General features: G+C 33.9%; 40 protein-coding genes and 3 tRNA genes (1 of these 43 cut by a window edge). 20 read left to right on the forward strand and 23 right to left on the reverse strand.

The genetic code is table 11. From position 1 onward, the window contains the following. Nucleotides 1-266 precede the first annotated feature (266 nt). A complete protein-coding gene (locus tag BUE10_RS09165; RefSeq protein ID WP_073484428.1) occupies nucleotides 267-1,544 on the forward strand; it encodes an MFS transporter in 1,278 nt (425 codons plus the stop codon). A gap of 71 nt (nucleotides 1,545-1,615) precedes the next feature. Here BUE10_RS09165 and BUE10_RS09170 read toward each other — a convergent pair whose 3' ends face one another. Beyond that, complete coding sequence (locus BUE10_RS09170) at nucleotides 1,616-7,432, reverse strand: Ig-like domain-containing protein (protein ID WP_073484431.1); 5,817 nt, start codon at nucleotides 7,430-7,432, stop codon at nucleotides 1,616-1,618. 132 nt (nucleotides 7,433-7,564) lie between these two features. On the opposite strand from BUE10_RS09170, the gene BUE10_RS09175 reads away from it, so the two are divergent. Beyond that, entirely contained in the window at nucleotides 7,565-9,769 is a 2,205-nt protein-coding gene (locus BUE10_RS09175) for a B12-binding domain-containing radical SAM protein (RefSeq protein WP_073484434.1), read from the forward strand. Nucleotides 9,770-9,778: 9 nt separating this feature from the next. Here the strand turns inward: BUE10_RS09175 and BUE10_RS09180 are convergent, their stop codons facing one another. The 4 genes from BUE10_RS09180 to BUE10_RS09195 all read right to left on the reverse strand — a co-directional run bounded on the left by BUE10_RS09180 (nucleotide 9,779) and on the right by BUE10_RS09195 (nucleotide 13,223). Further along, entirely contained in the window at nucleotides 9,779-10,303 is a 525-nt protein-coding gene (locus BUE10_RS09180; RefSeq protein ID WP_073484437.1) for a hypothetical protein, read from the reverse strand. A 99-nt stretch (nucleotides 10,304-10,402) separates the two neighbouring features. Further along, nucleotides 10,403-11,167: an MBL fold metallo-hydrolase gene (locus tag BUE10_RS09185; protein ID WP_073484440.1), complete on the reverse strand. Its 765-nt coding sequence runs from the start codon at nucleotides 11,165-11,167 to the stop codon at nucleotides 10,403-10,405. A 107-nt stretch (nucleotides 11,168-11,274) separates the two neighbouring features. Then, complete coding sequence (locus BUE10_RS09190; RefSeq protein WP_073484444.1) at nucleotides 11,275-11,961, reverse strand: response regulator transcription factor; 687 nt, start codon at nucleotides 11,959-11,961, stop codon at nucleotides 11,275-11,277. Further along, the gene (locus tag BUE10_RS09195) at nucleotides 11,958-13,223 is read right to left on the reverse strand and encodes a sensor histidine kinase (protein WP_073484448.1); all 1,266 of its coding nucleotides are present in this window, start codon (nucleotides 13,221-13,223) and stop codon (nucleotides 11,958-11,960) included. The genes BUE10_RS09190 and BUE10_RS09195 overlap by 4 nt, the downstream gene beginning before the upstream one ends. Before the next feature lie 163 nt (nucleotides 13,224-13,386). Here BUE10_RS09195 and BUE10_RS09200 point away from each other — a divergent pair, with 163 nt between their 5' ends. After that, nucleotides 13,387-13,800: a DUF1573 domain-containing protein gene (locus BUE10_RS09200; RefSeq protein ID WP_073484451.1), complete on the forward strand. Its 414-nt coding sequence runs from the start codon at nucleotides 13,387-13,389 to the stop codon at nucleotides 13,798-13,800. A gap of 57 nt (nucleotides 13,801-13,857) precedes the next feature. Here the strand turns inward: BUE10_RS09200 and BUE10_RS09205 are convergent, their stop codons facing one another. Further along, on the reverse strand, nucleotides 13,858-14,358 hold the full coding sequence (locus BUE10_RS09205; RefSeq protein WP_073484455.1) for a C40 family peptidase: 501 nt from the start codon (nucleotides 14,356-14,358) through the stop codon (nucleotides 13,858-13,860). Nucleotides 14,359-14,566: 208 nt separating this feature from the next. Here BUE10_RS09205 and BUE10_RS09210 point away from each other — a divergent pair, with 208 nt between their 5' ends. From BUE10_RS09210 to mgrA, 4 genes are all read left to right on the forward strand, one after another. Then, on the forward strand, nucleotides 14,567-15,658 hold the full coding sequence (locus BUE10_RS09210; RefSeq protein WP_073484458.1) for an SGNH/GDSL hydrolase family protein: 1,092 nt from the start codon (nucleotides 14,567-14,569) through the stop codon (nucleotides 15,656-15,658). Further along, nucleotides 15,648-17,027, forward strand: coding sequence for a sialate O-acetylesterase (locus BUE10_RS09215; RefSeq protein WP_073484460.1), 1,380 nt, complete (start codon nucleotides 15,648-15,650; stop codon nucleotides 17,025-17,027). The genes BUE10_RS09210 and BUE10_RS09215 overlap by 11 nt, the downstream gene beginning before the upstream one ends. Before the next feature lie 177 nt (nucleotides 17,028-17,204). Then, nucleotides 17,205-19,502, forward strand: a complete 2,298-nt coding sequence (bglX, locus tag BUE10_RS09220) for a beta-glucosidase BglX (protein WP_073484462.1) — start codon at nucleotides 17,205-17,207, stop codon at nucleotides 19,500-19,502. A 310-nt stretch (nucleotides 19,503-19,812) separates the two neighbouring features. Then, nucleotides 19,813-20,769 (forward strand): L-glyceraldehyde 3-phosphate reductase, encoded by a 957-nt coding sequence (gene mgrA / locus BUE10_RS09225; protein ID WP_073484464.1) that lies wholly within the window; start codon nucleotides 19,813-19,815, stop codon nucleotides 20,767-20,769. 219 nt (nucleotides 20,770-20,988) lie between these two features. Here mgrA and BUE10_RS09230 read toward each other — a convergent pair whose 3' ends face one another. From BUE10_RS09230 to BUE10_RS09260, 7 genes are all read right to left on the reverse strand, one after another. After that, complete coding sequence (locus tag BUE10_RS09230; protein ID WP_073484466.1) at nucleotides 20,989-22,275, reverse strand: glycoside hydrolase 5 family protein; 1,287 nt, start codon at nucleotides 22,273-22,275, stop codon at nucleotides 20,989-20,991. A 115-nt stretch (nucleotides 22,276-22,390) separates the two neighbouring features. Continuing rightward, nucleotides 22,391-23,626: a glycoside hydrolase family 26 protein gene (locus tag BUE10_RS09235; RefSeq protein WP_073484468.1), complete on the reverse strand. Its 1,236-nt coding sequence runs from the start codon at nucleotides 23,624-23,626 to the stop codon at nucleotides 22,391-22,393. 8 nt (nucleotides 23,627-23,634) lie between these two features. Further along, nucleotides 23,635-24,657 carry a carbohydrate binding domain-containing protein gene (locus BUE10_RS09240; protein WP_073484470.1) on the reverse strand — a complete coding sequence of 341 codons (1,023 nt, stop codon included), beginning with the start codon at nucleotides 24,655-24,657 and terminating at the stop codon, nucleotides 23,635-23,637. A gap of 46 nt (nucleotides 24,658-24,703) precedes the next feature. Continuing rightward, on the reverse strand, nucleotides 24,704-25,894 hold the full coding sequence (locus BUE10_RS09245) for an AGE family epimerase/isomerase (RefSeq protein WP_073484472.1): 1,191 nt from the start codon (nucleotides 25,892-25,894) through the stop codon (nucleotides 24,704-24,706). Nucleotides 25,895-25,899: 5 nt separating this feature from the next. Then, on the reverse strand, nucleotides 25,900-27,090 hold the full coding sequence (locus tag BUE10_RS09250; RefSeq protein WP_073484474.1) for a glycoside hydrolase family 130 protein: 1,191 nt from the start codon (nucleotides 27,088-27,090) through the stop codon (nucleotides 25,900-25,902). Between the two features lie 25 nt (nucleotides 27,091-27,115). Further along, nucleotides 27,116-28,507: an MFS transporter gene (locus tag BUE10_RS09255; protein ID WP_073484476.1), complete on the reverse strand. Its 1,392-nt coding sequence runs from the start codon at nucleotides 28,505-28,507 to the stop codon at nucleotides 27,116-27,118. 167 nt (nucleotides 28,508-28,674) lie between these two features. Beyond that, complete coding sequence (locus BUE10_RS09260; protein WP_073484478.1) at nucleotides 28,675-29,811, reverse strand: glycoside hydrolase family 26 protein; 1,137 nt, start codon at nucleotides 29,809-29,811, stop codon at nucleotides 28,675-28,677. A gap of 305 nt (nucleotides 29,812-30,116) precedes the next feature. Here BUE10_RS09260 and BUE10_RS09265 point away from each other — a divergent pair, with 305 nt between their 5' ends. The 7 genes from BUE10_RS09265 (at nucleotide 30,117) to BUE10_RS09295 (ending at nucleotide 41,173) form a co-directional block, all read left to right on the forward strand. After that, a complete protein-coding gene (locus BUE10_RS09265) occupies nucleotides 30,117-30,995 on the forward strand; it encodes a helix-turn-helix domain-containing protein (RefSeq protein ID WP_073484480.1) in 879 nt (292 codons plus the stop codon). 309 nt (nucleotides 30,996-31,304) lie between these two features. Further along, nucleotides 31,305-34,502, forward strand: coding sequence for a SusC/RagA family TonB-linked outer membrane protein (locus tag BUE10_RS09270; protein WP_073484482.1), 3,198 nt, complete (start codon nucleotides 31,305-31,307; stop codon nucleotides 34,500-34,502). Between the two features lie 12 nt (nucleotides 34,503-34,514). Continuing rightward, a complete protein-coding gene (locus BUE10_RS09275; RefSeq protein ID WP_073484484.1) occupies nucleotides 34,515-36,113 on the forward strand; it encodes a RagB/SusD family nutrient uptake outer membrane protein in 1,599 nt (532 codons plus the stop codon). Between the two features lie 17 nt (nucleotides 36,114-36,130). Continuing rightward, nucleotides 36,131-37,189 (forward strand): hypothetical protein, encoded by a 1,059-nt coding sequence (locus tag BUE10_RS09280; protein ID WP_073484486.1) that lies wholly within the window; start codon nucleotides 36,131-36,133, stop codon nucleotides 37,187-37,189. A gap of 90 nt (nucleotides 37,190-37,279) precedes the next feature. Continuing rightward, on the forward strand, nucleotides 37,280-38,512 hold the full coding sequence (locus tag BUE10_RS09285; protein WP_073484488.1) for a glycoside hydrolase family 27 protein: 1,233 nt from the start codon (nucleotides 37,280-37,282) through the stop codon (nucleotides 38,510-38,512). A gap of 11 nt (nucleotides 38,513-38,523) precedes the next feature. After that, nucleotides 38,524-39,489, forward strand: a complete 966-nt coding sequence (locus BUE10_RS09290; RefSeq protein ID WP_083598059.1) for a glycoside hydrolase family 5 protein — start codon at nucleotides 38,524-38,526, stop codon at nucleotides 39,487-39,489. Nucleotides 39,490-40,081: 592 nt separating this feature from the next. Further along, on the forward strand, nucleotides 40,082-41,173 hold the full coding sequence (locus tag BUE10_RS09295) for an outer membrane beta-barrel protein (RefSeq protein ID WP_073484489.1): 1,092 nt from the start codon (nucleotides 40,082-40,084) through the stop codon (nucleotides 41,171-41,173). 481 nt (nucleotides 41,174-41,654) lie between these two features. Here BUE10_RS09295 and BUE10_RS09300 read toward each other — a convergent pair whose 3' ends face one another. The 5 genes from BUE10_RS09300 to BUE10_RS09320 all read right to left on the reverse strand — a co-directional run bounded on the left by BUE10_RS09300 (nucleotide 41,655) and on the right by BUE10_RS09320 (nucleotide 47,246). Next, the gene (locus BUE10_RS09300) at nucleotides 41,655-42,560 is read right to left on the reverse strand and encodes an N-acetylmuramoyl-L-alanine amidase (protein WP_073484491.1); all 906 of its coding nucleotides are present in this window, start codon (nucleotides 42,558-42,560) and stop codon (nucleotides 41,655-41,657) included. A gap of 33 nt (nucleotides 42,561-42,593) precedes the next feature. Then, a complete protein-coding gene (locus tag BUE10_RS09305; protein ID WP_073484493.1) occupies nucleotides 42,594-43,148 on the reverse strand; it encodes a hypothetical protein in 555 nt (184 codons plus the stop codon). A gap of 42 nt (nucleotides 43,149-43,190) precedes the next feature. Continuing rightward, the gene (gene rimO / locus BUE10_RS09310) at nucleotides 43,191-44,501 is read right to left on the reverse strand and encodes a 30S ribosomal protein S12 methylthiotransferase RimO (protein ID WP_053473847.1); all 1,311 of its coding nucleotides are present in this window, start codon (nucleotides 44,499-44,501) and stop codon (nucleotides 43,191-43,193) included. Between the two features lie 163 nt (nucleotides 44,502-44,664). Continuing rightward, nucleotides 44,665-46,194, reverse strand: coding sequence for an OmpP1/FadL family transporter (locus BUE10_RS09315; RefSeq protein ID WP_073484495.1), 1,530 nt, complete (start codon nucleotides 46,192-46,194; stop codon nucleotides 44,665-44,667). 50 nt (nucleotides 46,195-46,244) lie between these two features. Then, a complete protein-coding gene (locus BUE10_RS09320; RefSeq protein WP_073484497.1) occupies nucleotides 46,245-47,246 on the reverse strand; it encodes a hypothetical protein in 1,002 nt (333 codons plus the stop codon). A 101-nt stretch (nucleotides 47,247-47,347) separates the two neighbouring features. Between BUE10_RS09320 and proS the strand changes: the two genes are divergently transcribed. The 5 genes from proS to rpsT all read left to right on the forward strand — a co-directional run bounded on the left by proS (nucleotide 47,348) and on the right by rpsT (nucleotide 49,610). Next, a complete protein-coding gene (proS, locus tag BUE10_RS09325) occupies nucleotides 47,348-48,826 on the forward strand; it encodes a proline--tRNA ligase (protein WP_073484499.1) in 1,479 nt (492 codons plus the stop codon). A 78-nt stretch (nucleotides 48,827-48,904) separates the two neighbouring features. Then, a tRNA-Glu gene (locus BUE10_RS09330) sits at nucleotides 48,905-48,976 on the forward strand. Nucleotides 48,977-49,016: 40 nt separating this feature from the next. Further along, nucleotides 49,017-49,088, forward strand: a tRNA-Glu gene (locus BUE10_RS09335). 44 nt (nucleotides 49,089-49,132) lie between these two features. After that, nucleotides 49,133-49,204 (forward strand) — tRNA-Glu (locus tag BUE10_RS09340). A gap of 154 nt (nucleotides 49,205-49,358) precedes the next feature. Beyond that, on the forward strand, nucleotides 49,359-49,610 hold the full coding sequence (gene rpsT, locus BUE10_RS09345; protein WP_053473851.1) for a 30S ribosomal protein S20: 252 nt from the start codon (nucleotides 49,359-49,361) through the stop codon (nucleotides 49,608-49,610). A 176-nt stretch (nucleotides 49,611-49,786) separates the two neighbouring features. Here rpsT and BUE10_RS09350 read toward each other — a convergent pair whose 3' ends face one another. Together BUE10_RS09350 and BUE10_RS09355 are read right to left on the reverse strand one after the other, a co-directional pair. After that, nucleotides 49,787-50,197: a response regulator gene (locus tag BUE10_RS09350; RefSeq protein ID WP_053473852.1), complete on the reverse strand. Its 411-nt coding sequence runs from the start codon at nucleotides 50,195-50,197 to the stop codon at nucleotides 49,787-49,789. A gap of 6 nt (nucleotides 50,198-50,203) precedes the next feature. Next, nucleotides 50,204-51,859 (reverse strand): PAS domain-containing sensor histidine kinase, encoded by a 1,656-nt coding sequence (locus BUE10_RS09355; RefSeq protein ID WP_234984728.1) that lies wholly within the window; start codon nucleotides 51,857-51,859, stop codon nucleotides 50,204-50,206. 222 nt (nucleotides 51,860-52,081) lie between these two features. On the opposite strand from BUE10_RS09355, the gene typA reads away from it, so the two are divergent. Then, on the forward strand, nucleotides 52,082-53,878 hold the full coding sequence (gene typA / locus BUE10_RS09360) for a translational GTPase TypA (RefSeq protein WP_073484503.1): 1,797 nt from the start codon (nucleotides 52,082-52,084) through the stop codon (nucleotides 53,876-53,878). 103 nt (nucleotides 53,879-53,981) lie between these two features. On the opposite strand, the gene BUE10_RS09365 is transcribed toward typA, so the two are convergent. The 3 genes in view from BUE10_RS09365 to BUE10_RS09375 are tightly spaced (at most 15 nt apart) and all read right to left on the reverse strand, a layout consistent with a single transcriptional unit that may run on beyond the window. Further along, entirely contained in the window at nucleotides 53,982-56,327 is a 2,346-nt protein-coding gene (locus BUE10_RS09365) for a T9SS type B sorting domain-containing protein (protein ID WP_073484505.1), read from the reverse strand. A 15-nt stretch (nucleotides 56,328-56,342) separates the two neighbouring features. Further along, nucleotides 56,343-57,179, reverse strand: coding sequence for an ABC transporter permease (locus BUE10_RS09370; RefSeq protein ID WP_073484507.1), 837 nt, complete (start codon nucleotides 57,177-57,179; stop codon nucleotides 56,343-56,345). Between the two features lie 7 nt (nucleotides 57,180-57,186). Then, on the reverse strand, nucleotides 57,187-57,671 hold the 3' portion of the coding sequence (locus BUE10_RS09375; protein WP_073484508.1) for an ABC transporter ATP-binding protein. 424 nt of this gene lie beyond the right edge of the window; the window shows 485 of its 909 coding nt (coding positions 425-909); its start codon lies off the right edge, out of view — the gene reads right to left on this strand; the stop codon is at nucleotides 57,187-57,189.

Here is a 57,671-nt window from a genome sequence, read left to right on the forward strand (position 1 = left end):
TAAATTTATTTTTGACAGTTGTAAATTTAATGAAAATATAGAGTTAAAAGCGGTTTTAACTATTGCTTAAGATTGATTTTTATTTTTTGTTTTAAAGTTCCTATAATCAGGTTTTTAAATTTGAGTAAATTAAACATTGTTTAAAATGCTAAATACATGAAATTTGTTAAAAACACAGAAGTGTTCTGAAACTAATTGTCTTAAATGTGAAATATTAATAACGAAACTATATTTTTGTAAACAAAAAAAGATATACCTGATTTTGCATGGAAACAAACCCTAAAAAGAAGAACTCACTTAAACATGTTCTTTTTGGAAGCCTAATTGGCACCACAATTGAATTTTTTGACTTTTATATTTATGCCAATGCTGCAGTATTGGTTTTTCCTCAATTATTTTTTCCTGGTTCAGATTCGACAATGGCGACTCTGGAATCTTTAGCAACTTTTTCAATCGCCTTTTTATCACGTCCGCTAGGTTCTGCCTTCTTTGGACATTATGGAGATAAAATTGGACGAAAATTTACTTTAGTTGCCGCTTTATTAACGATGGGTATTTCAACGGTAACAATAGGATTTTTGCCAAGTTATGCCAGTATTGGTGTTGCGGCTCCGTTATTATTAATGTTATGCCGATTTGGACAAGGCGTTGGTTTAGGCGGCGAATGGGGAGGTGCTGTTTTATTAGCGATAGAAAATGCACCGCCAAATAAACGTGCCTGGTACGGAATGTTCCCACAACTGGGCGCTCCAATAGGATTACTGCTTTCTGGCGGAACTTTTTTATTGTTAACCGATTCCATGAGCAATGAAGATTTTATGGATTATGGCTGGAGAATTCCGTTTATTGCCAGTTCATTATTGGTTGTTGTTGGGTTTTATATCCGAACAAAAATTACAGAAACCCCATCTTTCGAAAATTCTAAAAAAGAACAGGAAGAAGTTAAAGTTCCTTTTTTAACAATTGTGAAATCATATAAAAACCAATTGATTTTTGGAACGTTTGCAGCCATCACAACATTTTTAGTTTTTTATTTGATGACTGTTTTTACATTAAGCTGGGCAACTTCAGACTTAGGAATTGTTAAAAGAAATGGATTATTGATACAATTGTTTTCGGTATTGTTTTTTGCTATTTTTATTCCGGTTTCGGCTGTAGTTGCAGATAAAATTGGCCGACGTAAAATGCTTATCATAGCTACAGCAGCTATTGCAATTTTCGGGTTTTTCTTTTCTTACTTTTTAAGTTCTGGAAATATTGTTTTAGTTACCACTTTTGCCTGTATCGGAATGGCTTTAATGGGATTTACTTATGGACCTTTAGGAACTTTTCTGTCGGAGTTGTTTCCAACAAATGTCCGTTATTCTGGCGCGTCTTTGACTTTTAATCTAGCAGGAATTCTTGGTGCAGCTTTTGCACCTATGATCGCAATTTGGTTAGCGTCTACTTATAGTGTGAGCTATGTTGGTTTGTATTTAACAATTGCCGCAGTTATTTCCTTAGTTTCATTTTTGGTAATTAGCAAGGAGGAACATAAATTTTAAATAATAGAATTCTAAATTTCTTGAAATAAAAAAAGGTGCAGTCTAGTTTAATCTGCGCCTTTTATTTGAAATTATCTTTTTAAACTAAAATGTCCTCTAAATTCTGTTCCGTTTAATCTTGTAACAGTAAACCAATAATCTGAAGCTGGTTCTTGGTGACCAAGATAAGTTCCATCCCAAGAAGCATTTGGAACTAATTCTTTTATTAATTTTCCATAACGATCAAATATCCTAATTACTGTGTTTGGTGCTAAATAAGCCGAATCAATTGTCCAATGATCATTGAAGTTGTCATTATTTGGCGTAAAGAATTTTGGAAAAGGCAATTCATCAACAAAATTTATACAATCGCCAATTGTTGCCTCAAGAATAGTTATCGAAACTGGAATTCTGTCACTTTCGCAATTATTTATGGTTTGCGAAGCGTAATAAATAACTCCATTTTCAAGAGATGTAGATTCTGATAATGACATGTTTGAAGAACTACTTTCGTACCATTTTATATTTTGCCCTGTAATATCAATATCTTTAATTGATGCATTTTTTTGAATGCAAAATGTTTGTGGCGAATCAGCTATTGGATTTTGGGTGTCTTGTACTTTTACGGTAACAGCAAATCTTTTACTTTCGCAATTATTTAGTGTTTGGGTTGCATAATAAATACCATCATGTAATAAATCTGTGTCAGATAAAATGTTTCCATTTATTGCAGCATCATACCACTTAACAGTTGTTCCTGTAATCGAAATATCTGCGATTGTTGCAATCTCATCAATACAAAATGGCTGGCTATTATTTCCAGTTGGCAGTGGAGTATCATAAACTTTAACTAAAACAGGAGTTCTGTCACCTTCACATCCAATTGTCTGTGAAGCATAGTATGTTCTGTTATCTTCTAATAAAGTGGTGTTTGGTAAACTAGCTGCAGAGAAATTAGTATCGTACCATTTTATATTTTGTCCTGACATTTGAATATTACTTAAAGTTGCATTTTCTTTTTTGCAAAATTCTGTATTTCCATTTAATACTGGTGCAGAAGGCGTATTTACTATTGAAACAGTAATTCCAAGTCTTTGACTTTCACAGCTATTTTCTGTCTGTGAAGCATAATAAGTTTGTCCATCAACAAGATTTGTAGTTTTGGTTAATAAAGAACCATTGTTTAAAGAATCGTACCATTTTATTGCAGTTCCCGTAACCTGAAGATCTGCAATAGTTGGATTTTGTCCTGAACAAAATGGTTGATTTATATTTCCTGTTGGAGGAAAAGTAACCTGAATATTAATTGTAACAGGAACTCTTTCACTTTCACATCCGTTTATAGTTTGTGAAGCATAATATGTTGCTTTATCCTGAGCTACAGTTGTTGTAGGCACAAGTGTTCCTCCTGTTAGGTTACTGTACCATTTTATATTTTGTCCTGTAATTTGGATATCGTTTACTGTAGCATTTTTGTCAACACAGAAAGTTTGTAGGGAATTTAAAATTTCCGGTACCGGTAAAGAATTAATAAAAGGCACTATAGTTGCTTTTGTAGATTCAGAAATACAACCACTTGAATTTTTAATTTTTAGATAATATTCACCCGGCTCTAAATATCCTGACGTCGCATTGTTAGTCCACGTTATACCATTATCAAAACTATATTCTGATGCACTAGAAAGAATATTTATTTTTCCCTTACTATTATTACAGTTTGGCTGAATACTGTTATATGAAGGTGGAAAAGGATAATCTGCAGGTGCATTTATCTGAACAGTAACCGGATCAGATATACATCCAGCCGAGTTTTGAATCTTAATTTTATATGTTCCAATAGCTAAATTACCAGAAACTGCATTTGTTTTCCAGCTTATTCCGTTATCAAAACTATATTTTGGAGCAGGAGTTGTTATTGTAATGCTTCCCAAGGGATTTGTACAACTTGTGGGCTGGGAAACTGTATAAACGGGATTCGTTATGGCATCTAATGGAGGATCGATTATTACTTTAATAGCAGTAGAAGGACATCCTGTAGCACTATTTTTTATTCTAACAAAATAATTTCCGGGATTTAAGCCCGTTAATTTGTTATTTGTTACCCAGTTTGCCCCATTATCAAAGCTATATTGATAAGCATTTGCTGATATTGTTATAATTCCTTTTGCAGCGGTACAACTGCTTGGCTGCGAAACTAAAATACCTGGTGGTTGAGGAGCAGGATTAGGATCTTTAAGAGAAAGAAATTTAGGGCTGGATTCACATCCCAATACTGATTTTATTATTAAATAATAATCACCAGCTTTTAAATTGGAAAAATCAGGATTTGAACTCCAGTTTTCACCATTATCGATACTGTATTCTGATGCGGGTGAAGTAAATTTAATATTTCCTAAAGATTCGCAATTAGGCTGGGTTAAGGTAATTGAAGGTTCATCAAGATAAAATCGTGATATATTGACAGCTTGCGGATAAGACTGACATCCTAATGCATTTTTTAATATTATATAATAAATCCCTTCGTCTAAATCAGTAGAAATTGGGTTCTTAGTCCAAGTCATTCCATTGTCAAAACTATATTCATCACCAATTGGATCAATAGAAATACTTCCCCCTTTCTCACATGTTGGTTTTGTAGTTGTATATTCGGGTGTTTCTATAAATATTGGGTAAATAGGAGCAACGACTTGATAAGACTCGCAACCCGTTTCGTCTTTTGTTATAATATAGTAATTACTCGAATAAATTGATGCCGGAATATTTAAAACTTTATTTGAATTACTCCATGTTCTTCCGCCATCAAAACTATATTGTGCCGCTGGAGTATCAACTATAATACTTCCTGGTGATCCACATTTAGGCTGGGTTATGCGTATGTCTGGAAAGTTTAATTTTGGCTCTTTAAAATTTACACTATAATAAGTTGGTGAAATACAGCCAGATTCATTTTTTATTTTTGGATAGTAAAAACCCGGTGGTAAATTTATAGCTGTGGGGTTAGTTCCCCAAGTTTGTCCGCCATCAAAGCTGTAAAAAGGAGCCGGAGTTGTAATAGTAATACTTCCTCCTTTGTTACAAGTTGGATCTGTGTAAGTGTATTCTGCGTCTTTTAATGCAAAAGGTATAAAATTTACATAAATACTTTCGGAGATGCATCCGTTACTGTTTTTTATTCTTATCCGATATTCAGAATCTACAGGTAAATTTGTCGCAGTTGGATTTGTAGTCCATGTTGCGCCATCATTAAAACTATAAAAGGAAGCTGGAGTTGTAATTGTAATGCTGCCAGTTGCATTATTATCGCAAACATTTGGTTGTGTAATATTGAAATATGGAGGTTCAAAGAAAACAGAATTAATATGAACGTTAAAAGGAATACTAATACAGCCCTCTGCATTTTTTATTACAATTTCGTAATTACCTTCTTCCAGATTAGATTTTTTTGGATTTGTTCCCCATGTTGCACCACCATCAAAACTATAAAAAGAAGCAGTAGTTGTAATTGTAATAGTCCCATTATTATTACAGTCAGGCTGAGTAACCAAATAAGCTGGAAAATCTAAATAATGATCATAAATAGAAACCCTTGTTTGATAAGTCATGCATCCATTACTGTTTCTTGTTTTTAAATAATAATCACTAGCTTTTAAATTTACAGCTGTTGGGTTTGTAGACCAGGTTTGACCATCATCAAAACTATATTCTTCACCTGGTGATGTAATAGTTATACTGGCACCTGAATCACACGTTACTTGCTTGTTTATTATATATCTAGTGTCTTCAGTATAAATTTCAGGATACATATATACATATTGAGGATCTGATATACAGCCAAACTCATTTTTTATAGAAATAAAAAAATCTGTAAAAACAGTAGGAATTGTTGCTGTTGGATTCGTAGTCCAGGTTAAACCGCGATCAAAACTATATTCAGCTGCAGGAGTTGTAATTGTGATACTTCCGTTAGTGCTACAGGTAGATTGAACAAGTGAGAAAGTAGGATTTGGCAGAAAATAAGGTTTAAGGAAAATATATAATGGTTCAGTTTCACAGCCAAACTCATTTTTTGTTTTTACTATATAAGTTCCAGATTCCAGATTTACGGCTTTAGGATTTGTGGTCCATGTTATGCCATTGTCAAAACTATACTGTTCTGCAGCGGTTAAAATAGTAATTGAGCCCAAGTTTGCGCAAGAAGGATTAACGGATCTTACTTTCGGAAAAGGGGCGTAAAACTTTTTCAAATAAATATATTCAAGAGGTGTATTGGATTCACAGCCATTTTGGGTCTTAATTTTTATATAGTAATAACCTGAAGGCAGATTTGTTGCAGTTGGATTTGTTGTCCATGTGACTCCATTGTCAAAACTATATTCATTTGCAGGTGTTGTAATAGTTATACTCCCTCCTGAACTACAACTAGGGACTGTAAAGGTATATTTAGGATAATCTAAATGAGGAATAAAGAGCAATACATTTTGCGAATAAGATTCACAACCTAAATTATTTTTAACTTTAATGTTGTAATCTCCTTCTGGTAAATTTCCTTTAGCAGGATTCGTACTCCAGGTTAATCCATCATCAAAACTATATTGAGATCCGGGAGTTGTAATAGTGATACTGCCTTTGGTATTACATGTTGGCTGTACAATTGAAAATGAAGGTCTGTCCAGCAGTACCGGATCAATTATTGTAACAATAGAGGGTGCTGAAATACATCCAGCTGTAGATTTAGTTTTAACGTAATATTTTCCTGGACTAGTTGAAATAAAAATAGGATCAGTCTGCCATGATTTACCATTGTCAAAGCTATAATTTAGTCCTGTTTCTTTAACAGTTATGTTTCCTTTTATATTATTGCAGTTAGGTTGAACAACAGTCGTTTCAGGACTTAAAAGTGAATTGTTTATTGTGAAATTTGAACTAACGAAGCAAGTATTTCCATTCGTTATTTTAACTGAATACGCTCCAATATTAGATGGGATTGATGATATGGAATTAGTTTTATTTGTTGCTCCATTTATAGCAATTCCATCTTTATACCATTGATAAGTGGTATTTGAGTTTAGGTTTTTAGTTATGTTAGCCGTTAGTTGTAAATTACCATTGCAAAAGGAACCCGTTTCATTAATAGTTACCCCAAAATTTTCGGAAGTGTTCAAAATTAAATTGTCATAAAGAAATGAAAGGGTCTCTAACGTATCAAATAATGGAGGTAATTTTCCTGAAGGAGGCCCCAGCATTATTGAATTTATGTTTACACTTGGAGTAAAAGTCATGGTGATTTCTCCCCATACAGATTGAGGTTGATATGTTACATGCCCAATTTCAATCCAGCTCGGATCAAAAGCATCTGGACTTGAATTGGTATACAATGGTAAATTATCACGATTATTGGATCCAAAAAGGGTAATATTAACAGGTTCTAAGTAATTAAAATCAAATTCTTTATTATTACTTTCATCTATGTAGATACTAGTTAACGTAGCGATATTTAATTTTAACTGATATTTTGTTCCTGCAATTAAAGGGGTTTGTAATTTAGTTGCGAGGTATTCTTTTCTGCTATTTTTATACTCAGCCCTGATTATTCCGTCACCATCAGGAAAATTTTGAAGTTGTTTATTGTAAATAGCATTTTGTTTTTCACAATTCATATAATCAGGAGAAGGCTGGGTCCCTTTTACCCATGAAGTTACCGCACTTAAATCGTTTAAATTATACGGGCAATTTGTTTTTTCTTCAAAAGAAGGATTAGCTAAGATAGAAGTTGTTTTATTACAAATACAATCACTGTCATTCAAATCTATTTTTCCGTCACCGTCGTCATCAAGACCATTATTACAGTTTTCCTGAGCATTACAAAATAAAGAAAATAATAAAAAGATAAAGAGTAATTTATGTTTCATTTGAATAATTTGGCTAAGGCAAATGTAATTAAATATCTACAATACAAAATCAAAAAATAAAAACGTAAACCATTAAAATCTTTTCCTAAAAAGTCTCTAAATATCCCGTATTTTTGCAAAAAATAAATTCTTTTGAAAACGAAACTTTTTGTAATTACACCGCCATTTACACAGCTGAATACTCCGTATCCGGCAACGGCGTATATAAAAGGTTTTCTGAATACAAAAAATATCGAATCGGTTCAGGCAGATTTGGGTATTGATGTTATTTTAGAATTGTTTTCGAAGAAAGGACTTTTTGATTTGTTTCAGGTTTCGAGTTTCAAGTTTCAGGTTGTTGGAAACGAAATCTCAGACAATTCAAAGCGTATTTTTGCTTTGCAGGATGAATATATCAAAACTATTGATCCTGTGATTCAGTTTTTGCAAGGGAAAAATCCAACATTAGCTTTGCAGATTTGTCAGGAAGATTTTCTACCAGAAGCTTCTCGTTTTGTACAATTAGAAGAACTTGATTGGGCTTTCGGAACAATGGGGACTCAGGATAAAGCAAAACATTTGGCGACTTTGTATCTTGAAGATATTTCGGATTATATTGTAGAATGTGTAGATGAAAATTTTGGCTTTAGCCGATATGCCGAACGTTTAGGCCGAAGCGCCAATTCTTTTGATGAATTATACAGTGCTTTACAGCAACATCCAACTTATATCGATTCGATTTTAATTTCACTTTTAAAAGAAAAGATTGAAGCTGTAAAACCTACATTGTTTTTAATTTCAGTTCCCTTTCCCGGAAATTTATACAGTGCCTTTCGTTGTGCACAATGGGTAAAACAAAATCATCCCGAAATTAAAATTTCAATGGGAGGAGGTTTCCCAAATACAGAACTGCGTTCCCTTTCGGATAAACGCGTTTTTGAGTTTTTTGATTTTATTACTTTGGATGATGGAGAAGTTCCAATCGAAGAATTAATATTCAATTTAGAAAATCCAAATTCCAATTCTTATAAAAGAACATTTTTATTAGAAAATGGGGAAGTTGTCTACAAAAATAACTCACTAAAACATGACTACAAGCAAGCTTACGTAGGAACTCCGGATTACTCTGATTTACAATTGGATAAATACATTTCAGTTATTGAAATTGTAAATCCAATGCATAGAATGTGGAGCGACGGACGCTGGAATAAACTAACCATGGCTCACGGCTGCTATTGGGGAAAATGTACTTTCTGTGATATTTCACTTGATTATATAAAAGTTTACGAACCTGTTGCGGCAAGTTTGCTTTGCGATCGAATGGAAGAATTGATTTTACAAACAGGTCAAAACGGTTTTCATTTTGTTGATGAAGCTGCGCCGCCCGCTTTAATGCGTGCATTGGCTCTTGAAATTTTAAAACGAAAACTGGCAGTAACCTGGTGGACAAATATTCGATTTGAAAAAAGCTTTTCTAAAGACTTATGTTTGTTATTAAAAGCTTCTGGCTGTATTGCCGTTTCCGGTGGTTTAGAAGTAGCTTCAGATCGATTATTAAAATTAATCGACAAAGGTGTAACGGTAGAACAAGTTGCAAAAGTAACCCGAAATTTTACCGAAGCAGGAATTATGGTTCACGCGTATTTAATGTACGGATATCCAACACAAACCATTCAGGAAACGATTGACAGTCTTGAAATGGTTCGTCAGTTATTTGAAGCGGGAGTTTTACAATCAGGATTTTGGCATCAGTTTGCATTGACGGCTCATAGTCCGGTTGGGTTATATCCAGAGCAATTTGGCGTTACCAAAAAAACAGAACTAATTGGAACTTTTGCCAATAACGATATAGAGTATACAGATTCAACAGGAATCAATCACGATAAATTCAGCTTTGGATTAAAGAAATCGCTTTTCAATTTCATGCACGGAATTTGTTTTGACTACGAATTGCAAGATTGGTTCGATTTCAAGATTCCGAAAACAAAAATCCATCCTGATTTCATTTTTAATGCACTCGAAGAACAAAACGATTTCAACACAAAACCGAATGCAAAAGTAGTTTGGCTTGGCGGAAAACCTTCGGCAGAAATCTTTACAAAATCAAAAAAAGGAAGAAGCTGGGAAATGATGTCTTTAACTTTTCATGATAAAAAAGAAAGTTTTACTATTCAAACCAGTAAAGAAGAAGGCGAATGGTTAATTGATATTTTAACAAAAATATCAATTTCGAATACTAAAAATTATACTTTTCAGGAAGTCAAAAATGATTTCGAAACTTCATTAGAAGATTTTGAATTATTTTGGTATTCAAAACCAATCAATACTTTAAGGGAATTTGGTTTATTGGTTTTATAAAAAAATGAATTAATTTTTTGTTACCCAATAATGAAAATCTCTTTCTAAATCATAAGCCATTCTGTTTACACTTCTTCTAATTACCAAGTAAGGAATACCCAGCATAATTGCCATGTGAAAAAGTAAAAAAGGCAAAAAAATAAAAGAAATAGTATCGCCGCCTAATAACATTGCTGTAAAAATTATGAGATAGAATAAAACTATAAATGCAAAAATGATAATCATTCTTTTTTTGAAACCTAAAATTTCAGCATCAATAACTAAATTGTCATTTTTCTCAATTAAACTTCCAGTCACTTCAGCAAATGAATAATTAGTGTCAAATAATCGTCTTCTTTTTTTTAATTCAAATGCACTGCCGTCAATATTTCCTTTGTATTCATTTTTGCTTGATTGAAAAACTTCAAAAGGCACAAAACTCAGATCAGATTCATCAACATTATTTCTGAATTTTTCAGTAAAATCTATTTTTGAAACGGGTAATTGTATTGTAATATCTTTAACTAAGTTTATTTTCCTTAAAAAATTATCCATTTGTTTTTCATTTAATTTGAAAACCAAATATAGTATTAATAAGGAATGAGGAATATTGAAATGAAACTATTTTGCAGAAAAAGTGTAACGTTTTTAATATCAATAATCTACACTAGTTCCGTCACTCGGAATAGCAACTTTAGACAAAAGATTATTCTCCGTCAATGCTTTTTTTAATTCGTCACGAGTAGTTGGGCAGTGATTTAAAGCTTCAAGATGATTGGCAAAAACTTTTCCTGGTGCAAGAGCGGTAAACTTCAAAATATCATTCATTCGCATTAGCAAAGGCTGTCCAATATCCAGTCTGGCAGTTCCGCAGGCCACCGTTGCAATATCAGGTTTGAGTTCGATTAATGCTTTTTGTACATCATCTGTAAAAATAGTATCAGAACTTATATAAACCGATTTTTCGTTTGCAAGTTCAATGTAAAACCCCATTACATTTCCCATCAATTTTGCAATCCAGCCGTAACCATGAAGAGCAGGAATTCCAATAATTCTTCCATCTAAAAAAGGCTGAGGTTCCCAATAATTTAAAGTCTGCACAATATTAAGACCTCTTTGTAAAAGAGTTTTTTCATCTTTAGCATTGCAGATTACAGGTACGCTTTTTCGTCTTAAAAATACTTCTCCGGCCTTATCGATATGATCCGGGTGTAAATGCGTAATTAAGCAATGCGTAACATTGCTCAAAATTTCCCTGCTGTTTTTAGGCAGGGCCACTAGAGGATTGCGTTTTGGATTGTAACGAAAAATAGTAAAAGGAGCAATTGTTTTTCTCTTTCCTAACATCGGATCTACAAGAATAACATGCTTTTCTGTCTCAATAACCAATGTGGCATTTCGCAAATGATGTATTTTCATATCTGGAAAATTAGAACTTAAAAATACAAAGATTTTTCAAAATCTATTTACAGATTATTCTTTATTTTTAACAGAATTGTGATTATTTGCAAGAATACACTTTACAATTACGCTATTGAAAACCTAAACCCAATTCCGTGAAGATTTTCTATCGAAATGCCTTTTTCGTTTGATAAAATTTTACGCAGGCGCGAAATAAAAACATCAAGACTTCTTCCCATAAAATAATCATCAGTTCCCCAAAGTGCAGTTAATATTTGCTCTCTTTTTAAAACTAAATTTTTATTGTCAAGAAACAGTTTAAGCAATTCGGCTTCACGCTGCGTAAGTCCCACTTTTTCTTCTTCATTAAAAAGAATAAAATTTTTGGTATCAAATTGATATTTACCAATCTCGTAAACCGATTTTTCGACTTTATTATTCTTTTGAGAACGTTTCAGAAAAACTTCAATTTTCAGGATTAATTCCTCAATACTGAAAGGTTTTACCAAATAATCATCGGCACCAAGACGAAGCCCTTTTATTCGGTCTTCTTTTAAAGTTTTAGCCGAAAGAAAAATGATAGGAACATCTGTATCAATTTTACGAACTTCTTCAGCCAGTTCAAAACCATCCATTTTGGGCATCATAATATCAAAAATACAAATGTCAAAATCTTCATCTTTGAAAGTTTCCAAACCAGATTTTCCATTCGTACAATGAACCACTTCATAATTGTTTTGTTCCAAATTATCTTTGGTCAAAAACGCCAGTGTTTCATCATCTTCGGTATAAAGTATCTTGAAATTTTTCATTTTTTATAAGGAATTGACAAAGTTATAGTAACCCCGTTTTCAGTATTATTTTCAGCTTTTATTTTCCAGTTTTGCAAACTGCAAATTTCTTTTACGTAATATAATCCCAATCCAAAACCATTTACTTCATTACTCTTTTCGTTTTGAATGCGATAAAATTTATCAAATATATAAGATAATTTTTTAATAGAAATCCCAATTCCGTTATCAACAAACTCTAATTTTAAAATTGAATTATCCTCATAAATTCTAATCGTAATTTCAGGCTTTTTATTGCAATATTTTACTGCATTATCTAAAAGATTGTAAATCAGATTGCCAAAATGAAAAATATCTGTTTCTAATAAATACTCCTTAGAAGGACTTTCAATAGTAATAATGGCCTCAGGATATTTTAACTGAATATTTTCAATTGCTTCTTCAATAATTGGAACAATTAAAACAGGTTCTTTTTTTAATTCTAAAGGCGCATAATCTGATTTTGCAATATTTAAAATCTTCTCAATATGATGATTCAGCTTGTTACTTTGATTAATAATAATCTCCGTATAAGTATGCAGTTTTTTATCATCCTTAATAGGATTTTGTTCGCTTAAATATTTGGATGCAATTAAAATAGAAGACAAAGGCGTTTTAAATTCATGCGTCATATTATTGATAAAATCACGTTGCAATTCAGAATATTTTTTTTGCTGTAAAAGCGTAAAAATCGAATAAACGTAAATCAATAAAATCAAAATCAACATAATCGAAAGCACAAACCAAAAACGCATCGAACTAAATAAATAAGTCGTTTCATTAGGAAAACGAACCGCAAAATAATAGACTAAATTTTTATGCTTCGGGAAATAAACCGTCTTTTTACATTCTGATTTTTTTTTCGATAAAGAAATATAATCGCCGTAAATCATTTCATCACTCTGGCAATTGTACATCGCATATTCAAAATCTGTCGTAATGTTCATTTTTTTGAATTCTGTTTTTAGATAAAATTCTAAAATATCAGGTTCAAATTCATTGTCGACATTTACAATATAATAATCATTTGAAATTTTCTGCACAGGGCTTTGCGCCGGAAGTTCGTGACTAGTTCCTTCATACAGTTTTTTAGCCACTTCAAGAAGAGCAATATGAGCTTTTTGACTCAGCTTTTTCTGCTCTATCGTAAAAGCTTCTTTTGTCCAAAGCAATTGCGCCACCAAAATGCTAATTATGGCGACCAAACCTAGAACGATAATACTATTGAGTTTATTAATTTTCAAGAAAACAGACTTTTGAGAGTGTAATATTAATCAAAAATATAGTTAAAAACAGCGATTAACAAGTCATTAACAAACATTTGAAACCGCTTAACAGCGATTTCTTTTTGTCTGAAATATCTTTGTAATGTAAAAATCGAACTATAAACCATTAATATATTTAACTATGAAAATCATCAAAATTTCTATGCTGGTTTTGGCTTTAAGCCTAATGTCTTTTTCAGCAATTGCTCCAGTAAAATCTTTAGTAACTGAAACAAAAATTACTGAAACAGCTTCGACAATTGTTTGGAAAGCAGAATCAATCGATGTTGGAGAAATTCCACAGGGAACTCCAAAAGCAATCGTTTATGAATTTAAAAACACAGGAAAAACTGCCGTTGTAATTACACAAGTTCAAGGTTCATGCGGTTGTACAGCAACAGACTATACAAAAGAACCAATTTTACCTGGTAAATCTGCAAAAGTAACAGCAACTTATAATGCAGCAAACAAAGGTGCTTTTACAAAAACAGTTACCGTAACAACAAGTGCTGAAACAACTCCAAAAATACTTACGTTAAAAGGAACGGTTATTTAAAAATAAAGGTTAGTTATAAAGTGAAAGCTCCAGAGACATTACATATCTGGAGCTTTTTTATTTAGAAATAACATCAATGCATTTATAAAAACGGTTCGTATAATGTTCTGTATCAAGAGCTGTAATAGTAACCTGCTGCGCTTTTCCAGAAGAGGCATGAATAAACTTAGAATGCATTCCGTCAGCTTTGCAAATTATGCCAAGATGACCAATTACGGTTTTGTCTTTATAACCATAAAAAACCAAAATATCTCCAACCTTAAAATCTTCAGGTTTTAGAGCCGTCCCTAAATTTTTATAACTACTTGAACTTCTCGGCAAAGTCATGCCAAAATTGCCAAAAACATAATTCACAAAACCAGAACAGTCAAAGCCTTTTTGCGGATTACTGCTTGCATATAAATAAGGCGTTCCTAAATATTTTTTGGCAAAAACAATTACAGAATCCCGATCAATTGTCGATTGTTCTTTTTGAGTCAGATTTTTGTTTTTCTCTTTAGGTGTAAAAGAAGAAAAACCAATAACTGAAATTAAGATGATAAAAAAGTAGGCTTTCATTTTATTTAAGTAAGAAAATATTTAAACGATAAAAGTAAGCTGTTATTTTATAAATCAAAAGGATACCTGATTATTGATTGTAAGAATTAGTATTTAAATGATGTGTTTATGTGGTGTTTTTTTATTGCTTTTTGATGTTTTAGTATCTTTTTGTCTAATACATTTCAAATATATTTGTGAATCGTATTTATATTTTAACAAATAAATTATGTTTCTAAAAAAAAATGCACTTTTAATTCTGTTTTTGCTGATTTCAGTTGTTTCGACATCACAAAACCAAAATACTTTTCTTTATACCGGAAGAGTGGATAAACTTCAAAACGATCAGGTTATTTTGATCGGAACAGCTTCTTCAGTATCCTTTAATTTTACTGGAAATGAATGTTCAATTTCACTTCAAAGTGTAGATTCTTATGAACATCATAATTATGTTCAGCTGGTTTTAGATGGAAAATACATTGGAAAAATCAGAATCGAAAAAGGAGTCGTTCAATCATTTCCAATAAAAGTTACTACCAATAAAAAAGAGCATCATTTAGAAATCTATAAAAATACCGAAGCACAAAGCGGCAATATTTTGTTTGCTGGAACAACGGCAAAACTGACTTCAATTTCATCTAAAAAGAAAAAGAAAATCGAATTTATAGGCGATTCCATTACTTGCGGTGCAGCCAGTGATCCATCAGATATTCCGTGTGATAAAGGCGAATATATGGATCATCATAACGGTTATTATGCTTATGGACCAACGCTTTCGAGAACAATTGGTGTAGATTATTTAATGAGCTGTGTTTCGGGAATTGGAATTTACAGAAACTGGAACGACGAAAACAAAGATGAAGCCATAATGCCAGATATTTATCAGAATCTTTATTTAACAAAAGACGTATCAAAACCTAAATATGATTTTGCTTTTCAGCCAAATATTATCAGTATTGCTTTAGGAACAAATGATTTTTCTGGCGGAGACGGAAAAAAAGAGCGTCTGCCTTTTAATCCCGAAAAGTATGTTTCGAATTACATCAACTTTATAAAGATGCTTTACGAACACAATCCAAATGTACAGATTGTAATTACAAACAGCCCAATGGTTGGTGGAGAAAGAGCCGTTGTTTTTGAAAACTGTTTAAATAAAGTGAAAAACGCTTTCGCAGAAGACAAAACACATAAGCCAATTCAGATTTTCAAATTCAAACCAATGACGCCAAAAGGCTGCACAGGACATCCTGATGTGGCAGATCATAAAGTTTTGGCAGAGGAATATGCACCATTTTTAAAAAAGCTGTTAAATGAAAAATAATATACTTAAACTTCTTTTCTTTTTTATGATTTCAAATATCATAACAGCAAATGTTACGCTTCCGAATATTTTTGGAGACAATATGGTTTTACAGCGCAATTCTGAAGTAAAAATCTGGGGCTGGGCAAATCCGAAAGAAGAAATAAAATTAGTTTCGAGCTGGAACAATCAGGAATATAAAGCGGTTACAAGTAATCAGGCAAAATGGGAACTTGTAATTAAAACTCCAGAAGCCGGAGGGCCTTACACGATTTCTATAAAAGGCTATAATGAAGTTATTTTAAAAAATATTTTAATTGGCGAAGTCTGGATTTGTTCCGGGCAATCAAACATGGAAATGTCTGCAAGCTGGGGAATTGATAACGGCGACGAAGAAGTGAAAAATGCCACGAATCCTAATATTCGATTTTTTACCGTTTCAAAATCAACCGCAACAAGTCCGCAGAATAATGTATTAGGAAATTGGGTTGAATCGACTCCAGAAACTATGAAATATTTCAGCGCCGTTGGTTATTTTTTTGCTAAACGCTTACGCGAAGATTTAAAAAATGTTCCCATAGGATTAATTTCATCCAACTGGGGCGGAACTCCTGCTGAAATCTGGATGCCGGAAGAAGTCGTTCAAAACGATACGGTTTTATTAGAAAATGCCAAAAAACTATATGAACAAGAATACGGCCCACACCAACCCGGACGTGCCTATAATGCAATGATTGCTCCAATTGTTGGATTTAAAATTGCTGGAACTTTATGGTATCAAGGCGAATCGAATGTTGGTTCTTTAGTTTATGATAAAACACTTTCGGCTTTGATTACTTCGTGGAGAAAAAACTGGAATGACGAATTTCCTTTTTATTTCGTTCAAATTGCGCCGTATAAAACAGGAACAAATAATTTTTCAAACGTAACGGTTAGAAATTCTCAAAGAAAAATTTTAAAAGAAGTTCCAAAAACAGGAATGGTTTTGACTTCGGATATTTCAGATACGATTGACATTCATCCAAAGAATAAAAAATCAGTTGGAATTCGTTTGGCAAATTTGGTTTTAGCCGAAACCTATAAAGTGAATTCAAATTTGGTAAATGGCCCGCTTTTCAAGGAAATCAAAATAGACAAAAACAAAGTGTCAGTTTCTTTTGATTATGCTGAGGGATTGTATTTTAAGGATAAAATTTCGAATCAATTTGAAGTGGCTGGAGCCGAAGGGAATTTCTTTCCTGCAGAAGCTTCAATAAAAAATAATCAAGTGATTTTGACAAGTAAAAAAGTAACAAACCCAGCAAAAGTGAGATTTGCCTGGGGAAACACTACGCAGTCGGATTTATTTAATAAAGCAAATCTGCCGGCTTCTTGTTTTATCACGGAGTGAAGGGATTTTAGATTTTAGATTTTTTTGCCCACTGATTTTACTGATTTAAAGGATTAGCGCAGATTTCTTGTTTGCTTTTGTCAGGCTGAGCGAAGTCGAAGCCCCGCAAAGCTTTGAAAAAAAACTTAGTACCTCAGAATCTTAGCATCTTAGCACCTCAAAAAAAACTAACTAACCATGAAAAATAAAAAAATAATAATTATTGGGGTTTTGTCCCTGTTTACTGTTGGAAATATGAATGCACAAAAAAAGCCGTATTTGGATAAAAACAAAACTATTGAGCAAAGAATTGATTTGCTTTTGCCTTTGATGACATTGGAGGAGAAAGTTGGACAGATGAACCAATACAATGGTTTTTGGGATGTTACAGGACCAGCTCCAAAAGGCGGAACGGCTGAATTAAAATATGAACATTTAAGAAAAGGATTAGTCGGTTCGATGTTGACGGTGCGCGGTGTAAAAGAAGTTCGTGCAGTGCAGAAAATTGCAGTTGAAGAAACCCGTTTGGGAATTCCGTTAATTATTGGATTTGACGTAATACATGGTTATAAAACGTTAAGTCCGATTCCGTTGGCAGAAGCAGCTAGCTGGGATTTGGAAGCGATTAAAAAATCGGCGGCAATTGCGGCAGATGAAGCTTCGGCATCTGGAATTAACTGGACTTTTGGACCAAATGTCGATGTAGCAAATGATGCACGCTGGGGACGTGTGATGGAAGGTTCGGGAGAAGATCCTTATTTGGGAAGTAAAGTAGGTTATGCAAGAGTAAAAGGTTTTCAAGGTGAAACAATAGCCGATTTAGCCAAAGTAAATACTATTGCCGCTTGTGCGAAACACTTTGCCGCTTACGGTTACGTTGAAGCCGGACTGGAATATAATATTGTTGATATCAGTAATTCTAAATTATACAATTCCGTTTTACCTCCTTTTGAAGCGACGGTTCAGGCTGGAGTTCGTACGTTTATGAATTCGTTTAATACGTTGAATGGTGTTCCTGCGACTGGAAATGTCTTTTTACAAAGAGATATTTTAAAAGGAAAATGGAAGTTTGACGGATTTGTAATTTCTGATTACGCTTCGATTCGAGAAATGATCGCGCACGGATATGCAAAAGACGAAGCCGATGCAACTGCAAAAGCGGTAATTGCAGGTTCTGATATGGATATGGAATCGTATTTATATGTTGCAAAATTGGTCGATTTAGTAAAATCAGGAAAAGTAAAAGAAACTTTGGTTGATGATGCTGTTCGTAGAATTCTTCGTGTGAAATTTGAATTGGGATTATTTGATGATCCGTACAGATATTGCGATGAAAAACGCGAGAAAGCGGTTGTTGGAAGTAAAGCTAATAATGAAGGTGTTTTGGATATGGCAAAAAAATCTATCGTTTTATTGAAGAACGAAAAGAATTTATTGCCGCTAAAAAAATCAGGACAGAAAATTGCTTTGATTGGTGCTTTAGCAAATGATAAAAACAGTCCGCTTGGAAGCTGGAGAATTGCGGCTGATGATAATACAGCGGTTTCGGTTTTAGAAGGAATGCAGCAATACAAAGACAATCAATTGGTTTTTGAAAAAGGAGCCGATTTGTTAAAACAAAAAGCAACTTTCTTAACAGAAACCGTTTTCAACACCACAGACAAAAGCGGATTTGAAGCTGCAAAAACAGCTGCAAAAAATGCCGATGTTGTCGTTATAGTTTTGGGAGAATACGGCTTCCAGAGTGGAGAGGGAAGAAGCAGAACTGATTTGAATCTGCCAGGATTGCAACAAGAATTATTAGAAGAAATTTATAAAGTAAACCCTAATGTGGTTTTGGTCTTAAATAACGGACGTCCGTTGAGTATTCCTTGGGCTGCAGAAAATGTTCCGGCAATTGTTGAGGCTTGGCAATTGGGAACTCAAACGGGAAATGCTGTTGCCCAGGTTTTATATGGAGATTATAATCCGAGTGGAAAACTGCCAATGTCGTTTCCTAGAAATGTTGGGCAAGTGCCAATTTATTATAACAAATACAGCACAGGAAGACCAACAGACAGTGATAAAAATGTTTTCTGGTCACATTATATGGATGTAGAGAAAACGCCTCAATTTCCGTTTGGTTTTGGATTGAGTTATACGACTTTCGATTATAAAAACCTGAAATTAAATAAATCTGCTTTTGCAAAAGGAGAAAAAGTTGAAGTTAGTGTTGAGGTTACAAACACTGGAAATTATGATGGCAAAGAAGTAGTTCAGTTATATATTCATGATGAATACGCAAGTATCGTTCGCCCAATAAAAGAATTAAAAGGTTTTGAATTGGTAAGTTTAAAAAAGGGAGAAACTAAAAACGTAACTTTTACTTTAACAGATAAGGAACTTGGTTTTTATGATAATGAAGGAAATTATTTAGTTGAGCCGGGAACTTTTAAAATTATGGTAGGAGGAAGTTCTGATAAAGGTTTGCAAGATGGTTTTGAAATTAAAGACTAAAAGTTTTAATCTCGCAAAGGCGCAGAGTCGTAAAGTTTTTTGAATAGCCCCCCAGCTTTAGCTGGGGGAATAAGATTGGAAGTTAGAAAGGGCTTTAGCCAAACTTACAAAGTTTGGCTAAAGCCTTTTTGTTTGCGTTTATAATTCCATCCAGCTAAAGCTGGACGCTATTGATTTTAAATTTTTTTAAAAAAAACTTTGCGACTCTGCGTCTTTGCGAGATTAAAAAAACACAACTTTAGAGATTAATAGTTTTTGATATTTTCCTAACTTTAAATTCTATTAAAACTCCAACCCTTAAACTAAAACAATGAAATATAACAGATGCGGAAGAAGCGGGTTATTACTGCCTGAGATTTCCTTAGGATTATGGCATAATTTCGGTTCAGTAGATAATTTTGAAAATGCGGAATGTATTGCCGTAGAAGCTTTTGATAAAGGAATTACCCATTTTGATTTGGCAAATAATTATGGGCCGGTTCCGGGTTCTGCCGAGGAAAATTTCGGTAAAATATTATGGCATAATTTTCAGGGAAATCTGCGTGATGAAATCGTGATTTCTACAAAAGCCGGTTATACGATGTGGAATGGCCCTTATGGAGATTGGGGTTCCAGAAAATATCTATTATCAAGTTTAGATCAGAGTTTGAAAAGAATGAACGTTGATTATGTTGATATTTTTTATTCGCACCGACCAGATCCTGAAACACCGATTGAAGAAACCATGATGGCGCTGGATCACGCTGTTAGAAGCGGAAAAGCACTATATGTTGGAATCAGTAATTATTCGGCAGAGCAGACTCGCGTTGCGGTTGATGTTTTAAAACAATTAGGAACACCGTGTTTGATTCATCAGGCTAAATATTCAATGTTAGAGCGCTGGGTTGAAAATGGATTGTTAGATGTTCTGGAGGAAAAAGGAGTAGGGTGTATTGCTTTTTCGCCTTTGGCACAAGGACTTTTAACAGATAAATATTTAAACGGAATTCCTGAAAATTCAAGAGCGCATAATCCAAACGGACATTTGAAAGAAAATGAAGTTACGCAGGAACGTATTCAGAAATTAATTCAGTTAAATGAAATTGCTCAAAATAGAAATCAGTCTTTAGCACAATTGGCATTGGCTTGGCTACAAAAAGACAAACGAATTACCTCAGTTTTAATTGGTGCGAGTTCGGTAAAACAATTGTGTAATAATATTGATTGTTTGCAGAATATGGAGTTTTCGAATGATGAATTGAATGCGATTGAGAAAATATTGACGTAAAAAATATTTCATAAAACGCATTTCACACAAAGCATATTGTAGAGACGCACAGCAGTGCGTCTACGTCCAGTTTACGTTGCGTATATTCTTTGCGCATAAGACGCACTGCCGTGCGTCTCTACGGAAAATAGGGGATGAATAATATGTTATTTATATTTTACAATATATTGAGACAGACTTTTATATGTTCTTAAATTACTCATATGGTTTAAGATTTCTTTATTTTTTGAATTTCAAATTATAATCTTTTACAATTTTCAATGTCGATTTATCCGAAGAAAAAACAGAATTCAAACCTTGTGGTTCCTGTGGCGGATCTGTAGTTAAAGGATCGCCCGGATTCCATTTTCCATCTTTGTTAATTGCTTTTCCTTCACCGCCAAATCCCCAGAAATTTGCAGCTTGCAATGGACCATTATTTTTAACACTTTCGGCAACCCGGCCAAAAATATAATTATAGAAAACATTCCTGTTTGCAACAGAAGATTCTGCATTTAAGTTTTCGTTTTCTCTTGGTAAGCCAAATTCTTCAATAATAATTGGGCGTTTTAAATTGTTTGCCACTTTAATGTGATCGTCAATATATTTTCCGGCATTTTCTAAAGTTGTTGGCAGCGTTTTTTCGGCATTATTTGCTTTAAACCAATTCCAGTTTTTTGGCCAAATATGCATCGTCAAATAATCGATATTCGGATTCTGATGCGTGCGTTCAAAAATTTCCATGCTGTCATTTGAACTGTTTTTACCTTCAGAACCGGTCGAAATTAAGTGGTTTTTGTCTAGGCTGTCAATTAAATTGACAATGTTATTTAGCCAAACTGTGAATTTTGCTTCGTTCTCTGGCGTAAAAGTTCGGGGTTCATTTCCAACCTGCCACGCCATAATGGTATTATCTTCGGTATATTTCTTTTTAGAATATGAATTTGTTCTTCCAATAATGAATTTTGCATGATTTTCTAAACCTTTCATACAAGGTTCGCAGCTATGGAATTGTTCTGTATACGACATAAATTGCGGCCATGTATTAGGCGGGATTGCCGGAACCGGAATTGGTCCTTTTCCATTCCATTCTAAATATTGCGACATTCCGCCAGACCATTCCCAGTTGTTTGTCAAATACAAAACGGCATACATTTTACGTTTGCTCATTTCGTTGATTAAAAAATCAAGTCCGTCCAGTAAATCTTCATCATATTTTCCCTGCTCATACTGCAAAGCCGGACGAACGGTGAAATCGTATTTTCCGCCATCACCGCCAACTAAAATTCTCAAATTATCGATTCCATTTTTTTGTAATAAATCCAGTTCTCTAATTAATCTTTTTCGGTCGCCCACTTTTTTAGATGCCAGTAAACTTCCATACCAATAATTGGTTCCAATGTAAGCGTATGGTTTATCACCTTTATAAAATTGGTTTCCTTTTACAGTAATTCGTTCCTGCGCCTGGCAAGCGATTGCGGAGAAAATTAAAGCAAAGCTGAGGTGTTTTAGAAATATGTTTTTCATTGTTTATTTTTTATTAGTCATTGCGAGGAACGAAGCAATCTCATCTCGTATTTCATTAGCAAATCCGCTTATTGTTAGTGCGGTTGCTTCGTTCCTCGCAATGAGATGCTTTGTATTATTTTGGCATTTCATACATCTTCGGCAGGGAATTCAATAATGCCGATTTTGTTTTGGTGCTAAAAGTTTTAAAATCTGCTGCATTTGAAACCGAACCATTTGGGACATAATATCCATCGTTGTTATTGTTCCAGAACATTACATAACTAACCTGAATATCGTTTGCTGTTAAAGCGTCATATAAATAAGTTGAAAACCAGTTTGTAACCGGCGGAATTGAACTTGTAACTCTATAACCCGTTTCGGTTAAAGCTGTGATTTTTACTTTGGTTTTAGCAATGTCAGAGATCATTTTCAGTTTTGCATTGGCTTTGCCTGAACCTGTAGAACCTTGATTGTTGAAATCTCCATAATTGTCCATTCCCAGAATATCGACGTATTTATCGCCCGGATATCGGCTTAAATAACTGCTTTCTGTTGTGTAGGAGTTGTCTGGAGAAAACGCATATAAAATGTTGTGAACGCCTTTTGTGTTTTTCAAATAATCAACTGTAAATTGATAGGCTTGTTTATATTCGTCAGCGGTGCAGTAATTTGCGCCCCACCAAAACCAGCTTCCGTCGAATTCATGAAAAGGTCTGAAAATTATCGGAATCAATTCTCCATTTGAGCCTTTTAAGTTTAAAACTACGCTGGCTACTTTGTCCAATTTTTTCTTGTACCATTCGTGATTGGTTCCGCCTGGTAAAATACTTTTAAAAGCAGTTGCTTTTTCTTGTGCCGACATATCGGCTGCATAAAAAGATTCGTCTTTAAAAGGTTCTCTTATATGCCAGCTGAAGGTGTTGATTATACCTTTCGCGTAAGCGGCTTTAACATCGTTTGTAATTTTTACTTCTTGCTGATAAAACCAGTTATCGGCTTGATTGTTATTGTTTTTATCAGTAATAAACATAAAATCTGAACCTAAAATGGCGGGATCAAAACCTGTATTTTTTTTGATGTCAGAATCTCCACCGGCATCTTGATAAAAACTGTTAAAGGCATCCTGCTGACCAATTGCCACTTTTGTTTTTGCCAGTCTTTTTAAGTTATAAAATAAAGCCACGGTTTCTTTAGTAGGATTTGCATCAACCATGTACGTGGCAGCATTTTGCGTTGTTAAAGGATCGCTTTGCGTTGGCGGATCTACTATAACTATAGTTTCGTCCTCTGTTTCTTTATCTGAAGAACAGCTTGCAAATGCTAAAATTGATAAGCTGGCAAGTACTGTTTTTATAAAATATTTTTTCATTTAAATTTTCATTTAGAGACTTTAATCTCGATGTTATCAGCTAATAATGTTCCTGTACAATTGCTTAGGGCAATCATAATTCTGTATTTAATTGCCCCTTGGGGAATTGTAAATGTTTTTTGAAATGATGTCCAGTCTGTATTGCCGGTTACAGTTGCAGCCATCATATCTTCCTGTGCTTTATTGTCTTTGTCATTTTTAAATTCGATAATAATCATACCATTATTCCAGCTGTCTTTTCCTTGTTTAATGTTTTTTGCTTTTAGCCATCCTGAAATCTGTAAGCTTTTATCTCCGTCAGTGAGATCTGAAATTTGATCAACAGCTTTCCATTCAGCAATATCCGAAGTTATTTCTAAAGCTGATTTTCCTTCTTTTTTATCTTCAGCTGTAATTGAACCTGAACCATTCCACGATGCTAAATTTTCTTCAAAATTGCCATTAAGAAATAGTTTTGGAGCAGAACTTAATTTTTCAGACTCACTTACTGTAGGCGTATTTTGTTTTAAATACTCTTCTTCTAAAAGAGTGGTAACTTTTACATCATCAAAATAAATGGTGCCGTTGGTTTGTGCCAGAGCAAGCATAATGCGGACTTTTTTTGCTTCGTCTGGAACTTTTACAGTTTTTTTATAATTTGTCCATCCAGTTGTTCCTTTTACCTGAGCAAAAGTTTCGGATATAATTTCTTTATTGGCTGAATTTGTAAACGCTGCAATTGCTGCACCGGCTTTATAAGCTTCTTTTTGCTCTTCAATACTTTCAGATTTAATCCAAATGCTAAATTCCAGAGCGTAAATATTTTTTGGGATGTTTATAGTTTGATCAATGGCCTTCCATTCGGCACCAACAAACTGATTGATTGCCGCGCAGCTTTTTCCTGATTTTTTATCATATGGAGTAATATAGGCCGCGTCGCTGCCGTTCCAGTTGACAAACTCATATTCAAAACCGGGATTTTTAACAAGGTTGCCTTGTGCATTTGTTATTGTAGTTAGAAATAATAAACTAAAAAGAAAGAGTGGTTTCATAAGCAATATTTTTTAGTACAATAATTTTTTTGATAAACAGAAAACTTTATGTTTTTATCCTTGTAATAAGTTCTAAACAAGCGCGGCTGTTATGATAAGGGCATTTCCAAAATCCAGCTTTGTCTTTTTCTATTAAAGAATAATCTTTGTAAATTCCCCAAAACCATTCGCCATTTTTAAGATCGAGAATGTGTTTTTTTATGAATTTCCAGTTTTTTAAAACGATTTCCAGATAATCTTCATTTCTAGTTAATTGATAAGCGTTGTAAAAACCAATTAAGGCTTCGGCTTGAACCCACCAATGTTTTTCGGCAATTAATTCGTTTTTTTTGGGATCAAATTCGTACCATAAACCTCCGTCAGTATCTAACCCTTCTTTGGTAACTTTGGCAATTTGAACGGCATGTTTTCTATAATTGGCAACTAAATTTTCTTCTTCTAAAATCTCGGCACATTGCAATAAAAGCCACGCCGCTTCGATATCGTGTCCGTATGAAATAACATCCGGTTTTTCGATCCAGTTTTCATCAAAAAATAGACGAAGATGTCCGGTTTCGGTATTTATAAAATGCTTTTCGATCGTTTCTAATAATTCGATGCTGTTTTTTCGAAGCGTTTCATCTTTCCATACTTTATACAAATTTGCATAGGCTTCAATAATATGCAAATGCGTGTTCATTGTCTTTTTTTCGTTGGCATCTTTATCGCTTAAACGTAAGTCTTCAATTGGCCGCCAATTTCTTGTAAAAGCTTCCAGATAACCCTTGTTTACAGGATCGTAACTGTGTTTCTGAATTTTTAAGTATAAATTTTTGGCTATTTCTAAAGCTTTTTCGTCTTTAGAAATAGCATAATATTCCGTTAAACCATAAACCGCAAATGCTAAAGCATAGATTTGATTTTTGGTGTCTTTTGGGGTTTTATCAACATTAATACTCCAAAATAAACCTCCAAATTCGGCGTCATAAAAATATTTTGAAAGAAAATCAAAAGCCCTTTCGGCAATCTTTTTATGATTTTCTTTTTTGGTGACTTGATAACTTGATGAAAAAGTCCAAAGAATTCTTGAATTCAAAACAGAACCTTTTTCGGCATTGGCAATCAGATGATCGTTAAAATCAATCTGACCAATAAAACCTTCGTTTTGAGTATCAAGCGTATGTTTTATCCAATAATTTAAAATAGAATCCAGTTCTGTTGTTAGCTCCGTTTTTAGCTGTTTTACAGTGGTACACACGATACTTAAATTGCGTTATTTTTTTCAATTTGATTGATGATAGTTTCAACAGATCCTGCAGAAATAAAAGTGTCTGCGGGAGTATTGATAACATAATCAACTAATTTTTCTACAGAAGAAACGGCAACGTGCATTCTTGTATCTGATGATGCATAATAAACATAAACAGTTCCATCAGTATCTTCAATCCATCCGTTTGAAAATAAAACATTTGAAACATCGCCGACTCTTTCAATTCCTTCTGGGCCCATAAAATGTCCGGCTGGAACGTGTGTCACTTTCGAAATATCATTTAAATCTGTCATGAACATATATAAAGTATAGCGTAATCCTGCAGCGGTATTACGAACGCCGTGTGCAAGATGTAACCATCCTTTTTCGGTTTTGATTGGGGCAGGGCCAAGACCATTTTTCAATTCGTAAATGGTATGGTATTGTTTTCCGAAGATGATTCTTTCTTGTTTTACAACCGGATTTGTCATGTCGTCAACATACCCTAAGCCAATTCCGCCGCCGCTTCCAACATCAATAAATCCGTCTTGCGGACGTGTGTATAAGGCATATTTTCCGTTTACGAATTCCGGATGCAAAACAACATTTCGCTGTTGTCCGGTATTCGAAATTAAGTCCGGCAATCTTTCCCAATTTACTAAATCTTTTGAACGTACGATTCCTGCATTGGCTACAGCCGAACTTGTATCGCTTTTTGGTGCTTTTGGGTCTTTTCTTTCGGTACAAAAAATGCCGTAAACCCAGCCGTCTTCATGGTTGATTAAACGCATGTCATAGACGTTTGTGTCTGGTTCTTCAGTTTGTGGAATTACACAGGGTTTATCCCAAAATTTGAAATTATCTACTCCGTTTGGACTTTCTGCAATAGCAAAAAATGATTTTCTATCGATTCCTTCTACACGAACAGCAAGAAGATATTTTCCATTCCATTTCATTGCTCCGGCATTGAAAGCGGCATTTACGCCAATTCGTTCCTGTAAAAATGGATTTGTTTTTTCGTTTAAATCAAAACGCCAGTTCAACGGAACGTGAGACGCAGTAACAACAGGATTTTTATAACGTTCATAAATCCCGTTTCCAGCATTTTGTTCCGGTGTGTTTTTTTGTTCGATTAGTGCTTTATGTTCTTTTTCTAATGCTGCTTTTCGATCCAGAAAAGTAGTCGAAGAGGTTATTGTTGTCATTTTTGATTCGGTATCTGATTTGTTTTTATTTTGTTTGGTCTCTTTTTTCGTTTAAATCTTGTTCTATCGTCTGGAGTTTTTCTTCAGATAAAGGATAGAATAATATAAAAGCGACTGATATTGCAGCTGCGATTGCAGGGAGTATACTTAACATTAATTGAATCCCGTTTTGGGTTACGGCAGTTTGTTCAACATTGGCCTGAAAGCCATAATAACCTAAAAGCCATCCGGTTCCGGCACCGCCAATGGTCCATCCAAATTTTTGTGACATTGATGAGGCTGAGAAAACCAATCCGGTTGCTCTGCGGCCTTGTTTCCATTCTGAGTAATCGGCACTGTCTGCATACATCGACCAGATTAATGGAAAAATACAGCCTGCACAAATACTGATTAAAACCTGAAAACTCATGATTAGAAGAACATCTTCTTTTCCGAAGAAATAGAACGCTAAACTTAAAATTGAGGCAACTGCCATTGCTCCAAAAAATGTTTTCTTTTTACCAATTTTGTTGGCGATAGGAGTGGCGACAATTACGCCGATAATATTTGCCGCTTGCCCCAAAACCAAATAAATGGAAGTTGGTGTCATGTGGAAATCTGTTCCAAAAAGCGAGAAATCAAAATTTACGGAGCTGCTTACATAATATTTAAAATAATAAACTGCTGCACCGTCTCTGATGGAGTTGAAAACTAAAGTTCCAATTCCGGCGCCTAATAAAATCCACCATGGTTTATTTTTTAATAAATCTTTTAAATCTTCTTTTAGGTTTGATTGTTCGTTTTCAATAGGTTTTACTCTTTCTTTTGTAAAGAAAAAACAAGCCCAGAAAAATGCTGTTGTAATTACTCCAAAAACGGTAATTGTTGCCAGCCAGCCTGTTTTAGAATTTAAGCTTCCGCCGAAATAATTTACAAGAGGTTCAATTAACCAAAGTGCCAAAAGACTTCCGCCAAAGGCAAAAACCATTCTGTATGATGATAATGTGTTTCTGTCTTTTCGGTCAGATGACATTACGCCCAAAAGTGATGCGTACGGAACGTTGATTAACGAGTAAATCATCATCATTAAGGAATAGGTTACGTAGGCGTAAATTATTTTTCCTTTTTCGTCAAAATCTGGTGTGTAAAAAGTTAAAACTCCAATTACGGCAAAAGGAATGGCAACCCATAAAAGATAAGGTCTGAATTTTCCCCATTTAGTTTTTGTTCTGTCCGCAATGATTCCAACAATTGGATCAAAGCAGGAATCCCAGATTCTGGTAATCAAGAACATGGTTCCTACAACGGCAGGCGCCAATCCGAAAACGTCGGTATAGAAAAACAGAAGATACATACTAAAGATTTTCCAGAACATTGATGACGCAGCGTCTCCAAGTCCGTAACCGATTTTTTCTTTTAAACTAATTTTGTCGTGCATTAGGCTTTTGTTATTTTGGGTGGTTAATTATTTTTGATGTTTCTGTGTGTTTTTTTTGACGCGGATAAAACGGATTTACTTCGTAAAAACGCGGATAAAAACAGATTTTATTTTTGAATTCTTTAGCACGCAGATGACGCGGGTTTTTAATTTTTAATTTTTAATTCTCAATTTTTAATTTTTTTTAAGTCTTTTTCAAATAAGGTTTTGTCGAGATTGTAATAATCAATAAAATCTTTTTCGCTCGTTTGACCTTTGAACGGTGCGTAATAATGCATTTTTTGTTCTTTTTCCTGCCAGCCGTGATTTCGCCATAATAAAACATAGGATATTTTATACTCGCCAATGGCTTTTGAGAAAGTTCCTGTCCACCATTTTGGGTCTGGAACGGCTTCGTAGCCGGCTTCGGCAACGGCAATTAATTTATGTTTTTCAAGACCTATTTCATTTAAAATTTTAAGCTGATTTTGAACTTCTTCAATAAATTTTATTCCTTCTTTATCATTATTATTTTGATATGAATCGAAACTTAAAATATCGGCAAAATTATCTCCGGGATAATTCGCCAGAAAATCTTCTTTTGAACTGAAACTAGCGGTATTATAAACATAAATTAAATTATGTACGCCTTTTTTCTGCAGGTATTCAAAGGTAAATTTCCATGCGGTTTTGAATTCTTCAGGAGTGCAGTTTCCTTTTCCCCACCAAAACCAGCCTCCGGAAAGTTCGTGATACGGTCTAAATAGAATTGGAATGTTTTTTCCTTTTTTATCTTTTAAGGAATGAAAGAAATTGGCGGCTTTATCTAACCATGAAGTGAATTTTTGATGATTTTCTTCGCCTGGTAAAATGGTTTTTAGGGAATTTCGGGGGTTATCCCATGCATTTTTTCCAGTTGCAGGATTATCAAAATGCCAGCTTATTGTTGATATTCCGCCTCTTTCATTGGCCTCTATAATATATTGTTTCATTTTGGTAAATGGAATGCCGTCTATATTATTGACATCGTCTTTTTCTAAACCTGCAATATCCCAGCCGTAAAGGGCAGGATAATCTCCCACTACATCTTTTATATCGCTTCTTCCGTTTTCATATTTCCAGTTTACTCCGTACGCTAAGTCATCTTGGTGTCCAAAAAGATAACCTCTTTGTGTAAGCTGATTCAGTTTTTTATATAATGAAAGGGTTTCAGGTGTTGCTTTTTTATCTGAAAGTGACAAATTCGTATTACTATTAATAGACTGTGCAGAACATGAAGTTCCTATTAATGCGGTGGCTAAAAGCTTAAAAATGTATTTTTTCATTTTTGAAAATATTGTTTTTCAGTGCATTCTCAACTTCTGGTTTGAAATTGCCAACTTACTGCTGAAGCTGAATTTGTCTATTTATAATTCGGTATTGTTTTCTGGATAAAATTATTAAAACTATAAAAAGTTTAAGTATTAAAAATGATTAATGTTTATTATTAATACTGATTTTGTAAAGTTGATAATTCTATTTTTCAAAGATAAATGTATGTTTATAGCGTAATTAATATTATTTTATCAATTATATATCATATTATTGCAGAAAAAAACCAACTGATGTCAGTTAAAAACAGTTTTAAGAGATGAGTACTGCTAAAAATTTTTATAGAGAAATCGCTCCGCTTTCTGCCGGAGATAGTTTTTTAGTCTTTGACAGAGTTAAAGATAGTTTTGATTTTCCGGTTCATTATCATCCTGAATTTGAGATCAATTTTATTTTAAACGGAAAAGGAGTAAGGAGGGTTGTAGGTGATAATATTGAAGAAATTGATAATGTTGAATTGGTTTTGATTGGGCCAAATTTATATCACGGCTGGGAATTAAATAAATGTACCAACAAAAAAATACACGAAATTACGATTCAGTTTCATAATGATTTATTTCATGAATCTTTGCTGGCGAGGCGTATTATGAACCCAATTCGGGATATGTTTAATCGATCTATTCATGGGATTTCATTTTCTAAAAAAGCTGCCGAAGAATTAACTCCAAGATTAGTAAGTCTTTCTAAGTTAGATGGTATGGATTATTTTTTGGAAATTACTTCCTTATTATATGATCTTGCCAATTCGAGAAATCAGCGATTGCTTTCTACTTATACGGTTGACTACGATAAGTTCGATGATTATGATAAAATGAAATTGGTTTATGAGTATGTACAAAAACATTTTGCTGATAAAATTACTTTAGAAGATGTGGCAAATGTTGCCAGTATGTCTATAATTTCTTTTAATCGTTTTATTAAAAAACGCACCGGAAAAACTTTTGTCAATTATATTAATGATATCCGTATAGGATATGCCGCCCGCTGGCTTGTTGAGAAAGATTTGAGTGTTTCTGAAGTGGCTTTTAAATCTGGCTTTAATAATATTGCGAACTTCAATCGTAGCTTTAAGGCTATTAAAAATTGCACACCTAGTCAATATCGTGAGGATTTTTCTGGATTAAAACGTATTTTATAGTGATACTTTTTTTGCATAAATAAATATTATTTTTAACGAAAACGTTTGATTTTTAAGATTTCGTTAACTTTTCTGTATAATAGCGGTTGTTAAGGGTTGTTTCATTGCGAATAATTCATTTTTTATTTGGTTTTATTTTATTATGTGTTTTTTTAAAGAGATATAGTGAAAATATTATCATTAAATGATGAAATACTATCGATTTGATAATCGGATCTGTTATAGATTTGTTAAATAATTTCGAAGTAAAAGTTTCCCTTACTGCTTAATTATGGAATGAAACAAATTTAAACTAACCAAACACTTATTATGAAAAAACTAATGACTAACTTTATTCATTGGAACGCTAACCACAGAGCGGTTCCTCTGATTTTATTTTTGTTACTGACAAGTAATTTTATTACGGCTCAGGTAAAAGTATCGGGAACGGTATCTGATGAAAAAGGGTTATCGATTCCTGGCGCTAATATTTCGATAGCAGGATCTAAGACCACTACTTCAACTGATTTTGACGGAAAATATTCTATTGATGCTCCTGCAAATGCAACTTTAGTATATTCCTTTATTGGATTTAATACACAAAGAATTGCAGTTGATGGTAAAAGAACAATCAATGTAGTTTTAAAATCAAGTGCTGAAGACTTAAAAGATGTAGTTGTAATTGGTTACGGTACACAAAAGAGAAAAGATGTGAACAGTGCTATTTCCAGCATTAGTTCAAAAGATATTGAAAACCTAAAAGTTGCTTCGTTTGATCAAATGATGCAGGGTAAAGCAGCCGGGGTTGTTGTAAATAGTAATTCTGGTGAGCCGGGAAGTAACGTTTCGGTAAGAATTAGAGGGGTTTCGTCTTTAACAGGAACAAACGAACCTTTATATGTAATTGATGGTGTGCCAATTTCAGGAGATGCAAGAAACTCATCAACTTCTGGAAGAAATGCACAAGGAAATTCTAATTTCTCTAATAATGGTAATATCACACAAAGCCCTTTAGCCCTTATTAATCCTAGTGACATTGAATCTATTGATATTTTAAAAGATGCTTCGGCGACTGCTATTTATGGTTCTCGTGGAGCTAATGGTGTTGTAATTGTAACGACTAAATCTGGTAAAAAAGGTACTGGTAAATTATCTTTTGAGAATTCTTATACTATAAGTAACCTGCCTAAAAGACTACATTCTATGAACCTGCAGGAATATGCGAGACATCAAAATGCTTTATCTGCTGTATACGATCCAACTTCTTTCAGACCTGAATTTGCTCATCCTGAACTTTTAGGAAAAGGTACAGACTGGCAGGATGCGATTTATGAAACAGGATTTATGAGTTCTAATCAGCTTTCTTTTTCAGGTGGTAAAGAAGGAGTGAATTACTATATATCTGGAGGAGTTTTGAATCAGGAAGGTATTGTTATAGAATCAGGATTTAAAAGATACAATTTTAGAGCCAATATTGATGCTAAAGTTAATTCGTTTATAAAAGTTGGGGTTAATGTAAGCGGTGCTATTACAGATGAAAAATTAACGCTTAACGGACAGTTTAACGGAGTTGTGGCGACTTCATTATTAGCAACTCCAGATGTTGCGGTTAGAGAACTTTCGGGAGCTTTTGCCGGCCCGCCTGCTGGTGGGGCAACATCATTTGTTAATCCGGTTGCGACTTCTTTATTAGGATCAAATACATTGGTTAGAAAAAACTATTCAGGGAATTTCTATACTCAGGTTGATATCATAAAAGGCTTAGAATATCGTTTTGAAGCGGGTGGTTATATATATGACAATTTAGGAGAAAGATTTGACCCGATGTATTCCTTGGGGAATGCAGTAAAAAGCTTTGCTAATTTATATCACAACCCATCTACTGGTAATTCATGGAACTTAAAAAACATGCTTACTTACAGAAAAACTATTGGCAGACATAATTTTACTGTTCTTGCGGTTCAGGAGTCAAACAGAGCACACTGGGAAGGATATACAATAACAGGTTATGGATATAAAGATAATAATGATAAATCGTTAGCGGCCTCTGATTTATCAAAAGCGGTTACAAGCGGAGTTTACTCAGGGACTCAGACTTTGGCTTCTTATTTAGGAAGGGTGGTTTATGACTTTGGTGATAAATACAGTGTTACAGGAGCAGTTAGAACAGATGGTTCTTCTAAATTTTTCGTAGGAAATAAATGGGGTGTTTTTAGTTCTGCGAGCGGTTCTTGGAAACTTTCTCATGAAGATTTTATGGCTAATACGAGAGAGTATGTTGATAATATTAAAATTAGAGTGGGCTGGGGACAAACTGGTAATAACCAGATTGGTAATAGTCTTTACGATTCTAACCTGCATTTAATTAATAGTACAATGGGAACTTCTTACCTGCCATCAAATACGGCAAATAAAGATTTGAAGTGGGAAACTCAGGAACAGACCAATTTAGGATTAGATTTTACAATGTTTGACTCTAAGCTTTCTGCAACGATCGATGTGTATCAAAAAGTTTCTAAAGATTTCTTGTATCAGGTTCCTTTGCCAAACTTCCTTTCCGGAGGAGGTGATTATGAGGGTGGTGTAAATCCTCCATCTTTTAACCTTGGAAGTATGAAAAATAAAGGTATTGAGGTTACGCTTAATTATACACAGCAATTTACGCCAAACTTTTCATGGAATGCAAGTGCAAACTTTACAAAATATGAAAATGAAGTTACCAATATGGCAGGATTAAACATTGTTAAAACAATGGGTACACTGGCTTATAATACGGTTACAGTATCAAGAACTCAGGAAGGTCTGCCTATAGGTTCATTTATAGGTTATCAAGCGACAGGGATTTACAGAACTGACGAAGATTTATTGACTTATGGCTACGAAAATGCTTCAGGTACAAGAGTACCTTTGAAAAACGGAACAAATTCATTACAGCCAAACTTTATAAAAGGAGACGTAATTTATAAAGATCAAAATAACGATGGTATTATTGATACAAAAGATTTAGTTACGATTGGAAATCCAAACCCAAAATTCACTTACGGGTTTACAAACAACTTTAAATACAAAAATGTTGATTTGTCTATTTTCCTTCAGGGAACTGCCGGAAACAAGCTGATGAATTTAACTCGTATGTCTGGTACATTAAACAGTAACTTAGGAACTAATTATTTAACTGATGCTGCTGATTTTTATTCTGCAGATAATTTAGATGCTTCACTGCCTAGACCTTCTGCTTATAATGATATTAACAATGCGGTTTCGTCAAGAATTATCGAAGATGGTTCATACTTAAGAATTCAGAATGTAACTTTAGGATATTCACTTCCTTCTGACATCATCTCAAAAATAAAATTAACAAGATTGAGAATTTACGCTTCTGGACAAAACTTGTACACTTTTACCAAATATAAAGGATACGATCCTGAAGTTGGTTCTTATAATCAAGATGCATTATTATCGGGTGTTGATAATGGTCGTTATCCTGTGCCTAGACAAATATCTTTTGGTTTTAATGTTGAATTTTAATACGAAATTAATATGAAAAATATAATAAAAAGAAGTGGTGCTGTAGCTTTGACACTACTGATGTTAATATCTTCTTCTTGCTCTCAGGACTTTTTAGATGTGCCTGCAGAAGGAGTACCAACAATAGGAAACTATTACGATTCTGATGTAAAATTAGATAATGCAAGTAACGGACTTTACGGTATCGTTTGGTTTAATATGAACAAAGAAGGTTTTTATGGTATTACTGATGTTATATCGGGCAATATGTATGCAGGACCTTATAATGAATTTGGTAAATTCACAGATTTGAGTTTTACTAATTCACAGTCTTTTATTGGAGATTCATGGAGATCTTGTTTTGGGGCTGTTGCAAATTGTAACACATATATAGGTTTATTACCTCAAAGTGTTGGGCCGGATGTAAGCAGTGAAGCATTAAACAATGCTTTAGGCGAAATGCATTTTATTAGAGCTTTTTCATACTTCTTTTTGGTAAGATTATGGGGCAATGTGCCAATTATTGAAAATAATGCTGATTATTCTAAGAATTTTGTGATTCCTAGTAATCCTACAACAGATGTTTATACGTTTATAGAGAACGACTTAAAATTTGCTATTGCTAATTTAAGATCTAAAAACAGAGGATCTGATTATGCTTCAAATGCTCACGTTTCGAGCGGTTCTGCAAAAGCCCTTTTGGCAAAAGTATATTTGTATCAAAAGAAATATGAGCTTGCAAGAGCTATGGCTCAGGAAGTAATCAACAGCGGAGAGTTTAAATTATTAGGTGGAGATGAACTTCCAACAAAATCTTTTGCTGATTTATGGCTTCAAAAAAATAACAATAATGAAGAGTCTATCTTTTCATGGCAGTGGACAGGAGCAGGAACTTATTTTGAAGGAAACTTTTCAAACACATTATTTGCCCCAGAGAACAGATTAGTAGAAACTTCTTATTCAGGTCAAATTGCACCTTCTCAGGATTTAATTCACAATGTTTATGAGCCGGGAGATAAAAGAAGAGCCGAAACATTTATGCTTCCTGGAGATTATTATCCAAACTTAACTTATGCACAAACACTTGCAGTAGATTCTCCAAAACTTTTAGGATATACTTTTGAAGAAGAAAATCAAGCTCAGAATTCTGGAGCTGGTTTGAAAAAGTATGTAATTGGGAAAGAGAATTTACCAATTACAGGGCCATTCAATGCGCCATTTAATGGAGAAAGCAGTATGAACAGTTACATGATGCGTTATGCTGATTTACTTTTAATTCATGCCGAAGCGATATTAGGTTCACAAACCGGAAGCACTTCAGATCCTGCAGCTTTAAAATCATTCAACGCAGTTCGTAAAAGAGCAGGTCTGCCAATTAAAGCTTCTATTTCATTTGATGATATCTTTAAAGAAAGACGTGCAGAATTAGCTTGCGAAGGAGATTATTATTTTGATTTAGGACGTTTGCCATTTGCAAAAGCAAAAGCAATTTTAGAAGCTCAAAACAGAGGAGATAAAGATACGCCAAAGCATATTACAATTTCGGCAACAAATCTTTTACTGCCTTATCCGGCAGATGATTTAATTAAAAATCCAAAATTAACAGAAGTAGCACCGTATACTTTTAAATAATTTTTAAAAATAAAAATATGAAAAATATAAAAATTGTTTCGTTAGCAGCATGCATGGCATGGATGTTATCTTTAATGCTTTTTACTTCATGCTCAAGTGATGACAGCAATGCTGAGGCTTCTACTGGTGCCCCTGTAATAGAATCTGTTATGCCTTCTGGTTATAATGCAGATGGAACCCTTAAACCCTTAACTCCGGTAACATTAGTAGATCCAAAAAACTATTATGTAATTCACGGAAAAGGATTGCTTTCTACCAAAAAAGTATACTTTAATGACTTCGATACCTATTTCAGACCAACATTTGTAACCGATACGGATATCATTATATTGGTAGATGAAGACACGCCTTATGCAAATGCTTCAAATCAGTTAAAGGTTGTTACAGACAAAGGAACTGTTGTTTATAATTTGACAGTTGCGCCTCCGGTACCTACCTTTAGCGGTTTTAATTCTATCAATTGTGCAGAAGGAGATCAGGTAATAATTAAAGGTAAATACTTCTTAAATCCTGTAGTAACTTTGGCAGAAACAGCAACACAACCTGCAGTTCCTGTTACGGTAGTATCTTCAACTTTAGAGCAAATCGTGGTTAAAATTCCGGCAAACGCAAATCACAGATATCTTTCTGTAGCTAATATCTCCGGAGCAGCCGTATCAAAAGAAGCCATAGGAACAGCCTTGTATGATGATGTATTATATGGTATGCAATGGGGAGGTCCGTGGGCTGGAAAAGGTGTTAATTTTGCTTTTGACGGAGATTCTTATCAGGGTGAAAAATCTTGGCAGTGGGAATTTGGTCAATGGGATGGAGGAAACTGGGGTTTCAATGTTGATTTAACGCCATATAAAGCATTGCGTATTGCTATTAAAGGTGCAAAAACCGGACGCGTTAATTTTAGTGTAAACGGCGGTGTAAATTATGTTTTACCTGTTACAAGTTCATGGGTTTATCTGGAAATTCCTTTTAGTGAATTAGGAAACCCTACAAGTCTTACTATGCTGACATTCCAGGAATCTAATAATGACGGCGGTAATACGGTATTGTTTGATGATATAGGATTTGTATTAAAATAAATGAATTGCTTTTTTTGAGTTAGTTTAAGATATTCCCTAATTGAAAAGTTAGGGAATATCTTTTTATAATGTCTTTTTAAATTTTATAAAATGAAGAAAATTATTTTAGGATTAGCTTTATATGTTTCTGTTTTCGGCTTTAGCCAAGGAAATACACATACACAGGCAGGAGGTAAATTTGAAGGTTTAGCCATGACGCCGCCAATGGGATGGAATTCGTGGAATACTTTTGCAACCAACATTGATGAAAAATTAGTAAAAGAAACAGCAGATATAATGGTTTCGTCTGGATTGGCAGCGGCGGGTTACAATTATATAGTATTAGACGACGGCTGGATGGCCAAAGAACGTGATGCAAACGGAGATTTAGTTCCCGATCCGGTTAAATTTCCTAACGGAATGAAAGCACTAATCGATTATGTACACAGTAAAGGTTTAAAATTTGGTTTGTACAATTGTGCCGGAACCCAAACCTGCGCCGGGTATCCGGGAACTCGCGGTTATGAATATCAGGACGCTCGTTTTTACGCTAAATTAGGAATCGATTTTTTAAAATACGATTGGTGTAATACAAAAGGAATTACTGCGCCAGAAGCGTATACAACGATGAGTAACGCATTAAAAACGGCTGGAAGACCAATTGTCTTCAGTCTTTGCGAATGGGGTGATAATCAGCCGTGGGAGTGGGGGAAACCTGTTGGAAATTTGTGGAGAATTTCCGGAGATATTTATCCTTGTTTTGACTGCGAATTTAAACATCCTGAAAATTGGTCTTCTTGGGGATTTATGAAAATTGCCGAAATGAGAAAAGACATTCGTAAATATTCCGGCCCCGATCATTGGAATGATTTTGATATGATGGAAGTTGGAAACGAAATGAACGATACCGAAGATAAATCGCATTTTGCCATGTGGTGTATGCTTTCTTCGCCATTATTTACAGGAAATGATTATAGAAAAATGTCAAAAGAAACATTGACGATTTTAACCAATAAAGAATTAATCGCTGTAAATCAGGATAAATTAGGAATTCAGGGCTTCAAACATTCGGCAGAAGACGGTCTAGAAGTTTGGGTTAAACCTTTGTCAGACGGAAATTGGGCAGTTACTTTTTTAAACAGAAGCGAAGTTCCTAAAAAAATTAATTTCGATTGGAAAAAGAATGCAATAAAAGATGTAGATTTCGGCTATGAAGCTGATTTTAACAAAACTACATTCAAATTAAAAAATCTTTGGACAAATAAAGATTCAGGAAATACGAAAAAGAATTTTACAGCAGAATTAGCTTCACATGATTGCATAACATTGAAATTGTCTCTTTAAAATTTAAATTTATGATGAGGTTTAAAAAATTAACTACGATTTTATTCTTATTAGTATGCTGCTTTGCACAAGCACAATTTGTAAAAAAACATGGTCAATTAAGTCTTCAGGGAACTCAGTTAGTAGATAAAAACAATGAACCCGTTGTTTTGCGAGGATTAAGTTTCGGGTGGCATAGTATGTGGCCGAGATTTTATAATGAAAAAGCCGTAAGCTGGCTCAAAAAAGATTTCAATTGCAATGTTGTGCGTGCCGCAATGGGAATCGAACTCGGAGATTACTCCTATACTAATGATCCTCAATTTTCAAAAGAAAAAATTGAAGCCGTGATAAATGGTGCCATAAAATCTGATATCTATGTAATTATCGATTGGCACAGTCATAATGTTAATTTAAAAGAAGCAAAAGCATTTTTTGCAGAAATGTCCCAAAAATACTCTAAGTATCCTAATATAATATATGAGATATTTAACGAACCCGATTATGAAACCTGGTGGGAAGTAAAAACCTATGCCGAAGAAGTAATAAGAGTAATAAGAGAAAATGATCCCAACAATATCATATTGGTAGGATCGCCGCATTGGGACCAGGATGTTGACCTTCCGGCAGAAGACCCAATTTTAGGATACAATAATATAATGTATACCATGCACTTTTATGCCGCTACGCATGGTAAAGAATTAAGAGACCGAACAGATCAGGCATTAAAAAGAGGTACTCCAATTTTTATATCTGAATCTGCGGGAATGGAAGCTTCTGGCGATGGACCTTTAAATGTAAAAGCATGGCAGGAATATATTGACTGGATGGAATCAAAAAAGTTAAGCTGGATCACATGGTCCGTTTCGGATAAAGATGAAACTTGTTCTATTTTGCAAAAAACGGCAAAATCAGAAGGAAAGTGGAAAGATGAAGATTTAAAAGAATCCGGAATTAAGGTTCGGGAATTTTTAAGAAAATATAATATGCAAGAATAAAAAAAACTTTTTTATATAATAAGGAAGCCTGTTCAAATTTGAGCAGGTTTTTTTGTTTTAGGAACCATTTTTTGAGTCTTGAATTACATCTTCAATGGCTGTTTTTAGTGATTTATTTTTGTAGGAATTTTTGTTAAGCTTTGATGCTGTTGGATTTCCTGAGTATTTGTAACTGGGTTTTGTTTTGATGTTTTATTTTGAATAATACCCCTAAAAAATTATGGGGTATTTCTTTTTTAAAATGTTTTTAAGATGATTTTTGGTCTTTTTTGCATGTATTATTTTGTTTAACCCTTGTTTTTTGGCTTAAAACATTAAAAAGGCGTTGTTGAATTTTCAAAAACAAAACGCTATTAATGTCAAATAACGATTATTGGCAGTTTAATTTTTGTAATCCATAATTCTTCACTGTAAATACCAAAAAAGTACTTTCCAATTATTCTACTCATACAAAAGTTAATAAATTCGCTAATGAAAATGAAGAGGTTTTAGGGGGAGATTCAAGGTTTTAAAAAATGACTTATACTATTAAATAGATATATAAACGATTAACTAACCAAAATCAAATTAATAACTAAAAACCAATTAACACATGAAAAAAGTATTTTACATTTTAGCTGCCACTTTAACCAGTTCTTTTGCTTTTGCACAAGAGGATGAAAAACCAACTTCGCCAGCAACTACATGGGGAGGGTCTGCGGACGCTTACTATAAATATGATTTTTCTAAACAAATGAACGGATTAACGAGCTTTACCAACTCTCAGGATTCGTTTGAATTAGGAATGGCTTCGATTGAAGCAAGTCATACTTTTGGAAAAGCTTCTGTTTTTGTAGACTTAGGTTTCGGAAAAAGAGCAGGAGAGTTCTCATACAATGAAACAACAGATAAAGATATAAACGCTAAATTTTTAATTAAACAATTATATTTCACTTACCAAATTACAGACGAATTTAAAGTTGTTGCCGGTAGCTTTGGTACACACGTAGGATATGAATTAGTAGATGCCGTAGACAATAAAAACTACAGTATGTCTTATGCTTTCTCTTATGGACCATTCTTTAATACTGGGGTGAAAGCACAATATACTAAAGGTAAATTTACTGCTATGTTTGGTATTACAAACCCAACAGATTTTAAATCGGCAATGGATGCAGGTTCAACACAAAAAACGTATATCGGACAAGTGGGTTATGTTGGCGAAACAGGAAGTGCTTATTTAAACTTTACATCAGGAAGTACAAATCCAATTCCTGGAAGTACAATACCAGTTTCTGATGAGAATAAAACACAATTCGATTTGACTGCTTCAAAAACAATAAGCGACAGTTTCGGACTTGGATTGAATGCAACTTACGCTAAAACGAAACATGATTTTGATAGTACTTTAGATGGTGAGTGGTTTTCATTAGTAGGATATGCAAATTATTCATTCAGCCCATCTTTGCTTTTAGCATACAGAGTTGAATATTTTGATGCAAAAGATGCTGCTCCAAGTTTAGGAACATTAACAGGATCTAATGTATTTGCAAACACAGTTTCATTAAACTACAAAGTTGGAAAACTAACAATAATTCCTGAGCTAAGATACGATGCTGCTTCTGAAGATATCTTTTTAGACAGCGATGCTGCTCCAACAGGAGGGTCATTCTTCGCCTTGCTTGCTACAACATACTCTTTCTAGAGATAAAGATTGATATTTTTTTTTTTTTGGAGCTGTCGAAACATACTAATGTTTTGGCAGCTTTTTTATTGGATGTTTTTTTTTGCCACAGATTTAAAGGATTAAAAGGGATTTACTTTTGCTCTTTGAGTTGATGTTTTTTTGCCACAGATTAAAAGGATTAAAAAAGATTTTTTTTGCCACGAATTTCACGAATTTTCACGAATTAAATTTTGCTTAATTTTTGAAAATAATTGCGTAAATAATTATTAACAAAGCTTTTAGCATAAGTCTTAAGTCTATTTTTAGCATACCCTTTTCACCACAAAGAATTAGTGAAATTCGTGAAATTCGTGGCAAAAAAAACATGAGCTCAAAGAATAATAATCTTTTTAATCCTTTTAATCTGTGGCAAAACTTCGCATTTTATGAAATAACTAACAAAAAAAACGCATTTCTATAGATTTAGAAATGCGTTTTTTATGTCTTTTAAAACAAATGCTTACTGCAGTTGTTTTTTGTATATAGAATATATTGTATCAATTGTTTTGCGGTCAAGCGTTGAGGTTGCATCTGTTTGAATATAATGCAATTTGAAAGCCTGAATAGCTGCAGAAAGGTTCTTTGTGTTGTAACCAATAATTCTCAATGCAGGTTCGATTTTAAAATCAAATGGTGCTTCTTCGAGAACTTCATCCGGCCAGATTCCAAAACCTTTTTCAGCTAATGTTTTCCACGGAAATAAAGCACTAGGATCTTGTTTTCTTCCCGGAGCAATATCAGCATGGCCTAAAAAGTTTTGAGTTGGAATATTGTAATCCTTTTTAAGTTTTGTCAGCAATGCTACTAAACTGTTGATTTGTGCCTCAGTAAAAGGTTTAAAACCATTATTGTCTAATTCAATTCCTATAGAAGAAGAATTTAAATCAGTATTTTTTCCCCAAGTAGACGCTCCTGCATGCCACGCTCTTAAATAATCGTTCAGCATTTGAACCACTTTTCCATTCTCAGAAATTATATAATGAGCACTAACCTGTGTTTTGGTTTTAGTGAAAGTGTTTATAGTCTGCTGAATAGAATCCTGAGCAGTGTGATGAATGACAACAAAACTAGGCTTTCTCAAGTTGAAGTTTACAGTTCCAATCCATTCTGTGCTAATTCCGTTTAATAAAGCAGTTGAACCCGTTTTAGACAACGTATCTTTGATAATACCTAATTGAGAAGCATAAGTAGTATCAATAATTAACGGACTTATCGACGGAATTGTTTGTGCTTCTTTACTCGTAATTTGATTTTCTAAAGTCTTTAACTGCTGGTCATAAGCTTTTTCAGTATGCTTATACGGATTTGTTGAGCAAGAAGTAATAATAATTGCTAAAAACAAATAACAAAAATGTTTTTTTGCCATGGTTAGTTACATTTTATAATAGAATAAGAACAATTATTCCTGAACTTTTTCAGCTGGTTTTCCTTCTTCTTTATCCTCTTTTGAATCTTTATCTTTTTTCTTTTTTGATTTTGTCTTTTTAATCTCTTTAAAATCAGCCATGAAATTAGTGTACTTCTCTATCTGGTCAGGATTTAAAAAAGCAGTAACTTTTTTAGTCATACTTTCTTTTAAAGCTTTTAACTGCTCCATTTTTTCATCCTGGCTGCTGCTTTCATTTTTTATAAGAATTCCTTGTTCTCTCAAACCGTCGGCAAAAACATTTGTAATTGCAATTACCTGAAGTTCATCAAGATTTACCGCAGGTTTCATTTGCTCGACAATTTTTGCAGCAGTTTCTTCAACAGGTATTTCTTTTGGTTTGCTGGTATTGCCTTGCGGACCTCCCATCATACTTCTGTCCATGCCCATTCCGCCGCCTCTTCCGTAGCCGCCTCCACCATAGCCATTGCCGTAACCATTACCATATCCGTTTCCGTATTGAGCCGAAGCAAAATTGAAACAGAATAATGTAAAAACTAATAGAATTAAGTTTTGAGTAGCTTTCATAAAGTTGTTTTGTCAAAGGTTAGCACTAGTTTTACGGTAAATTTAAGCAGGTTCTCCGTATAAATCAAATTCTGTTGCTTCAATTATCTTGATATTAACAAATTCGCCTGTTTTTACGTAATGTTTAGACGCATCTATTAAGACTTCATTATCAACATCCGGGCTGTCAAACTCAGTTCTGCCCACAAAATGAGCGCCTTCTTTTCTGTCAATAATACATCTAAAAACCTGTCCAACTTTCTCTTGGTTCAAATCCCATGAAATTTGCGATTGTAATTCCATTATTTCATTAGCTCTTGCTTGTTTTACATCATCCGGAACATTATCCTCTAATAAATAAGCATGTGTGTTTTCTTCATGAGAATAAGCAAAACAACCCATTCTATCAAACTTCATTTCCTGAACAAAATCTTTTAAGATTTCGAAATCTTCCTGCGTTTCACCAGGATATCCAACAATTAAAGTTGTTCTAATTGCCATTCCGGGAACAGCAGCACGGAAATCTTTTAATAATTGTGTTGTTTTAGCCTGAGTTGTACCACGACGCATTGATTTTAAAATAGAATCTGAAATATGCTGCAACGGAATATCAATATAATTACAAATCTTAGGTTCACGCTTCATTAATTCCAAAACATCCATTGGAAAACCAGTAGGATAAGCATAATGCAGACGAATCCACTCAATTCCTTCAACAGCTGCCAATGCTTCTAAAAGTTCTGCAAGATTTCTCTTTTTATAAAGATCTAAACCGTAATACGTTAAATCCTGAGCAATCAGTATTAATTCTTTAACGCCGTTTTTAGCTAAACCTTGTGCTTCCTTAACTAATTTTTCAATTGGCTGCGAAACGTGAGAACCGCGCATTAACGGAATTGCACAAAAACTGCAAGGTCTGTCACAGCCTTCGGCAATTTTTAAGTAAGCATAATTTTTAGGAGTAGTCGTTAATCTTTCTCCTAATAATTCATGTTTATAATCAGCTCCTAAAGCTTTCAATAATTGAGGTAATTCAGTAGTACCAAAATATTGATCAACATTTGGAATTTCTTTTTCTAAATCAGGTCTGTAGCGTTCAGATAAACATCCGGTTACGAAAACTTTATCAACTAATCCTTTGTCTTTTTTGTCTGCATATTCCAAAATCATGTTTACTGATTCTGCTTTTGCATTATCAATAAAGCCACAAGTGTTTATTACAATAATGTTTCCTTCATCCTTAGTTGCCTCATGAGTAACTTCTTTTCCGTTTGCACGAAGCTGACCCATAAGTACTTCACTATCATATACATTTTTTGAACACCCAAGAGTGATTACGTTAATTTTGTTCTTTTTTAAAGACTTGGTTCTCATACTTTTATAAATTGGAGTGCAAAATTACACTTTTTTATTCAAACACCGCTTGTTTCGGTTTCTTTTAGGTGTTTTTTGTGAAGAGCTTCTTGATATTTTGTGTCAAAAAAAATCCGCCAAGTAAAAACCTGACGGAAATTTCCATTCATCTATTTATTCTTAATTACAATTCAAATAATAAAGTCAAAGAAACATTATTCAGAGTTGAGGTAATGTTTGCTCCGTCAGTAAATCCTTTAGAAAAGAATCCTTGGTTAGATTTTCTTTCTGCATAAGCATAAGCTAAGTCTAATTTGGTTGCTCCGAAGTTATACCCTAAACCAGCAGAAAAACTGTTTAAGTCTCCAACTGTTGTTCCGTTTTTATAAGGACTTCCTTCAAAACGATATCCTCCTCTAAGGCTTAATTGTTTTATTTTAAATTCAGCTCCAACTCTTAATTCTCCATTAGTGGTTAATTGATTGCTTGTTTCAGCATTTAAATCTCTAAAATCGGGATCATTTGTTGGTTTAAATTTTGCATTACTGTAATCTTTAATGGAGTAGTCTACACTAATTAAACCTGATTTGCCAAATATATAGGCTCCGCTGAAAGTAAATTTTCCAGGAGTTTGTAAAGTATAAGGCTCGTAAACGTTTATAATATTTGGATTTACATCATAAAAATTCTGTACCCCACCTGTAGCTTCTGTAGTTGTATAAACGCTTTGAGAAACTTCGTCGTATAATTCATACCAAGTATTTGATTCGTATGCTAATCCAAGTCTAAAAGCTTCAGTAACTTTAGCGATTGCTCCTAGTTGAAAAGAGAATCCGTTACCATAAGTATATAAATCATTATTAAATGTTACATCAGAAATAGTTGGTGTTCCAGTAAGTGGAGCGTTGTTAAACTCATAAAAACTACTTGATCTCCTGTAATCTGTTACGTGTACATTTAAGTTTGCTCCCAGATAAATGCGATCATTATATGATGTTGCAATGTTAAAACTTACTTTGCTGTTGTAACCTCTTTCGTAAATATTGTTTTCCTGATAATAACTTTCTCCAGTTGGTACATTAGAGGTGTATTTTGTGTTGCTGTCATTATTAGCGACTGGATTTATCAAAAAGCCTTCATAGCCAAAATAAGCTTGTTGTTGCTTGTAAGTTTGATCCGCATAATCTATGTTTCTTATTGCTCCTAACTCAACACCATTATTTTTTAAAGGATCTCCATTAGCATAAGCTAGGAAATAGTTAGCTACAGAATTGTTAGGATTTCTTCCTGCAGAGAAAGTATTGCTGTTGAAGTTATTAGTGTTCTCGTAGCTGGCTCCAATTGCTATTTTATTCCACCCTTTATTGTTAGGATTTCGGTCTTTGAAAACAAAAACTCCGCCAGCCTGATTTAGGATGAAAGAATTGTCTTTGTCCTGGGTTTCACCATCGTTAAAATATTTTGAACCATTATTAATGTTTTGATTGCTTAAAGTGATTCCAACTTGATTATTGTTGAAAATAGCAGATCCCGCCGGATTTACGGTTGTGGCAGATAAATCACCTCCTACGGCTCCAAAAGCACCACTCATTGCTCTAAATCTTGCAGTTCCGGTTATGTTATCTTGTGAATATCGTAAGGCATCAGAAACATCCTGAGAATGTGAGACGCTGACAGTTAGTCCTGTAATTAAAAGGAATAATATTTTTTTCATTTGGGTAGATTTTTAAATATATAAACTAGATGTGGAAAAGAAGGAAAATGTTACCTTCTTCCACCTCCGCCTCCGCCGTATGATCTTCCACCGCCGCCACCGCCGCCGCCAGATGATCTCATGCTTCCGCCTCCTCCGCTGTTCATTGAGCGTGAAGGGCTAGGAGAGTAGGTTCTTGAAGAACTGCCATTGTTGCCATTGCTGTAGCTTCTTGTATTAGTAGTAGTGTTTGATCTTCTGTTAGAATAATCGTAGCTGTTACTTTGACCTTGAGAATAACTTCTTCTGTTTGTAAATGTTGGACTGCCAGAATTATAAGTTCTACCGTTTACAGCAGAGCTTCTTCTGTAATCAGAATAACCATTTGATCTGTTAGTGTAGTTTCTGTTTGTAGTATAGCTTCCTCTGTTAGAGTAGTTTCTGCTGTTTGCAAAATTTCTATTTGTAGCATAACTTCTGTTTGAAGCGTAGTTTCTGCCTCCGTAGTAAGCTGCAGATCCTCTTCTTCCGTAGCTGTAAGCGTAGTTACCGTAGTAACCGCCTCCCCAGTATCCAGGATAACCCCATCCAGGTCCCCAATACCCAGGGTATCCCCAAGCGTATCCGGGATATCCCCAGCCGCCGCCCCAATAACCGCCATATCCCCATCCGTATCCGTAGTAAGGGTATCCCCATCCGAATCCGAATGACCATGTTGGGTCGGAATAAACGTTTACTGAAACATCTGAATTACTGCTTCCCCAAGCCGGGTAAGAAGCTACAGCAGCAGTTTGTGTGCTGTCGCTTTCTGCATAATTACCATAATTGTCTACATCTGTAAAAATTTCAGTAGGCTGGTTATCATCTTGCAGTGATTTGAAGTAGTCTTTATATTGATTGTTTGCGTTTGTGGTATTTGTTTGAGCATATCTGTTGGTAGAATTACCATATACTCCATCATTGTCATTATATGAAGTGTTTTGGTAAGAACCACAGGATACTGCTAGAAAACTCAGTAATCCAATTAAGTAAAAAGAACTTGAGTTTTGGCGGAGAGTAATATAAGTTTTCATATCTGTGGTGTTTTTTATTGTTGCACATTACAAAAATAGTTAGTTTTGTCAAACTATTTAGTTAAAATTATTAAAACAAAATTTGTGCCAAACTATATAATATGAGTAAGAACCTTACTACGCGATCAGAAGATTATTCTAAATGGTATAATGAGCTGGTTGTCAAAGCAGATTTAGCTGAAAATTCAGGAGTTAGAGGGTGTATGGTAATCAAACCGTACGGATATGCAATTTGGGAAAAAATGCAGGCAGAGTTAGATAGAATGTTTAAAGAAACAGGACATCAAAATGCTTATTTCCCTTTATTTGTCCCTAAAAGCATGTTTGAAGCTGAGGAGAAGAATGCAGAAGGATTTGCAAAAGAGTGTGCTGTTGTAACACATTATAGATTAAAGAATGATCCGGATAAGCCAGGGAAATTAATAGTTGACCCTAATGCAAAATTAGAAGAAGAACTTATTGTTCGTCCTACGAGTGAAGCAATTATCTGGTCTACATATAAAGGATGGGTTCAGTCTTACAGAGATTTACCTTTACTAATTAATCAATGGGCAAATGTTGTACGTTGGGAAATGCGTACGCGTTTGTTTTTAAGAACTGCTGAATTTTTATGGCAGGAAGGGCATACGGCTCATGCCACAAAAGCAGAAGCGATTGAAGAATCTGAAAAAATGATGAACGTATATGCTGATTTTGCTGAAAACTTCATGGCGATTCCAGTAATAAAAGGTTTTAAAACTGAAACGGAACGTTTTGCCGGAGCAGATGAAACGTATTGTATCGAAGCTTTAATGCAGGATGGAAAAGCATTACAGGCTGGAACTTCTCACTTTTTAGGTCAGAACTTTGCAAAAGCCTTTGATGTGAAATTTGCTAATTCAGAAGGAAAACAAGAATACGTTTGGGGAACTTCTTGGGGGGTTTCTACTCGTTTGATGGGGGCTTTAGTAATGACACATTCAGATGATCAGGGATTGGTGCTTCCTCCAAACTTAGCTCCAATACAAGTTGTAATTGTTCCGATTCATAAAACAGATGAGCAGCTGGCTGAAATTACGGCAGCGGTTAACGAATTAACTGCTAAATTGAGAAAACTTAAGATTTCGGTTAAATATGATGACAGAACGACGCAAAAACCAGGATTCAAATTTGCTGAATGGGAATTAAAAGGTGTTCCTGTTAGAATTGCTGTTGGGCCAAAAGATCTAGAAAACGGAACTTTTGAGGTTGCAAGACGTGATACTTTGACAAAAGAAGTTGTTTCTGGAGACGGAATCGTAAATTATATTAATGACTTGTTAGAGCAAATTCAAACAGATTTATTTAACAAAGCATTAGACTATCGTAATACACATATTACAGAAGTGAATAGTTTTGAGGAATTTAAAGAAATTTTAGAAGGAAAAGGCGGCTTCGTATCTGCTCATTGGGATGGAACTGCAGCAACTGAAGAAAAAATAAAAGACTTGACAAAAGCAACGATTCGATGCATCCCTTTAGATGCTGTTGAAGAGGCGGGAACCTGTGTCTTTACTGGGAATCCTTCTTCAAAAAGAGTGCTTTTTGCTAAGGCGTATTAAAAATTTTTATTTTTTTTTGCATCAGGTATTGTACATCTTAAAAATAGTTGTATTTTTGCATCCGCATTAGAGAAACACGGTCCGTTCGTCTATCGGTTAGGACGCCAGGTTTTCATCCTGGTAAGGGGGGTTCGATTCCCCCACGGACTACTTTTTTTTCTGCAAATAAGTTATTATACTTGATGTTAATGGTCCGTTCGTCTATCGGTTAGGACGCCAGGTTTTCATCCTGGTAAGGGGGGTTCGATTCCCCCACGGACTACAATTTCAATTTTATTTAAATTGAAGAAAACTTAGAATGAAACTGGTCTGTTCGTCTAGGGGTTAGGACTCCAGGCTTTCGTCCTGGTAACAGGGGTTCGATTCCCTTACAGACTACAAAATTAGTTGTAAATAAGTTTTGTAAAATAAAAATTGGTGTCTCGGTTTTTGTTTTATTAGTTAAAACCAAAGTGATTGTTTTGCAATTGTGGGAGGTTTTTCTTTTTTAACTAGTATTTATAATTATTATTACATCTAAAATTAAAAGAAAATGGCAAATCATAAGTCAGCATTAAAAAGAATCAGAAGTAACGAAAAAAGAAGAGTTCTTAACAGATACCAGCATAAAACTACTCGTAATGCTATTAAAGCATTAAGAATAGCTACTGATAAAGCTGATGCAGCTGCAAAATTATCAACTGTAATCTCTATGATTGATAAATTAGCTAAAAAGAACATCATTCATGATAATAAAGCTTCTAACTTGAAGTCTAAATTAACTAAGCATGTTGCTAAATTGTAATTAATTACAATTTCCTAAATATACAAAAAGTCCTCTTTTAGAGGACTTTTTTTGTTTACACTTGTTTGAAAACTCCAATTTTTTGAAATTCCAAATTCCAATCTAGAGTTGGATTTTTTATATAGTAGATTTATTTTGTTTGGAATTTGGAATTTCAAATATTGGAATTTACCAATCTATGTGATTTTCTTTTTAAGATATTCAAGCATTGCCTGAGTAATAGGTTTTGAAAGAAAATCTATTATAATGGGATATTTTTTTGCTTTCGCTAAATCATCGGGATCAATTGTAGAAGATAATACAATGACTTTTGCGGTGTTGAATTCGGCATAATCAGCAGAAGTGAAATGGTCTAAAAACTCCCAGCCTCCCATTACAGGCATATTTAAATCTAAAAAAATTAGTTCTGGTTTTTTGTTTACTTTATTCTTGTTGTTGGTATATTTTAAAGTATTAAAATGGTGTAATGCTTCTTCGCCATTTTGAGCAGTAATAATTTCATGCGAAAATGAAGATTTTGAAATTACTTTTTTGCATAACATCAACGTAATTGGGTCGTCGTCAATGCATAAAATTTGCTCAAGCATAATGTATTAATTTTTAAATGTTATAGTAAACGTGGTGCCTTTATTGACTTCACTATCAATACTAATTGTTCCTCCCATAGTTTCTACCTGGGATTTTACAAGATACAAACCTAATCCTTTACTGTCAGGATAATTATGAAATCTTTGATAAAGTCCAAAAACTTTATCACGATTTCTTTCCAGATCAATTCCAATTCCGTTGTCCTTAAAGGTTAAAATGGCGTGATGATCTATTTGATCTGCTGTAATTGATATTTTTAATTTTCTGTTTTCAGATTTATATTTTATAGAATTGGTAAGCAGATTCAATAAAATGCTCTCAATATAAGCTTTATTGGTAATTAAAAGCGGAACTCTGTCAAATTTTAATTTGATAATAGGTTTGTGTAACTCAATTTGAAAAGACAGCTGGCTAAAAACATTTTCGAAAACTTCTTTTAAAGAAACCTCTTCTTTTTGCATAGAAGGGTTGTCTTTTATGATAATCACTTTTACTAAATCATTGATGGTTTCATTTAATAAATGAGTTGATTTTGTAAAACCGGCCAAAATTTCTTCCAGTTCTTCATTTTCGATTGGGATATCTTCAATTAGATTTAAAAGTCCAATTAAATTAGATAATGGTGCACGAAGATTGTGCGATGTTATATAGGAGAATTGTTTTAAATCTTTATTGTTTTGTGTAAGTTCTCTAATAAGATGTTCTTTTTCTGTTTCCAGTTTCTTTTCGTCTGTGATATCTCTTTGAATAGAAATCCAGTGTGTGATTGCTCCTTCATTATTGAAAATAGGAATCATTGCAAAACGTACCCAATATTCTTCTTGAGTTTTAGTATACGTTATGGTTTCAATTACACATTCTTCTTCATCTTTTATAGCCCGCAAAAGTTTTTTTAATTCTTCCGAATCAGATTTTGGACCTTTGAATATATTGGTTGATTTCCCGATAATTTCATTTGATTCATAACCGGACATTTGCGAAAATGCCGGATTCACGTAAACAATTTTTGGTATTTTTCGATCTTGTGAGTTGGCTTCGGTAATTAAAATAGAATCTTTAGATTGCGTAATTACTGTTTCTAAAAGTTTTAATCGCTGTTCTTCTTCTTTTTGTTTAGTAATATCCTGAATAGCTCCAATCATTCTAATAGCTCTTCCGTTTTCATCTTTTAGTAAAAAACCACGGTCTAAAACATATTTATATGTTCCGTCGGCACATCTAAATCGGTATTGATCCTGCCATTTTTCTGTTTTTTGTTCGATAAAAGAGTATAACTTGATCGACATTCGAATGCTGTCTTCAGGATGAATTTTATCAAACCACCACTTTGAAGTCTTTCCAACTTCTTCTGGATTATAGCCAAAAACGCTCTCAATTCCTTTGTTCCAATTTATGGTATCTTCCTGAATTTTCCAGTCCCAAATAGTGTCACTTGTCGCCTTTGCAACAATGTCATATTTTTCGTTTGATTCCTTAATTTCCTCGTTTGTACTTTTTAATTTCTGAAATACAGAAATATTTTTAGTCTCATTTGTCGAAAGTATGTATTTGAAAATGAATGCGGTACTGATTATGAATAAAACATCTTTTGCAAAAAAGAAATAAGAGTATTTTGCTTCAAAAAAGTAGTCTATGAGTAAATTATGACAGACTATTGCCATAATTAGCGATATGATAACGTAAACGAGAGTAATTTGGAGAGTTTTACTTTTCATTACTCAAATATAGTTAAATTAACTATAATTAAACAATAAGTAAAGTTCATTTTGAGGTTCAAATTAACACTAGATTAATGAACTAATTACTTGTATATACGCAAACTATCGCAGAAACGTTTTTTTTATCAAAATAAAGTGTACTTTTGCACCCATTAAAAATCACAAATGGAATCTATTAGAAATATTGCAATTATTGCCCACGTCGATCACGGTAAAACCACTTTGGTTGATAAAATTATGTATCACTGTCAATTATTTCGTGACAACGAAAATACAGGTGATTTAATTCTTGATAATAACGATTTAGAGCGTGAGAGAGGTATTACTATTACTTCTAAAAACGTTTCTGTTCAATACAAAGGAACAAAAATCAATATTATCGATACTCCTGGCCACGCGGATTTTGGAGGTGAAGTAGAACGTGTATTGAACATGGCCGATGGTGTATGTTTACTAGTGGATGCCTTTGAAGGTCCTATGCCGCAAACTCGTTTTGTATTACAAAAAGCTATTGACTTAGGTTTGAAGCCTTGTGTAGTTATCAATAAAGTAGATAAAGAAAACTGTACTCCAGAAGAAGTTCATGAGAAAGTTTTTGATTTAATGTTTGAATTAGGTGCTACAGAAGAGCAATTAGATTTCCCAACTGTTTATGGTTCTGCTAAAAACAACTGGATGTCTGATGATTGGAGAAACCAAACTGAAAACATCGAGCCTTTATTAGACATGGTTATTGCTAATGTGCCTGCTCCTAAAGTTTCTGAAGGTACTCCGCAGATGTTAATTACATCTTTGGATTTCTCTGCTTTTACTGGACGTATCGCTATTGGTCGTTTAGAAAGAGGTATTTTGAAAGAAGGTATGCCAATTTCTTTAGTAAAAAGAGATGGTACTGTAACGAAATCAAGAATCAAAGAATTACACACTTTTGAAGGTCTTGGACGTAAAAAAGTTACAGAAGTTATTGCTGGTGATATTTGCGCCGTAGTTGGTATTGAAGGTTTTGAAATTGGAGACACTATTGCAGATCACGAAAATCCTGAAGGTTTAGCTTCTATTGCTATTGATGAGCCTACAATGAGTATGTTGTTTACAATCAATGACTCACCTTTCTTTGGTAAAGAAGGTAAATTTGTAACTTCTCGTCATATTAGAGAAAGATTGACAAAAGAATTAGAGAAAAACTTAGCTATGAAGTTAGGTGAAACTGATTCTGCAGATAAATTCATGGTTTTTGGCCGTGGAGTACTTCACTTATCTGTTCTTATTGAAACAATGAGAAGAGAAGGTTATGAATTGCAAATTGGTCAGCCGCAAGTTATTATCAAAGAAATTGATGGTAAAAAATGTGAGCCAATTGAGGAATTAACAATCGATTTACCAGAAAATCTTTCAGGTAGAGCAGTTGAGTTCGTAACAGTTCGTAAAGGTGAAATGTTGAGTATGGAAACTAAAGGCGAGCGTATGATTATTAAATTTAATATTCCATCTCGTGGAATTATTGGTTTAAGAAATCAATTGCTTACAGCTACTGCTGGTGAGGCTATTATGTCACACCGTTTCATTGGATATGAGCCTTACAAAGGAGAAATTTCTGGACGTAACAAAGGTTCATTGATTTCTATGGAAAAAGGAAAAGCTATTCCTTATTCTATCGATAAATTACAAGATCGTGGTAAGTTTTTCGTTGAACCAAATGCTGAAATTTACGAAGGTCAGGTGATTGGTGAAAACTCTCGTGGTGATGATATGTGTGTAAACGTAACTAAAGAGAAAAAACAATCTAACGTTCGTTCTTCTGGAAATGATGAAAAAGCGAGAATTATTCCACCAATTATTTTCTCTCTTGAAGAAGCTTTAGAGTACATTCAAAAAGATGAATATGTAGAGGTTACACCAAAATCTATTCGTTTGAGAAAAATCTATTTAACAGAGACAGATAGAAAAAGATTTAAAATCTAATTAGATTTAAATTTCAATATAAAAATCCCAAATTCCAATTAGGAGTTTGGGATTTTTTTTATGATTGAAATTTGGAATTTTATAATTTGGAATTTCAAAAACATTATCTTTTCAAACTAAAATGCCCTTTCACATTTTTGCCGTCTGCAAAAATTAAAGTAAACCAATAATCATCAGAAGGAAGCGGCTGTCCATTAAAAATACCGTTCCATCCCGGACTGTTTTGGTTCATTTGTTTCAAGAGTTTTCCGTAGCGGTCAAAAATATTTAAGGTATAATTGGGTAACAAATTAGAATCTCCAATAAGCCATAAGTCATTGAAAGTATCGCCGTTTGGCGTAAAAAATCTAGGATAATCTAAAACATAAACCACAAATGCATTAGATAATCCGCAGCCATTTTTATCTCTTGCTACTGCTGTGTAAGTTCCAGCAGGTACGCTTGTAAATAAGGGTTCGTTTTGAAAAGTAGTTCCGTCTAACGAAAATTCATAATTTCCAACTCCGGTATATTCAATAGAAACAGAGTTTTCATTTCCTGAAAAATCTTTTACAACTGCATTGGTTATAATTGCAGGTTCAGATAAAATAACCTTGAAATCTTTCGTTTTTTCGCAGCCATTTGCATCTGTTACTGTTACCGAATAATCGCCTGGAGTAGTAACTATCAAGATATTAGTATTATTTGTTGGTGCAGTATTCCATGAATAACTGCTAAAACCAGCTGCTACAGATAAAGTTGTATCTCCATTTTGGCATAAAAATGCGGATTCATCCTGAAAATTTGGCGGATCAAAAGTATTAACTACAAGATTGACTGGTACAATATCATAACAATCTGGCCCGTTTACGACTCTTGCATATATTCTTTGATTAAAAGCAGTTGTATTTTTAAAGATATTCGGTAATGGATTTATTTCAACCAAAGCATCATTTGCATTTAAATAATAAGTAGCAATCAATCCGCTTGGAAGCCCGGCAGTTATTACTGGCGTAACTTCTGTATTTAAATCAAATTGATAAAGTCCATCCTGAATTTCGTCTCGGTCACAAGTACTTATCGGACTCGGATCTGGAATTGAAGTAGGAGCAATTTTTAAGGTTACTTCGGCAATTTTAAAACAGCCAAATTCATTTTCTAATCTGGCATACACAATTTGATCTGCATATTTATTGATATACATTTCAGGCTTTACAATTTTATTGGTTTTAGCCTGCGCCTGCGCTAATGTTTCGTAATACCCTTCATTAATAATATAAGCAGCATTATTTTTAACAATATTGTTGGCTTTATCCAAGTTAAAAATTGAAATTCCATCTGTATTATCATCACATTGAAATAAAGAAGTATTTGAGGAAAGAATTTCTGGAGCGTAATCAATTTTTATTTCTCCAGATAATATACAAGTTGTACCAATTACAGTAGCTTCAACTCTATAATTTCCGGCACTTGTAACCTTATAAGCTGCATTTGTGCTAAGCGTATTAGTAGGGTCATTTTTTCTAAACCATCTAAAAGTATAAGTAGCAGGATCAAGATTGCTGTTAAGATCAATTTCTTCTCCAAAACAAGCAGGATTATTTGTGGCAGTTGTACGATCTTGCCCAAGTAAAATTTTAGAAGCAAAACTTCCGGCTTCAAGGAAAATAGCAGATTCCAGATATCTATACGTATCATCGGCCACTACCAATTTTACATGATATGTTTTTCCTGTAGTTACGGTAGTCTGTGCCGTCATAACAGTAGTTTGTCCAGCATAATTTACGGGACTGGTATTGTTATTTAAACCATGAAAATAATTTTCATTTGAAGCCGCACAGCCTTGATAGTTAATTCCGCCGGGTCTTGTTCCGGGTTCAATTTTCGGGCGGATATTAATAGATGAAACAGGGGTAGTTGTATTAGGCAGTACAGCTAAATTTTTATAAGGATCAGTTGTTCCTGCTTCTTTAATTAAAAAAGCAAATCCATCTGAAAAGTTACATGGATAATCGTACTGATATTCATTTGAAGCAAAAATATAATTAAAACTTAATGCACTTGTATAAGCAATAAAATCAAATTCTAATACTGTTGCGTTGATAGAATGAATACCTAATATTTGATCAAGATCGCTGTCACCAAGCCAGTTAGGGCTGTCGCTGCTGGTCAGGTCACTAACAAAAGGCCCAACGGCACTTTCAGCAGTTGATGTTGCCAGTACTATTCCTTCGGCAAAAGGAAAATTACTTCCGTTGCTGTTAAAATAACCAAAACTCTGCTTTCCAGGCCTGAAATTATCTCCGTTTCCTGTTGAATTTGTAGCAGCAGCACATGAACTATTCACCAGAATATCTTCAATAAGCTGCTGCGGTGTTTTTTGATCATCAATAGTGATAAACTGCGCATTTACCTTTGAAGATAAACAGCATAAAAATAAAATAATTAAAAAACTTTTTGCCTGATTCATAGTATAACAAATATACTATAAATCCCGATTTTTCAATAATTTGTAAGAAAAATATACGAATAAAAATGTCCAGATTAATACAATTAAAATTGCAAAGTAGCTTACGCTATAATCGATATCGGTATTAATTCCCATTTGTGTTCCAATGTTCTTAACTACAGATAATCTTGGACCAGGATTAACAATTAAATTGGCCATTGATTCTAACGGAAGAAACTGTGTAATTTTTTCATCGGTATCACTGTCTGGGAAAACTGTAAAGGCAAGGTAACCTCTAATTATGGCTTCGATTATATTCCAGACTAAAAGAAAACCTAATGCAAAAGCCGATCGTTTTACCAAAATTCCAAGAAATAAACAGAATGAAAAGAATCCAGTTAATTTTACAAAAAAGGCTAGAAGATAATCTAAGTCACTAAAAATAATATCAAGTTCAGTATAGGAGGAAAAAATCAATCCTAATATTAAACTCATGATGAAGATGAAAACAGTTGAGGCAGCTGAAAATAAAACTACAGTAAGGAATTTCGAGAGAATAAATTCTTTTTTACTCAAGCCGTCAATTAAATTCTGTTTCAGTGTTCCGTAGCTGTATTCGTTAGCCATCATGGAAACAATTACGATAGCAAGAAATAATTTCAGAATAGCGGCAACATAAGTATTGAAGTGCCAAATGAAAGGAAAATTAAAAATTCCCATCTCGGCCAAATGAAGTTTAATAGGGCCAATATTAAACTTAATAGAAGCGATTAAAGCTATAAATGAAAGTAAAATAAAATAGGTTAAAGTTAAAATGCGACTGGCTTTATTCATCCAGATTTTTTGCAATTCTATAGAGATAAGTCTTTTCATGGCTTAGTTAGATTTTTGGATTTGTATTTTTGGTTAATTCTAAAAATTGGGCTTCCAAACTATTTTTACGTTTGACCAAATGACTTAAAATAATATTTTTTGAAAATAAAAACTGATTCAATTCCTGAGCAGATAAATCGGCTTTTAAGTAAACCAAAACTTTTCCATCTTCATCCTTTATTTCTGCAACGGCCTGATGGTTGTATAAAGCAGATTTTAGTGCCAGATTATCATCTGAAGAAATTTCAAAGAAACCTTCATTTGCAGACATTCCATCGACAGAACCAGAATACAAAACTTCGCCTTTTCGTAAAACAACAACATGAGAACAAACTTTTTCGACTTCGTCTAATAAATGAGAAGCCAGTAAAATTGTAGTTCCCTGCGAGGCAATTTCTTTAATAATATCTCTAATTTGATGAATTCCCTGCGGATCTAAACCATTTGTTGGCTCATCTAAAATCAAAATTTCAGGATCATTTAAAAGTGCCG

The organism is Flavobacterium sp. CF108 (assembly GCF_900129795.1).
Classification (GTDB): Bacteria; Bacteroidota; Bacteroidia; order Flavobacteriales; family Flavobacteriaceae; genus Flavobacterium.

Coding starts and splice junctions, on each gene's coding strand:
- BUE10_RS09165 (WP_073484428.1), top strand. CDS start 267: ATGGAAACAAACCCTAAAAAGAAGAACTCACTTAAACATGTTCTTTTT.
- BUE10_RS09170 (WP_073484431.1), bottom strand. CDS start 7,432: ATGAAACATAAATTACTCTTTATCTTTTTATTATTTTCTTTATTTTGT.
- BUE10_RS09180 (WP_073484437.1), bottom strand. CDS start 10,303: ATGGATAATTTTTTAAGGAAAATAAACTTAGTTAAAGATATTACAATA.
- BUE10_RS09185 (WP_073484440.1), bottom strand. CDS start 11,167: ATGAAAATACATCATTTGCGAAATGCCACATTGGTTATTGAGACAGAA.
- BUE10_RS09190 (WP_073484444.1), bottom strand. CDS start 11,961: ATGAAAAATTTCAAGATACTTTATACCGAAGATGATGAAACACTGGCG.
- BUE10_RS09200 (WP_073484451.1), top strand. CDS start 13,387: ATGAAAATCATCAAAATTTCTATGCTGGTTTTGGCTTTAAGCCTAATG.
- BUE10_RS09205 (WP_073484455.1), bottom strand. CDS start 14,358: ATGAAAGCCTACTTTTTTATCATCTTAATTTCAGTTATTGGTTTTTCT.
- BUE10_RS09210 (WP_073484458.1), top strand. CDS start 14,567: ATGTTTCTAAAAAAAAATGCACTTTTAATTCTGTTTTTGCTGATTTCA.
- BUE10_RS09215 (WP_073484460.1), top strand. CDS start 15,648: ATGAAAAATAATATACTTAAACTTCTTTTCTTTTTTATGATTTCAAAT.
- bglX (WP_073484462.1), top strand. CDS start 17,205: ATGAAAAATAAAAAAATAATAATTATTGGGGTTTTGTCCCTGTTTACT.
- mgrA (WP_073484464.1), top strand. CDS start 19,813: ATGAAATATAACAGATGCGGAAGAAGCGGGTTATTACTGCCTGAGATT.
- BUE10_RS09230 (WP_073484466.1), bottom strand. CDS start 22,275: ATGAAAAACATATTTCTAAAACACCTCAGCTTTGCTTTAATTTTCTCC.
- BUE10_RS09235 (WP_073484468.1), bottom strand. CDS start 23,626: ATGAAAAAATATTTTATAAAAACAGTACTTGCCAGCTTATCAATTTTA.
- BUE10_RS09240 (WP_073484470.1), bottom strand. CDS start 24,657: ATGAAACCACTCTTTCTTTTTAGTTTATTATTTCTAACTACAATAACA.
- BUE10_RS09250 (WP_073484474.1), bottom strand. CDS start 27,090: ATGACAACAATAACCTCTTCGACTACTTTTCTGGATCGAAAAGCAGCA.
- BUE10_RS09255 (WP_073484476.1), bottom strand. CDS start 28,507: ATGCACGACAAAATTAGTTTAAAAGAAAAAATCGGTTACGGACTTGGA.
- BUE10_RS09260 (WP_073484478.1), bottom strand. CDS start 29,811: ATGAAAAAATACATTTTTAAGCTTTTAGCCACCGCATTAATAGGAACT.
- BUE10_RS09265 (WP_073484480.1), top strand. CDS start 30,117: ATGAGTACTGCTAAAAATTTTTATAGAGAAATCGCTCCGCTTTCTGCC.
- BUE10_RS09270 (WP_073484482.1), top strand. CDS start 31,305: ATGAAAAAACTAATGACTAACTTTATTCATTGGAACGCTAACCACAGA.
- BUE10_RS09275 (WP_073484484.1), top strand. CDS start 34,515: ATGAAAAATATAATAAAAAGAAGTGGTGCTGTAGCTTTGACACTACTG.
- BUE10_RS09280 (WP_073484486.1), top strand. CDS start 36,131: ATGAAAAATATAAAAATTGTTTCGTTAGCAGCATGCATGGCATGGATG.
- BUE10_RS09285 (WP_073484488.1), top strand. CDS start 37,280: ATGAAGAAAATTATTTTAGGATTAGCTTTATATGTTTCTGTTTTCGGC.
- BUE10_RS09290 (WP_083598059.1), top strand. CDS start 38,524: ATGATGAGGTTTAAAAAATTAACTACGATTTTATTCTTATTAGTATGC.
- BUE10_RS09295 (WP_073484489.1), top strand. CDS start 40,082: ATGAAAAAAGTATTTTACATTTTAGCTGCCACTTTAACCAGTTCTTTT.
- BUE10_RS09300 (WP_073484491.1), bottom strand. CDS start 42,560: ATGGCAAAAAAACATTTTTGTTATTTGTTTTTAGCAATTATTATTACT.
- BUE10_RS09305 (WP_073484493.1), bottom strand. CDS start 43,148: ATGAAAGCTACTCAAAACTTAATTCTATTAGTTTTTACATTATTCTGT.
- rimO (WP_053473847.1), bottom strand. CDS start 44,501: ATGAGAACCAAGTCTTTAAAAAAGAACAAAATTAACGTAATCACTCTT.
- BUE10_RS09315 (WP_073484495.1), bottom strand. CDS start 46,194: ATGAAAAAAATATTATTCCTTTTAATTACAGGACTAACTGTCAGCGTC.
- BUE10_RS09320 (WP_073484497.1), bottom strand. CDS start 47,246: ATGAAAACTTATATTACTCTCCGCCAAAACTCAAGTTCTTTTTACTTA.
- proS (WP_073484499.1), top strand. CDS start 47,348: ATGAGTAAGAACCTTACTACGCGATCAGAAGATTATTCTAAATGGTAT.
- rpsT (WP_053473851.1), top strand. CDS start 49,359: ATGGCAAATCATAAGTCAGCATTAAAAAGAATCAGAAGTAACGAAAAA.
- BUE10_RS09350 (WP_053473852.1), bottom strand. CDS start 50,197: ATGCTTGAGCAAATTTTATGCATTGACGACGACCCAATTACGTTGATG.
- BUE10_RS09355 (WP_234984728.1), bottom strand. CDS start 51,859: ATGGCAATAGTCTGTCATAATTTACTCATAGACTACTTTTTTGAAGCA.
- typA (WP_073484503.1), top strand. CDS start 52,082: ATGGAATCTATTAGAAATATTGCAATTATTGCCCACGTCGATCACGGT.
- BUE10_RS09365 (WP_073484505.1), bottom strand. CDS start 56,327: ATGAATCAGGCAAAAAGTTTTTTAATTATTTTATTTTTATGCTGTTTA.
- BUE10_RS09370 (WP_073484507.1), bottom strand. CDS start 57,179: ATGAAAAGACTTATCTCTATAGAATTGCAAAAAATCTGGATGAATAAA.